Here is a 52,241-nt window from a genome sequence, read left to right on the forward strand (position 1 = left end):
TGCGGCACGCTGCAGCTGGCCGCCGGCATGAACCTGCATGTCTTCACCACCGGGCGCGGCACGCCCTACGGCCTGGCCGAGGTGCCGGTGATCAAGGTCGCCACCCGCAGCGACCTGGCGCGCCGCTGGCACGACCTGATGGACGTCAACGCCGGCCGCATCGCCGACGGCGAGGCAAGCATCGAAGACATCGGCTGGGAGCTGTTCCGGCTGATGCTCGAAGTGGCCAGCGGCCGCACGAAGACCTGGTCCGAGCAGTGGAGGCTGCACAACGCACTGGTGCTGTTCAACCCGGCACCGGTGACATGAGACGTTGCGGGACAGCCCAAGAAATGCGCAGCAGTTCTTGCTCTGTCCTCAACTGACTGAGACCTTGCGGGACAGACCAAGAAATGCGCAAGCAGTTTTGCTCTGTCCTCAACCAACTGAAGGAGCACGAACCATGGAAGACCTCAAAGGCCGCAGCGCCCTCGTCACCGGCGCCAGCACCGGCATCGGCGCCGCCGTCGCCATCGCCTATGCCGCCCGCGGCATGCGCGTGGCGGTCCACTACAACAGCTCGGCCGCAGCCGCCGAACAAGTGGTCGGGACCATCCGGGCGGCCGGCGGCGAAGCCTTCGCGCTGCAGGGCGACGTCCGCGACAGCGCGGCGATCCGCCGCGTGGTCGCCCAGGCCGACGAGCGCCTCGGCGGCATCGACGTGCTGGTCAACAACGCCGGCAGCCTGGTCAAGCGGGTGCCGATCGCCGACTTCGACGACGCGCTGTTCGACGAGGTGCTGCACATCAACGCCCGCTCGGTGCTGGCCTTCTGCCGCGAGGTCGTGCCGCTGATGCGCGCCCAGAGCCACGGCGGCAGCATCATCAACGTGTCGTCGATCGCGGCGCGCAACGGCGGCGGCCCGGGCGCCTACCTCTATGCCGGCGCCAAGGGCTTCGTGAGCACCGCCACCCACGGGCTGGCAAAGGAACTCGCGCTCGACCGGATCCGCGTCAATGCGGTGTCGCCGGGCGTCATCCAGACGCCCTTCCACGACCGCTTCTCGACGCCGCAACTGCTCGAATCGTTCAAGGCCGCGATCCCGATGGCCCGTATCGGCGAGCCGGACGACTGCGTCGGCGCCTTCCTCTACCTGGCATCGACACAGCTCTCGGGCTACGTGACCGGCCAGATCCTCGAAGTGAACGGCGGCCAGTACATGCCCTGAACCCGGCGCCACCTCATCCCACCGCACAGATCAACAACAATGGAGACAAGCGTCTTGAAAACTGGAATCCTCGGCGGCCTGGCCGCACTCTCGGCTGTGGCTGCCCTGTCCCTCGGCCTGGCCGCGCCCGCCGCAGCGCAGAGCGACTTCCCGAACCGCACCATCGAACTGCTGGTGCCCTACCAGCCCGGCGGCGGCACCGACGGCCTGGCGCGCACCTTCGCCGATGCCAGCCGCAAGCACATGGCGCAGACCATGGTGATCGTCAACCGGCCGGGCGCCGGCGGCGCCATCGGCTGGACCGAGGTGATCAATGCCAAGCCCGACGGCTACAAGCTCGCCGTGCTCACGGTCGAACTGCTGACGCTGCCGCACCTGGGCCTGGCCAAGTTCAACTACGACGACTTCCAGCCGATCGCCCAGCTCAACGCCGACCCGGCGGCGATCACGGTCAAGGCCGACGCTCCTTGGAACACGGTGGAAGAATTCCTGGCCGCGGCGAAGAAGTCGCCGGAAAGCGTGCGTATCGGCAACTCCGGCAACGGCTCGATCTGGCATCTGGCCGCGGCCGCACTGGAAGACAAGACCGGCGCCAAGTTCGGCCACATCCCGTTCCAGGGCGCCGCGCCCGCGGTGCTGGCGCTGCTCGGCGGCCACATCGAGGCGGTGGCCGTGAGCCCGGCCGAGGTCACGACCCATGTGCAATCGGGCAAGCTCAAGATGCTGATGGTGATGGCCGACCAGCGCGTGAAGGGCTTCGAGAAGGTGCCGACCGCCAAGGAGCGCGGCATCGACCTGTCGATCGGCACCTGGCGCGGCCTCGGCGCGCCGAAGAACACGCCGCCCGACGTGATGGCCAGGCTGCGCGAGATCACCGCCAAGACGGCGGCCGAACCGATGATGCGCGAAGCCATGGACAAGCAGAACCTGGGCTACGTCTACACCGACGGCGCGGTCTTCAAGGAAACGCTGGCCCGCGACAACGCCTATTACAAGAGCCTGATCACCAAGCTCAACATCAAACCCTGAGACCTTGCGGGACAGATCAAGAAACTGCGAAGCAGATTTTGCTCTGTCCTCAACTGACTAAGACCTTGCGGGACAGACCAAGAAACTGCGCAGCAGTTCTTGCTCTGTCCTCGACTGACTCATTAGGAGACCCTCCATGCAACGCCGCACCCTGATCCACACCGCGCTCGCCTCGCTGGCCGGCAGCCTGCCGGCGCTGCCGGCCTTCGCGCAGAACCCGTGGCCGACGGCCAAGCCGATCACCTATCTGGTGCCATTCCCCGCCGGCGGCACCACCGACGTGCTGGCACGGCTGATCAGCCAGAAGCTCGGCCCGGTGCTGGGTACCAGCGTGGTGATCGACAACAAGGGCGGCGCCGGTGGCAGCGTGGGCTCGGAGATCGCTTCCCGGGCCGCGCCCGACGGCTTCACGCTGCTGGGCGGCACCATCAGCTCGCACGCGATCAACGTCAGCCTCTATCCCAAGATCGGCTACGACCCGCTGAAATCCTTCGCGCCGGTGACACTGATCGGCACCAACCCGGTGGTGCTGGTGGTCAACCAGGCCAGCCCGTACAAGACACTGAAGGACTTGCTCGAAGCCAGCCGGTCCAGGCCCGGCGGCCTGTCCTCGGCCTCGGCCGGCACCGGCACCTCGCAGCACCTGGCACTCGAACTGCTGGCCTACAAGTCGGGCGTCAAGTTCACGCACATCCCGTACAAGGGCAGCGGCCCGGCGATCCAGGACGTCATCGGCGGCCAGGTCGACATGATGTTCGACACCACCGTGGTCGCCGGCCCGCACATCCAGAGCGGCAAGCTGCGCGCCCTGGCCGTGACCTCGGCCAAGCGCCTGGCCTCGATGCCGGACGTCCCGACGATCGCCGAATCGGGCATTCCCGCGCTGGCCGATTTCGAGGTGGTGTCGTGGCAGGCGATCTTCGTGCCGGCCGGCACGCCGGCGCCGATCGTCGACCGCCTGCACGCCGAGATCCGCAAGATCCTCGCCCAGCCCGAGATGCAGGAGAAGATGAAGGGCTTCGGCATGGAACCGGCCGACCTGACGACCGCGCAGATCGCGGCTTTCCAGAAGGCCGAAGTCGACAAATGGGCGCAGGTGATCAAGGCCGCCAATATCAAGGCCGAGTAGCTGGCCCCCACGCTCCCTCACTTCGTGTGGTCGCTGCCCCCCGAGGGGGCCGCAGGCCGCCTGGGGGCGGCCCGGCGCCGGCCTGGGCCCCCACGCTCCCTCACTTCGTGTGGTCGCGGCCCCCCGAGGGGGCCGCAGGCCGCCTGGGGGCGGCCCGGCGCCGGCCTGATCCTGCGAATGAGAGAAGAAGCGATCGATAGAATCGCCTTCCGTTTTCCTGGGAACTTCTCTTGTCCGATCGCCTCCCTGTCCTGTCCCAATATCTGTTTCCCAAGCAGGCGCTGACCTCCTTCGCCGGCTGGGTGGCGGGCAAGGAGCGCGGGTCGGTCACGACCTGGATCATCCGCCGCTTCGTCGCCAAGTACGGCGTCGACATGGGCGAGGCGCTCGACAGCGACATCGCGAGCTATCCCAGCTTCAACGCCTTCTTCACCCGGGCGCTGAAACCCGGCGCCCGGCCGCTGGCGCAGGCCCACCTGGTCTCGCCCGTGGACGGTGCGATCAGCCAGTTCGGCGCCATCGAGGGCGACCAGATCTTCCAGGCCAAGGGCCACCGCTATTCGACCACCGCACTGGTCGGCGGCGACGCCGCGCTGGCCGCGCAGTTCCAGCATGGCAGCTTCGCCACGCTCTATCTGAGCCCGAAGGACTACCACCGCATCCACATGCCCTGCAACGGTCGGCTGCTGCGCATGACCTACGTGCCGGGCGACCTGTTCTCGGTCAACCCGACCACGGCGCGCGGCGTGCCCGGACTGTTCGCGCGCAACGAGCGCGTGGTCTGCGTCTTCGAGACGGGGCGCGGCCCCTTCGTTCTGGTGCTGGTCGGCGCAACCATCGTCGGCAGCATGGCCACCGTCTGGCACGGCGTGGTGAATCCGCCGCGTGGCGGCGAGGTCCGCGAGTGGCGCTACGAGGATCAGCAGGTGCTGCTGCGCCAAGGCGAGGAAATGGGCCGTTTCCTGCTCGGCTCGACCGTGGTGATGCTGTTTCCGGCCCCGCCGCTGGATTTCGCGCCGGACTGGGCACCGGCACGCCCGGTGCGGCTCGGCGAAGCGATGGCCAACTACCCCGCCGCCTGAAGCCGCAATCCCACGAGCCGCAGCCTGCTTGCCGTCATAGCTATAAAACTTGTAGCAACCAGCCTTCTGGGCTATAGTCGCCGGCCGATTCCGGGTGGGTCCCCCACCGCCAATAAGAACTGCGGCACCCCGAGGAGATGAAGTCGATGAGCAGCAAGGAAAACGCGGCGGTCAGCCAATTGCTGGCACTGCTGGAAGCCCGCTACGCGCTGCGCGTCCTCTGGGCCCTTCGGGACGGTCATGCGCAGACCTTCCGTCTGCTGCAGGACAGCGTCGGCAGCATCACGCCGAACACCCTGAACACCCGCATCAAGGAACTCCGCGAAGCCGGGCTCGTGAACCATGGCAGCGAGGGCTACAGCCTGACCCTGAGCGGCCAGGACCTGCTGAAGCGGCTGTCCGACCTGCAGGCTTTCGCCGGCAAGTGGCAGCAGACCCAGGTCAAGAAGACGGCGCCTCCTCCTGCGCCGTGAGGGCTTGAACCCCACGCTCGGCACTGCGTGTCCTCGCTGCCCCCCGAGGGGGCGCAGTCCGCCTTGGGGCGGCCCGGCGGCGGACTTGAACCCCCACGCTCGGCACTGCGTGTCCTCGCTGCCCCCCGAGGGGGCGCAGTCCGCCTTGGGGCGGCCCGGCGGCGGACTTGCCGGGTCGTTAAACTGCCCGGTTTTCCACCTTTTCCCAAATCCCAAGGAGCGCACCATGCCCACCACTCCCTCCGGCCTGCAATACGAAGACACCACGGTCGGCGACGGCGCCGAAGCCAAGGCCGGCCACCACGTGCACGTGCACTACACCGGCTGGCTCTACAACGACGGCGTCCAAGGCGCCAAGTTCGACTCCAGCCGCGACCGCAACGACCCCTTCGCCTTCTCGCTGGGCGCCGGCCAGGTCATCAAGGGCTGGGACGAAGGCGTCGCCGGCATGAAGATCGGCGGCAAGCGCACCCTGATCATCCCGGCCGCCCTCGGCTACGGCGCCCGCGGTGCCGGCGGCGTGATCCCGCCCAACGCGACCCTCAAGTTCGACGTCGAACTGCTCGACGCCCACTGATCCTTCCGGCCCTTTCCGCCGTCCCCAGAATGCGCCTCCGGGCGCATTTTTTGTCTTGAAAACCACCTGGACAGCCCCAAATGGCTGGCTATTGTTCGTTTTTCATTGAATTCCGGCATGGCAGCCGGCTTTTTGAGCATGTCTGACCCGCAAAACACCCCCATTCATCCCGACACCCTGCAAGGCGAGCCCAGCCCCGAAGAGCTCGAGGCTGCCCAGGCAGCGAACGAAGCCGACGCGCTGGCGGCGGCCCAGGCCGAGATCACCGCGCTGCAGGCCAAGAATGCCAACCTCGCCGACCAGTTCCTGCGCGCCCAGGCCGACGTCCAGAACGCCCGCCGACGGGCCGACGACGAGATCACCAAGGGCCGCAAGTTCGCGATCGAGAGCTTCGCCGAGAGCCTCCTGCCGGTGCTCGACAGCCTGGAAGCCGGCCTGGCGCTCCCCGACGCCACCGCCGAGCACCTGCGCGAAGGCACCGAGGCCACGCTGCGCCAGCTCAAGAGCGCGCTCGAGCGCAACAAGGTGATCGAGATCGCGCCGCCGGCCGGCAGCAAGTTCGACCCGCACCAGCACCAGGCCATCTCGGTGGTGCCGGTGCCAGGCCAGGAGCCCAACACCATCGCGAGCGTTCTCCAGAAGGGCTACACGATCGCCGAGCGCGTGCTGCGCCCGGCCCTGGTGACCGTCAGCAGTCCGAGCTGAAAACCAACAAGAAACCCACAGGAAATCCCCGCTCCGTCCCTTGATTCGCAGCGGGTTATCCACAAGTTCACAACAACCTTATTTCAGATTCCAGGAGCAACAACATGGCCAAAATCATCGGCATCGACCTCGGCACCACCAACTCGTGCGTGTCGATCATGGAAGGCAACACCACGCGTGTGATCGAGAACTCGGAAGGCGCCCGCACGACGCCCTCGATCGTGGCCTACCAGGAAGACGGCGAAGTGCTGGTCGGCGCCTCGGCCAAGCGCCAGGCGGTCACCAACCCGAAGAACACGATCTACGCGGTCAAGCGCCTGATTGGCCGCAAGTTCGAGGAAAAGGAAGTCCAGAAGGACATCGACCTGATGCCCTACAGCATCACCAAGGCCGACAACGGCGACGCCTGGGTGGAAGTGCGCAGCAAGAAGCTCGCGCCGCAACAGATCAGCGCCGAAATCCTGCGCAAGATGAAGAAGACCGCCGAGGACTACCTCGGCGAGCCGGTCACCGAGGCCGTGATCACGGTGCCCGCCTACTTCAACGACAGCCAGCGCCAGGCCACCAAGGACGCCGGCCRCATCGCCGGCCTGGACGTCAAGCGCATCATCAACGAGCCGACCGCGGCCGCGCTCGCCTTCGGCCTCGACAAGCACGACAAGGCCGACCGCAAGATCGCCGTCTATGACCTCGGCGGCGGCACCTTCGACATCTCGATCATCGAGATCGCGGACGTCGACGGCGAGAAGCAGTTCGAAGTGCTGTCGACCAACGGCGACACCTTCCTCGGCGGCGAGGACTTCGACCAGCGCATCATCGACTACATCATTTCCGAGTTCAAGAAGGATCAGGGCGTCGACCTGAGCAAGGACGTGCTCGCGTTGCAGCGCCTGAAGGAAGCGGCCGAGAAGGCCAAGATCGAGCTGTCGAACAGCGCCGCGACCGACATCAACCTGCCCTACGTGACGGCCGACGCCTCGGGCCCGAAGCACCTGAACATCAAGCTCACCCGCGCCAAGCTCGAAAGCCTGGTCGAGGAGCTGATCGAGCGCACCGTCGCGCCCTGCCGCACCGCCATCAAGGATGCGGGTGTCAGCGTGTCCGACATCAGCGACGTGATCCTGGTCGGCGGCATGACCCGCATGCCCAAGGTGCAGGAAACGGTCAAGGAGTTCTTCGGCAAGGAACCGCGCAAGGACGTCAACCCCGACGAAGCCGTGGCCGTCGGCGCCGCCATCCAGGGCCAGGTGCTCTCCGGCGACCGCAAGGACGTGCTGCTGCTCGACGTCACCCCGCTGTCGCTCGGCATCGAGACCATGGGCGGCGTGATGACCAAGATGATCACCAAGAACACCACGATCCCGACGAAGTTCGCGCAGACCTTCTCGACCGCCGAGGACAACCAGCCGGCCGTGACCATCAAGGTGTTCCAGGGCGAGCGCGAGATCGCCTCGGGCAACAAGCTGCTCGGCGAATTCAACCTCGAAGGCATCCCCCCGGCTTCGCGCGGCACGCCGCAGATCGAAGTCAGCTTCGACATCGACGCCAACGGCATCCTGCACGTCGGCGCCAAGGACAAGGGCACCGGCAAGGAAAACAAGATCACCATCAAGGCCAACTCGGGCCTCTCGGAAGACGAGATCCAGAAGATGGTGAAGGACGCCGAACTCAACGCGGCCGAGGACAAGAAGAAGGTCGAGCTGGCCCAGGCCCGCAACCAGGGCGAAGCCATGGTGCACAGCGTCAAGAAGTCGCTCGGCGAGCACGGCGCCAGCCTGGACGCCGGCGAAAAGGAAAAGATCGAGGCGGCAATCAAGGACGTGGAAGAAGCCCTGAAGGGCGAGGACAAGGCCGCGATCGACGACAAGACGAACACGCTGATGAGCGCCAGCCAGAAGCTCGGCGAGAAGATGTACGCCGACGCGCAGGCGGCCGCTGGAGCGGCCGGCGGTCCGGGCGCTGGCCCGGAAGCTGCAAGTGCACCGGCGGACGACAACGTGGTCGACGCCGAGGTCAAGGAAGTCAAGAAGGGCTGATCTTCTCGCCCTGAACGAGGCTGGACCCCCTGGCAAGGCGGTCCGGCCTTTTCCGCTTTCTGCCCCACCGATTTCGCCACCGATTCCCGACCATGGCCACCAAACGCGACTACTACGAAACCCTCGGCGTTCCCAAGAACGCGAGCGAGGAGGAAATCAAGAAGGCTTATCGCAAGCTCGCGATGAAGCATCACCCCGACCGCAACCACGGCGACGCCGGCAAGGAATCCGAGGCCAAGTTCAAGGAGGTCAAGGAAGCCTACGAAATGCTGTCGGACAGCCAGAAGCGCGCCGCCTACGACCAGTACGGGCACGCGGGCGTCGACCCCAACATGCGCGGCGGGCCGGGCGCGGAAGGCTTCGGCGGCTTCGCCGAAGCCTTCGGCGACATCTTCGGCGACGTCTTCGGCGGCGCCCGGGGAGGCCGCCAGGGCAGCGGCCGCCAGGTGTTTCGCGGCAGCGACCTGAGCTATGCGATGGAAGTCACGCTCGAGGAAGCGGCCGATGGCAAGGACGCCCAGATCCGGATCCCGAGCTGGGACGACTGCGGCACCTGCAAGGGCACGGGCGCCAAGCCCGGCACCAAGCCGATCACCTGCACCACCTGCCATGGCCAGGGCGCGGTCCAGATGCGCCAGGGCTTCTTCAGCGTGCAGCAGACCTGCCCCACCTGCCACGGCTCGGGCAAGATCATTCCCGAGCCCTGCACCACCTGCCACGGCCAGGGCAAGATCAAGAACAACAAGACGCTGGAAGTGAAGATCCCGGCCGGCATCGACGACGGCATGCGCATCCGCAGCACCGGCAACGGCGAGCCCGGCACCAACGGCGGCCCGCCCGGCGATCTTTACATCGAGATCCGCCTCAAGAAGCACGAGCTGTTCGAGCGCGACGGGGACGACCTGCACTGCGTGGTGCCGGTCAGCGTCACCACGGCGGCGCTCGGCGGGGAGATCAACGTGCCGACCCTGAAGGGTGCGGCCGCGATCGACATCCCCGACGGCACCCAGAGCGGCAAGCAGTTTCGCCTCCGCGGCAAGGGCATCAAGGGCGTGCGCTCGAGCTACCCGGGCGACCTGTACTGCCACGTCCGGGTCGAAACGCCGGTCAAGCTGACCGAACACCAGCGCAAGCTGATGAAAGAGCTCGACGAGTCGCTCAAGAAGGGCGGCGACAAGCACAGCCCGACCGACAAGGGCTGGTTCGACAAGGCGAAGGAATTCTTCAGCTGAGCGCCACCGGGGTGCCAGCCGCCGGGGTCACCGGCGGCGAATCCAAAGCGGCCTGCGGGCCGCTTTTTTGTTGTCGGCGCTTTCCCGTAGGCGGCGCCGGCGCCCCGGGCGTTGGATCCGTAACAGACGAACGTGTCATATGAATAGAACCTGCATTCGCCGCCGATCCCGGCTGACGGGCGGTCGCCGCGCAGGAAACCCGGCATGCTCGTAGGATGGGCTGGTGGAGTTGAACGATGAGCGCCGATTTCGCCAATTGCTGCCGCATTCCGTCGGAACTTTTAGACGGCCGTGAAATTCTTATCCGAAAAGCAATTTGCTCGAAGCGCTCTTTGTTCTATGCTTTGAACAAGTTCATGCCCGAGGGGTCTTTCCAAAGCGTGCACACATCACCTGGCACCATTCCTGCGAAGAACGATGCAACGTGTGCGGCACGGATTTCCCGGGCAGCGCCCGGCTGACTCGATGGAGGTGTCTATGGTGGATGTCATCAGCAACTTCGCAGCGCGATATGAGCGCACCCGCGAAGAGGTCTTGTCCCTTCAGGAATACCTGGAGATCTGCAAACGGGAGCCCATGGCCTACGCCACGGCGGCCGAGCGGATGCTCAAGGCCATTGGCGAGCCGGAGTTGGTGGATACCCGCAACGACCCCCGCCTGTCCCGGATCTTCGCCAACAAGGTCATCAAGATCTACCCGGCCTTCCGCGAGTTCTATGGCATGGAAGATGCGATCGAACAGGTGGTGTCGTACTTCCGGCACGGCGCCCAGGGACTGGAGGAAAAGAAGCAGATCCTCTACCTGCTGGGCCCGGTGGGCGGCGGCAAGAGCTCGATCGCCGAGCGACTGAAGCAGCTGATGGAGCACGTGCCCTTCTATTCGATCAAGGGCTCGCCGGTCAACGAAACCCCGCTCGGCCTGTTCGATGCAGCCGAGGACGGCGAGATCCTCGAAAAGGAATACGGCATTCCGCGGCGCTACCTGCAGCGCATCCTGTCGCCCTGGGCCGTCAAGCGGCTGGAAGAGTACGGTGGCGACATCCGCAGGTTCCAGGTCGTCAAGCGCTACCCCTCGGTGTTGCGCCAGGTCGCGGTCGCCAAGACCGAACCCGGCGACGAGAACAACCAGGACATCTCCTCGCTGGTCGGCAAGATCGACATCCGCAAGCTCGAGGACTACGCCCAGGACGACCCGGACGCTTACGCCTACTCCGGCGGCTTGTGCCTGGCGAACCAGGGCCTGCTCGAGTTCGTCGAGATGTTCAAGGCGCCGATCAAGGTGCTGCATCCCTTGCTGACGGCCACCCAGGAAGGCAACTTCAAGGGCACCGAGGGCTTCGGCGCGATTCCGTTCGACGGCATCGTGTTGGCGCACAGCAACGAAAGCGAATGGAAGGCCTTCCGCAACAACAAGAACAACGAGGCCTTCCTCGACCGGATCTACATCGTCAAGGTGCCCTACTGCCTGCGGGTCTCCGAAGAGATCAAGATCTACGAGAAGCTGGTGCGCAACTCGTCGCTGTCGCACGCGCCCTGCGCGCCCGGCACGCTGCGCATGATGGCCCAGTTCTCGGTGCTCACGCGGCTCAAGGAACCCGAGAACTCGAGCATCTTCAGCAAGATGCAGATCTACGACGGCGACAACCTCAAGGACACCGACCCCAAGGCCAAGTCGATGCAGGAGTACCGCGACTACGCGGGCGTCGACGAGGGCATGAGCGGCGTCTCGACGCGCTTCGCCTTCAAAATCATCTCGAAGGTCTTCAACTTCGACAGCAGCGAGGTGGCAGCGAACCCGGTGCACCTGATGTATGTGCTCGAGCAGCAGATCGAGCGCGAGCAGTTCGCGCCCGAGACCGAGCAGAAGTACCTGTCCTACATCAAGGAACTGATGGCGCCGCGCTACGCGGAGTTCATCGGCAAGGAGATCCAGACGGCGTACCTCGAGAGCTATTCGGAGTACGGCCAGAACATCTTCGACCGCTACGTGACCTACGCCGACTACTGGATCCAGGACCAGGAGTACCGCGACCAGGACACCGGCGAAGTGTTCGACCGCGGCTCGCTCAACGCCGAGCTCGAGAAGATCGAGAAGCCCGCGGGCATCAGCAACCCGAAGGACTTCCGCAACGAGATCGTCAACTTCGTGCTGCGCGCGCGGGCCGGCAACGCCGGCAAGAACCCGCTGTGGACCAGCTACGAGAAGCTGCGCACGGTGATCGAGAAGAAGATGTTCTCGAACACCGAAGAGCTGCTGCCGGTCATCAGCTTCAATGCCAAGAGCAGCGCCGACGAGATGAAGAAGCACGAGGATTTCGTCAACCGGATGGTCCAGAAGGGCTATACGGCCAAGCAGGTCCGCCTGCTGTGCGAGTGGTACCTGCGCGTTCGCAAGAGTTCATGATGAACTGAAGGAGTTCTGTCCGTGGCCATGCTGCAGCAGATCATCGACCGTCGGTTGTCGGGCAAGAACAAGTCCATCGGCAACCGCGAACGTTTCCTGCGGCGCTATCGCGAGCAGATCGGCGAGGCTGTGCGCCGCGCGGTCAGCGGCCGCGGCATCCGCGACCTCGAGCAGGGCGAGGACATCACGCTGCCCAAGCGCGACGTCTCCGAGCCCGTGTTCGGCCACGGCCAGGGCGGCGACCGCGAGTACGTTCATCCGGGCAACAAGGAATACGTCAAGGGCGACCGCATCGAGCGGCCGCAGGGCGGCGGTGGCTCGGGCAGCGGCTCGCAGGCCGGCGACGGCGAAGGCGGCGAGGATGACTTCGTCTTCAGCCTGACCAAGGAGGAGTTCATGCGGGTCTTCTTCGAGGACCTCGCCCTGCCCCACCTGATTCGCACCCAGTTGGCCGAGGTGCCCGAGTGGAAGAGCCACCGCGCCGGCTTCGTCAGCGACGGCAGCCCGAGCAACCTGCACGTGGTGCGCTCGATGCGCGGCGCGCTGGCACGCCGCATCGCGCTCGGCGGCGATTCGCGGCGCGAGATCCGCGAACTCGAGGCGCACCTGCTGCACCTGCAGCGCGGTCCGCGGGTGGCCGACGCCCTGGTGCAACGCGAGATCCGCGAGACCGAGGCCAAGCTCGAGGAGCTGCGCGCCAAGGCCAAGCACGTGCCCTTCCTCGACCCGATCGACCTGCGCTACCGCAATCGGATCAAGGTGCCGATCCCGTCGGCCAAGGCCGTGATGTTCTGCCTGATGGACGTCTCGGGCTCGATGGACGAGGCGCGCAAGGACATGTCGAAGCGCTTCTTCATGCTGCTCTACATGTTCCTGACGCGGCACTACGAGAAAATCGACCTGGTCTTCATCCGCCACCACACGCAGGCCTCGGAGGTCACCGAGGAAGAGTTCTTCCATGCCACCGAGACTGGCGGCACCGTGGTCTCGAGCGCCCTCACGCTGATGCTCGACATCGTGCGCGCCCGCTACCCCAGCGGCGAGTGGAACATCTACGGCGCCCAGGCCAGCGACGGCGACAACTGGCATCAGGACAGCGGCCGCTGCCGCGAGCTGCTGGCCGACCACCTGCTGCCGCTGGTGCGCTACTACGCCTACGTGCAGGTGGCCGAGGCCGAGCAGAACATGTGGGAGGAATACACCCAGCTGGCCGGGTCCCACAAGAATTTCGCGATGCGCAAGGTCAGCTCCGCGCAAGACATCTATCCCGTGTTCCGCGACCTGTTCAAGAAAGAGAGAGGCCCGGCGTGACAGAGAAAACCCGCACTCCGCTGCCCAGCCCTTCCGACTGGACCTTCGAGCTGATCGAGCAGTACCACACCGAGATCGCTCGGGTGGCCAAGGGCTACAAGCTGGACACCTACGCCAACCAGCTCGAGATCATCACGGCCGAGCAGATGATGGACGCCTATGCCTCGGTCGGCATGCCGGTGATCTACCGCCACTGGTCCTACGGCAAGCAGTTCATCGCCACCGAGAAGAACTACCGCCGCGGCCACATGGGCCTCGCCTACGAGATCGTGATCAACTCCGATCCCTGCATCGCCTACCTGATGGAAGAGAACACCATGGCCATGCAGGCTCTGGTGATCGCCCACGCGGCCTACGGGCACAACAGCTTCTTCAAGGGCAACTACCTGTTCAAGATGTGGACCGATGCGTCCTCGATCATCGACTACCTGGTCTATGCCCGGAAATACATCAGCGAATGCGAGGAGCGCCATGGGGTCGGGGCGGTCGAGGACCTGCTCGACTCCTGCCACGCGCTGATGAACCACGGCGTCGACCGCTACCGCCGGCCGCAGCGGCTGTCGCTGAGCCAGGAGCAGGCGCGCCGCGAGGAGCGCGAGCACCATCTCCAGCAGCAGGTCAACGACCTCTGGCGCACCCTGCCGCGCCGGAGCGGCCGCACGGCGGAGGACGAAGAGGCGTCGAAGCGCTTCCCGGCCGAGCCGCAGGAGAACCTGCTCTACTTCATCGAGAAAAATGCACCATTGTTGGACCCCTGGCAACGCGAAGTGGTGCGTATCGTGCGCAAAATCGGGCAGTACTTCTATCCGCAGCGCCAAACCCAGGTCATGAACGAGGGCTGGGCCACCTTCTGGCACTACACCCTGCTCAATACGCTGTACGACGAGGGCCTGCTGGCCGACGGCTTCATGATGGAATGGCTGCAGTCGCACACCAACGTGGTGTTCCAGCCCCCGATCGGCCACCGCGCGTACAGCGGCATCAATCCCTACGCGCTGGGTTTTTCGATGTTCACCGACCTGCGGCGCATTTGTGAAAAGCCGACCGAGGAAGACAGGCGCTGGTTCCCCGACCTGGCGGGCTCCGATTGGCTGACCTCGCTCGACTACGCCATGCGCAATTTCAAGGACGAGAGCTTTATTGGTCAATTCTTGTCGCCGAAGCTGATGCGCGATTTCCGCTTTTTCACGGTCCGCGACCAGGAAAGCGAGCCCGAGCTCGAGGTGTCGGCCATTCACGACGACAGCGGTTACAAGCAATTGCGCGAATCGCTGTCACGCCAATACGACCTGAACCACCGCGAGCCCAACATCCAGGTCTGGAGCGTGAACCTGCGCGGCGACCGCGCGCTGACGCTGCGCCACACCCAGCACAACAACCGCCCGCTGCACGACGACTCGACCGAGGTGCTCAAGCACGTGGCGCGGCTGTGGGGCTTCGACGTCCACCTCGAGAGCGTCGACAGCCAGGGCCGGATCAGCCACCGCAAAGTGGCCGGGCCGCAGGCCGCCTGAACCGCGCCCGCATCAGCGCGGCAGCTTGAGCTTGGCGCGCGCGTTCAGCGCCTGATCGCGCGCGTGGCAACCCTCGATGTGGTCGTTGACCAGGCCCATGGCCTGCATGAAGGCATAGACCGTGGTCGGGCCGACGAAACTCCAGCCCCGCTTCTTGAGATCCTTCGACATTGCGATCGACTCGGGCGAGGTAGTGAAGGTCTGCAGCGCCGCATGCGTGATCCGCTTCGGCCGCGAGGCCGGATCGGGCTCGAAACCCCAGGCGTAGGCCGCCAGCGAACCGAACTCGCGGCGCAGCTCGATCACGCGGTGGGCGTTGTTGATCGCCGACTCGATCTTGCCGCGATGGCGCACGATGCCGGCATCGGCGAGCAGGCGCTCGACGTCCTTCGGACCGAAGCGCGCCATGCGCTCGGCATCGAAGTCGGCAAAGCCGCGCCGGAAGGCCTCGCGCTTGTTGAGGATCGTGAGCCAACTCAGGCCGGCCTGGAAGCCTTCGAGGCACAGCTTCTCGAACAGGCGCCGGTCGTCGGTCACCGGGAATCCCCACTCGCTGTCGTGGTAGCCCTGGTAGAGCGGCGTCGCCGCGCACCAGCGGCAGCGCCAGGCGCCGTCCTCGCCTTCGAACAGGCCGGCTCGGCCGCCCGTCACGCCGCGCTCACGCGCACCAGCGCCTCGATCGCGAGCGGATAACCCTTCACGCCGAGCCCGACGATGATGCCGCGCGCCGCCGGCGAGATGTAGGAGTGGTGGCGGAACTCCTCGCGGGCATGCACATTCGAGATGTGCAGTTCGATCAGCGGCACGCTGGCGCCCTTGATGGCGTCGTGCAGCGCGATCGAGGTGTGGGTGTAGGCGCCCGGATTCATCACCACGCCGAGCATGCGGCCGGCGGCCACCTCGCGCCCCGCCTCGTGGATCCAGTCGATCAGCTGGCCCTCGTGGTTGGACTGCCGGCACTCGACGTCGATGCCGAGCGTGGCGCCGGTCTCCAGACACATGCGCTCGACATCGGCCAGCGTTTCGTAGCCGTACTGCGCGGGCTCGCGCGTTCCGAGGAGGTTGAGGTTCGGGCCGTTGAGGACAAGGATTTTCTTCATGACGTGACTCTCCAGTGCGCGGCATCTTATAGTGCCCGATTCCTGAACCGAAACCGCACGACCCATGAAGACCAAAGCCGCCGTCGCCTGGCAACCCGGCCAACCCCTGACCATCGAAACCGTCGACCTCGAGGGGCCGAAGTTCGGCGAGGTGCTGGTCGAGATCAAGGCCACCGGCATCTGCCACACCGACTACTACACCCTCTCGGGCGCCGACCCCGAAGGGATCTTCCCGGCCATCCTGGGCCACGAAGGCGCGGGCATCGTGGTCGACGTCGGTCCCGGCGTCACCTCGCTCAAGAAGGGCGACCACGTCATTCCGCTCTACACGCCCGAATGCCGACAGTGCAAATTCTGCCTCTCGCGCAAGACCAACCTGTGCCAGCTGATCCGCGGCACCCAGGGCAAGGGCCTGATGCCCGACGCCACGAGCCGCTTCAGTCTCGACGGCAAGCCGATCTTCCATTACATGGGCACCAGCACCTTCAGCAACTACACGGTGGCGCCCGAGATCTCGCTGGCCAAGATCCGCGAGGACGCCCCCTTCGACAAGGTCTGCTACATCGGCTGCGGCGTGACCACCGGCATCGGCGCCGTGATCTTCACGGCCAAGGTCGAGGCCGGCGCCAACGTGGTGGTGTTCGGCCTCGGCGGCATCGGCCTCAACGTGATCCAGGGCGCGAAGATGGTGGGCGCCGACAAGATCATCGGCGTCGACCTGAACCCGGCACGCGAGGCGATGGCGCGCAAGTTCGGCATGACGCACTTCATCAACCCGAAGACGACCGAGAACGTGGTCGATGCCATCGTTCAGCTGACCGACGGCGGCGCCGACTACAGCTTCGAGTGCATCGGCAACACGCAGGTGATGCGCCAGGCGCTCGAATGCACGCACAAGGGCTGGGGCCGCAGCATCATCATCGGCGTGGCCGAAGCCGGTGCCGAGATCAGCACSCGSCCGTTCCAGCTGGTCACCGGCCGCAAGTGGGAAGGCTCGGCCTTCGGCGGCGCGCGCGGRCGCACCGACGTGCCGAAGATCGTCGACTGGTACATGGAGAACAAGATCAACATCGACGACCTGATCACGCACACCATGCCGCTGGAGGACATCAACAAGGGCTTCGACCTGATGAAGCGCGGCGAGTCCATCCGTGGAGTCGTTCTCTACTAGCGCAGCCATGGCGCGCATGGAGCCGCTGCGCACGATCCGGGCCGGCGTGCTCGACATCGCGTATTTCGAGACCGGCCCCGCGGACGGGCCGCCGGTGTTGCTGATGCACGGCTTTCCGTACGACATCCACAGCTATGTCGAGGTGGCGCCGATGCTGGCGCGGGCCGGCTGCCGGGTGATCGTGCCGTACCTGCGCGGCTACGGCGCGACGCGCTTCCTGAGCGACGCGACGCCGCGTTCGGGCGAGCAGGCGGCACTCGGCGCCGACCTGCTGGCGCTGCTCGATGCGCTGGCGATCCCGCGCGCCGTGCTCGCGGGCTACGACTGGGGCGGACGCGCGGCCTGCGTGGTGGCGGCGCTGTGGCCCGAGCGTTGCGCCGGGCTGGTCTCGTTCAACAGCTACAACATCCAGGACATCGCCAAGGGGATGCGTCCCGAGCCGGCCGAGAACGAGCATCGGCTCTGGTACCAGTACTACTTTCACAGCGAACGCGGACGCGCCGGACTGGCAGCCGATCGACGCGGCATCGCGCGACTGCTCTGGCGGCTCTGGTCGCCGACCTGGGCCTTCGACGACGCGACCTTCGAACGCAGCGCGGCCGCCTTCGACCATCCCGATTTCGTCGACGTGGTGATCCAGTCGTACCGCCACCGCTTCGGCCTGGTGCCGGGCGATACGGCCTACGCGGCCATCGAGGCGCGGCTCGCCGCACAGCCGCCGATCAGCGTCCCCGCCATCACCTTCGACGGCGCCGACGATGGCGTGCGCCCCGCGAGCGAAGCTTCGGCGCATGCCCATCGCTTCACCGGCCCGCGCGCTCACCGCATCGTGCCCGGCGTCGGCCACAACATGCCGCAGGAGGTGCCGCGCGTGTTCGCCGACGCGGTACTCGAACTCGTTTCCGCATCGAATCCATGACCGTCCGTTTCAAGACACTTTCCGAACACCGCTGCTTCGGCGGCACGCTGCGCTTCCTCGAACACGACTCGCGCGAGATCGGCCTGCCGATGCGCTTCTCGGTCTTCCTGCCGCCGCAAGCCGAGCATGGGCCGGTGCCGGCGTTGATGTACCTCGCGGGCCTGACCTGCAACGAGGAAACCTTCATGGTCAAGTCCGGTGCGCAACGGCTGGCGGCCGAACTCGGCCTGGCACTGATCGCACCCGACACCAGCCCGCGCGGCCCCGCGGTCGAAGACATCGAAGGCGCCATCGCCAGCTGGGATTTCGGCATCGGCGCCGGCTTCTACCTCGATGCCACCGAGGCGCCGTGGGCGACGCACTGGCGCATGGAAAGCTGGATCGTCGAAGAACTGATGCCGCTGATCGCGCAGCAGCTGCCGATCGACGGCCAGCGCATCGGCATCTTCGGCCATTCGATGGGCGGCCACGGCGCGCTGACCCTTGCACTGCGCCACCCGGGCCGCTTCAAGTCGCTGTCGGCCCTGGCACCGATCTGCGCGCCGACGCAATGCCCATGGGGCGACAAGGCATTCCGCGGCTACCTGGGCACCGACCGTTCCGAATGGTTGGCGCACGACGCCAGCGCGCTGATGCAATCGCAGGGCGCGGCGCCCTTCCCGGAAGGCATCCTCATCGACCAGGGCCTGGCCGACAAGTTCCTCGCCGACCAGCTGCATCCGGAGCTGTTCGAGGCCGCCTGTGCCCGTGCCGGCCAGCCGCTCACGCTGCGCCGCCACGCGGGCTACGACCACGGCTACTACTTCATCCAGAGCTTCGTCGCGGACCACCTGGCGCACCATGCCGAGCGGCTCGCGGCCTGAGCATTGCCTGCCCGCAACGCCCGCCTGCCTCCCGTCGCTGGTGTCAACCAACGACAATCGGCGATCACTGACGGCTTCCGAATGAACCCAACCCTCTCCCCGCTGCCCGAACGCGAGCAGATCGCGCTGCTCGAACCTTTCGAAGGCCTCGAGCTGCCGGACATCCGGGTTGTCGCCAGCGAGCGCGATGCGCAAGACGCCGCGACCGCCCTGCTGGCCAGCGGCATCGTCGGCTTCGACACCGAATCCAAGCCGACCTTCGCGAAGAACGAGGTGTCCGGCGGGCCGCACGTGATCCAGTTCGCGACGCTGCGCGGGGCCTGGCTGTTCCAGCTGCACCGCGCGGAGTTGCATGGCGCGCTGGGGGCCTTGCTCGCCTCCTCGGCACTCACCAAGGTCGGCTTCGGCCTTTCGAGCGACCTGAGCCTGATCCGCCAGCGTTTCGGCGTCGAGCCGTGCGGCGTGTTCGATATCGACACCGAATTCCGCCGCCGCGGCTACCGCCAATCGATCGGCGTGAAGACCGCCGTGGCCCTGGTGTTCGATCGCCGCTTCATCAAGTCGCGCAAGGCAACCACCTCGAACTGGGCCAACCGGCAGCTCACCGATGCGCAGCTGCGCTATGCGGCCAACGACGCGTATGCGGCGATCCGCGTCTTCGATGCCCTCGGGCTCCCGCGCAGCGACTAGGCGCCGTCTCCGAGCCTCGTTGCCCGGCCCTCATTGCCAGGAGCGGACCCGCGCCACGAGTTCGGCGCTGGGCGCCGTCGCATCCACCTCGAGCACACCGGGCTCGCCCACGGGGGATTCCAGGGTCGCGAACTGGTTGGCGACCAGGCTGGCCGGGAACATGTGAGCGCCGGCGCGGGCGGCGACCCTTCGCTCGGCCTCCTCGCGCGACAGCGCCATGAAGACGAAGCGCAGCCCCGGCACGGCGGCCCGCAGCCGCTCGCGATAGTCGTGCTTCAGGGCCGAACAGGTCAGCACCGCACCCTCGCGATGACGCGCCAGTTCATGGCCCAGCGTGGTGAGCCATCCCGCACGATCGGCGTCGGTGAGTGCAATCCCGGCGCGCATCTTGCGAACGCTTTCGGGCGCGTGGAAGTCATCCCCTTCGATCAGCGGCAACCCCATTTCCCGCGCCAAGGCGGCGCCTAGGCTGGACTTGCCGCAACCGGAAACCCCCATGACCACCCACCAGTGGACCGTCGAAGCTTGTTGAAAGTAAATCTTTGCCATTCGCTCCATTGTGTAACCAACCCTACTCACGAAGCGAGAACTAGAACAGATTGCCCTGCCCCGCTGCGCCAGGTGGTCGGAACGCGCTGAGGTCCAGCGCGATGCGCTCGCGGTTGAAGCCGATGCGCCGCGTCGCCTTTTCGAAACGCTGCCGGATCAGGTCGGCCCACAGGCCGCTGCCCTTCATGCGGGTCGCGAAGTCGGCGTCGTAGTCCTTGCCGCCGCGCATCTCGCGGATGCGCGCCATGATCCGGTCGGCGCGCTGTGGATAGTGCAGCTCGAGCCATTGCTTGAACAGCGGCGCGACCTCCCACGGCAGCCGAATGACTGTATAGAAAGCGCAGCGCGCGCCGGCCTCCCAGGCGGCTTCCAGCACCTGCTCCATGTCCTCGGTGAGGAACGGGATCTGCGGCGCCACGCTGACGCCGACCGGCACGCCCGCAGCGGCCAGCGTGCGCAGGGTGCGCAGCCGCCGGTGCGGCGCCGCGGCGCGCGGTTCGAGCTTGCGCGCGAGCTCGCCGTCGAGCGTGGTGATCGTGACGTAGACAGCGGCCAGCCGGTCGGCCGCCATCGGCGCGATCAGGTCAAGGTCGTGCTCGACCGCGCTCGACTTGGTCACCAGTCCGAACGGATGGCGCGTTTCGTTCAGCAGTTCGATGACGGAACGGGTCAGCCGCAGCTCGCGCTCGATCGGCTGGTAGCAGTCGGTGGCGGTGCCGATCGCGATCTGGCCGGGCCGGTAGTTCTTGCGCCCGAGTTCGGCGCGCAGGACCTCGGCGATGTTGCGCTTGGCGATCAGCTTGGTCTCGAAATCCAGGCCGGGCGACAGGTTGAGATAGCTGTGCGTGGGTCGTGCAAAGCAATAGATGCAGCCGTGCTCGCAACCGCGGTACGGATTCAGCGAGCGGTCGAACGGGATGTCGGGCGAATCGTTCTCGCAGAGCACCGACTTCACGTCCTCGAAACGGACCTCGGTGGCCAGCGGCGGCAGTCCTTCGGCCTCGCCCTCTTCGAGCGTGCCCCAGCCGTCGTCGAATTCATCGCGGACGTCGCGCTCGAAGCGATGCGGCAGGCGCGTGGCAGCGCCTCGGCCCTTGAGGGCGTGCACGGGGATGAAGGTGTCGGCCATGGCGGGCGATCTTGATACTGGATGAATTCACAGTATTTCATCTTTTTGATCACGCTGCAGCAACCGGTTGTGAGGGCCTTCGCCTGTCAGGCTCAGACGCTACCCATGGCTGTGTCAGCGTTTTCTTTGCCAGAAGCAGACATCCCCCGCAGACACGACAGTGCGCGACTCTGAATATCGCGTGCTGAGACTCTTGGCGAAATTGCACCCCATGATGAGCAAACTTCGATACCTGGCAGCCCGGCTGCGCTCCCGGGACCCATTCGACAGCATCGAGTGCATCTGCGCCATCCTTCTGCCGTGGATCCTGTGCACGATCTCGTACCTGTTGTTCCTGGCCCTCGACTTCTACTGAGCCGGGCTGGCTTGACGCTTCCGAGCCCCCAGTTAAGCTAGGAGCCCCTGCCAGCGAGACCCATGCCCCGCCACCCCGAAAACCTCTACCCCCAGTACCACGCCCACATCTACTTCGGCCCCTCGACCGTCGCCCAGGCGCGCCAGATGGCCGAGGCGGCTGGCCACGAGTTGCTGGTGGTGGTCGGACGGGTGCACGAGCGACTGGTCGGACCGCATCCGCACTGGAGCTGCCAGATCGCCTTCGACGCGGCCGAGTTCGACGAAGTCATCGCCTGGCTGGAGGCGCACCGCAACGGGCTCGACATCTTCGTGCACGGCGTGACCGGCGACGACTACCTCGACCACACGGCGCACGCCATGTGGCTCGGCAACGAATCCACGCTCGACCTGCGCATGTTCCGCAAGCCGGCCGTCTGAACCGGCGGCGGCCCGGCCTCAGAACTCCGCATCGAGCTCGTCGATCTCCTCGGGCTCCTGCTTCGCCGCCTTGACCCACTCCTGCATCGCGGGCAGTTCCATGATGCGCTTGCAGTACGCGGCACAGGCCCGGTCGAGCGACACGTCGTAAGTCATGAAGCGCGTGACCACGGGCGCGTACATCGCATCGGCCAGGCAGGGTGTTTCGCCGAACAGGAACGGGCCACCGTAAGCAGCCAGGCATTCGCGCCAGATCGCGACGATGCGGTCGATGTCCGTCTGCGCGCGCGACCAGATCTTGAAGCCGGGAAACTTCGCTTTCAGGTTCATCGGCAGCGAACTGCGCATCGAACTGAAGCCCGAGTGCATCTCGCCGCTGATCGCACGGCAGTGCGCGCGGGCCTTGGCGTCGGCAGGCAGCAGGCCGGCCTTCGGCTTGATCTCGTTCAGGTACTCGCCGATCGCCAGCGTATCCCAGACCTTCACGCCGCCATGCTCGAGCGAGGGCACCAGCATCGAGGACGACAGCAACAGCATCTCGGCCTTCATCGCCGGATCGTCCGGCGGGATGATCTTCTCGCTGAACTCCAGCCCCGCGAGGCGGCACATCAGCCAGCCCCGCAGCGACCAGGCGCCGTAGTTCTTGCTGCTGATGGTGAGGACGGGTTTGGCCATGCTGACGCTCCTGGTTGCCGGATCGGCTCTGCACGTGTGCAAGGCCTGTGCCAGAACAGTGCACCGCGGCGGCGGTCAGAACGACATGGCCCGCAAATTGCCTGCATCGCCTGCATGCTGTACCGGGCCTACCAAACCAACACCGACCTGCTCTCGCCATCCCGGCTCGCGGCCCAATACCTCGGCGGCGGCGTCTGGCAGGCCCAGTCGGATGGCAGCGTCGGCCGCCGGATCGCGGCCGCGATGGAGGTCTATTCACACATGCGGCTGACCCACACGCGGCCGGACTATGGCATCCAGAGCGTGCTGTCGGAAGGCGAAGAGGCCGCGGTCCATGAAGAAGTCGCGCTGGTCGCACCCTTCGGCACCCTGCTGCACTTCCGCAAGAACACCAAAACGGTGCAGCCGAAGGTTCTGCTCGCCGCACCACTGTCGGGCCATTTCGCGACGCTGCTGCGCGAAACGCTGCGCACCCTGCTGCGTGACCACGATGTCTACCTGACCGACTGGCACAACGCCCGCGACGTGCCGCTGTGGAACGGCGCCTTCAGCCTCGACGACTACACGCTGCAGATCGTGAGCTTCCTCGAAGCCATGGGCCCGGGCGCCCACATGGTCGCGGTCTGCCAGCCCTGCGTCGCGGCGCTGGCGGCCACCGCGCTGATGGCGGAAGACGACAACCCGGCCGCGCCGCTGAGCCTGACCCTGATGGCCGGACCGGTCGATTGCCGCATCAATCCGACCGCCGTGAACAAGCTGGCCACCGACCGCCCGATCGGCTGGTTCGAGCGCAACCTGATCAGCCGCGTGCCGTGGCCGCACGCCGGCGTGATGCGGCGCGTCTACCCGGGCTTCCTGCAGCTCAGCGCCTTCATGAGCATGAACCCCGAGCGCCACAAGGAGCAGTTCAAGAAGCTCTATCACCATCTGGTCGAGGGCGAGCTCGATCAGGCGGCGACGATCCGCAACTTTTACGAGGAATACCTGGCGGTCAACGACCTGCCGGCCGAGTTCTACCTGGAGACCGTGGAGCGCGTGTTCCAGACCTACGACCTGCCGCGCGGCAAGCTCACCGTCGGTGAACGCAAGGTGAACCCCGCCGCCATCCGCCGCACCGCGCTGATGACGGTCGAGGGCGAGCGCGACGACATCTGCGCGGTCGGCCAGACCGTGGCGGCGCAGGACCTCTGCACCAGTGTGCGCCCCTATCTCAAGACCCACCACCTGCAGGCGGGCGTCGGCCACTACGGCGTCTTCAGCGGCAGCAAGTGGAACACGCAGATCTATCCGCGGGTGCGGGAAATGATCCACACCGCGCAGGAACTTCACTAGGCCGCCGCCGGGCCGCCCCAAGGCGGCCTGCGGCCCCCTCGGGGGGCAGCGACCCACACGCAGTGGGGGAGCGTTGGGGCCCAGGCCGCCGCCGGGCCGCCCCAAGGCGGCCTGCGGCCCCCTTGGGGGGGGCAGCGACCCACACGCAGTGGGGGAGCGTGGGGGCCGTTCAGCCGGCAGGCGGCACCAGCGCCTGCCGCAAATGCGCGATCAGCGCCTGCGACACCACGTTGCGCATCGGCCCGGGCAGGTAGACCAGCACGATGCGGCGCTCGATGTGGGGCCTGGCCAGGGGCAGCACGACCAGATCGTCGTCGCGCAGCGACGACGTGTAGAGCTGCGGCATCAGCCCGAGCGCCAGCCCGCCGCGCACCAGGGCGTAGAGCGTTTCCGAGTAGCTCACGCGGTAGGGCTCCGCGCCCTGCGCGAACTGGGCGCGGGCCGGATCCCCGAGGGCCGGCATGCTGCCGCTCTCGAACAGCACCAGGCGTTCATCGCCGATCGCCTCCCAGTCTGCGCCGCCCGCCGCGGCCAGCGGGTGGTCGCGCCGCACCACCAGCACCAGGGGATCGCGGAACAAGTCGACGCAAGCCAACCCGCCCGGCGGCTCGGTGATCGCCGCCACGGCCAGGTCGAGCTGGCCACTGCGCACTTCGGCCAGCAGCGTGTTCGAAGGGGCGTCGCGCCAGGCGAACTCGACGCCGCGCGGCGCGTCGCCAGCGATGAAGGCGGCCACCGCCGCCGCGACGCGGGCGCTGGCCGAAGGGATCACGCCGATGCGCACGAAGGCGCGTCCGCGCTGCACCGTGCTCTCGATGTCGCGCAACGCGACCTCGAAGGTGTTGACCAGGTAGTCGGTGCGCGCGAGCACCTCGGCGCCGACCGGCGTGAGCGCGAGCCGATGCGTCGAGCGGCTCAGCAGTTCGGCCCCCAGCAGCTTCTCCATCTGCTTGATCGCATTGCTCAGCGCCGGCTGGGTGATCGACAGCCGACGCGCGGCGCGCCCGAACTGGCCTTCCTGCACCAGCACCGAGAAGCACTGGAGCTGGCGCAGCGTCAACGCACGAAGGGGCAAGGAGGGCATCGACCCGGAAATAGATTGAATGAATGAAATTATAGAAATTCAAAATTTTCTTTATTTCAAGGCCCTCCCTAGACTGGCCGGCATGCGCACCGCCGATACCGCCGATACAGCCACCCCGGGCACCCTCGAAGCCTTCCTGCGAGCGATCCCGAAGGTCGAGCTGCACTGCCACCTGTTCGGCACGGTCCGGCACGCCACCTTCGCGGACCTGAACCGCCGCGCCGGCTCGCCGCTGGGCAACGACGAGATCGAGGGCTTCTACACCCGCGGCGAGAAGCCGGTCGGGGTGCTGCGGGTGCTGCGCGCGCTCGATGCGCAACTCGTGCGCAGTGCCGACGACCTGCACCGGCTCGCCCTCGAATACCTGCAGGATGCCGCCTCGCACCAGGTCCGCTACAGCGAGTTCTTCTGGAACCCGACCGGCACCGTGCACGCCTCGGGCATCGGCTACCGCAGGGCGCAGGATGCGATCGTCAACGCCATCCACGACGCGCAGCGGGAGTTCGGCATCGTCGGCCGGCTGATCGCCGCGATCGACCGCGAGGCCAGCCCCGACGCGGCCGTCGAGATGGTGCAATGGGTGACCGGGAACCGATGCGAGGAGGTGATCGGCATCGGCATCGACTACCGCGAGGTCGACCGGCCGCCCGAACTCTTCCACGAGGCCTACCGCGACGCCCGGCGCGCCGGCCTCAAGACCACGGCCCACGCCGGCGAGTTCGGCATGCCTTGGAGCAACGTGCGCACGGCGCTCGACCTGCTGAAGGTCGACCGCATCGACCACGGCTACACCGTGGTCGACCGGCCGGAGTTCGCACGCGAATGCGCCGAGCGCGGCGTGGTCTTCACGGTCGTGCCGACCAACTCCTACTACTTGCGCACCTTGCCGCCGGAGCGCTGGGCGCTCGACCACCCGATCCGCCGCATGCCTGGCCTGGGCCTGCGGATCCACCCCAACACCGACGACCCGACCCTTCACAAGGTCACGCCCACCGGGGCCTGGCTGATGATGGTTCGCGACTTCGGCTTCGATCTCGACGACCTGCGCGGCTTCATGCACAACGGACTCGACGGCGCCTGGATCGACGACGCGCAGCGTCGCCACTGGCGCAGCGCATGGAGCGCCGAATTCGACGCCCTGCGTGCCGGCCTTTCCCAAGCCCCCTCCTCGGCGACCCCATGAAGAATCCCCTCGTCAAGCCCCTGTTGCTCGCCTCCGTGCTGCTGGCCGCGCTGCCCGGCGCCGCCCTGGCACAGCCGCCGTCCTGGCCCGGTGCCAAGCCGATCACGCTGATCGTCCCCTATTCGGCGGGCGGCAGCGTGGACTACAGCGCCCGCCTGGTCGCCACCAAGCTGGGCGAGCGCCTCAAGCAATCGGTCGTGATCGAGAACGTGACCGGCGCGGGCGGCGCCATCGGCGTGGCCAAGGCGGCCAATGCGGTGCCCGACGGCTACACCCTGGTCGCCGGGCCGGACAGCGCGATCGCGATCGGCCGCCTGATCAACCCGGCCGCCTTCAAGTTCGATCCGCTCAAGGACCTGGCGCCGGTCGGCATGCTGAACACGGCGCCGATGGTACTGGTCGCGCGCCCCGGCCTGCCGGTGAAGGACTTCGCCGACTTCGTGAAACTCGCGAAGGCCTCGCCCGGCAAGTACAACTACGCCACCTCGGGCGTCGGCACCGTGCTGCAGCTGGCGATGGAACTGCTGAAGGAGCGCAGCGGCGTCTTCGTCACCCACGTGCCCTACCGCGGCGGCGCCCAGATCGCGACCGACGTGATCGGCAACCAGGTCGACCTGGCCATGCTGGTCAGCACCAGCGCCATTCCACATGTGAGCGGCAACCGGCTGAAGGCGCTCGGCGTCACCAGCGCGCAGCGGCTCGCTGCGCTGCCGCAGGTGCCGGCCTTCGGCGAGATGCCGGGCCTGAAGGGCTTCGACATGGTGAGCTGGACCGCGGTCTTCGCCCCGGCCGGCACCCCGGCGCCGATCGTGAACCGGCTCAACCAGGAACTCAACGCGGTGCTGAAGGACCCCGAAGTGCGCGCCAAGCTGCAAGAGCAAGGCGCCCTCCCCGGCAGCGGCTCGCCCGAGGAACTCGGCCAGTTCGTCAAAGCCGAATACGCCCGCAACCAAAAGATCGTACAAGCCGCCAACATCAAGGAGTAAGTCCCCGACCCGGCCGGCGCAGCCAGGCCGCGTTGGTGAGGCACCGCGGAACTGGCTTCGCCAGGCCGCTGGTGTCGCCCCCGGTAGGGGGTGGGCGCCCGGACACGAAGTGCCGGGCAACCTGGGGGCGAGCTATTCCTCTGTTGGCCAGTCGCGGATATAGGCCTTGAGCATCTTGTTCTCGAAGTTCTGGCTGTCGACCACCGCCTTGGCGACGTCGTAGAAGCTGATCACGCCCATCAGCATGCGCTTGTCCATCACCGGCATGTAGCGCGCGTGGCGCTCCAGCATGATGCGGCGGATCTCGTCGAGGTCGGTTTCGAGGGTGCAGGTGACGGGATGGTCATCCATGGCCTTGCGCACCAGGGTGCCGCCGATCTGGCCGCCGTTGCCGACGATGGCGACGATCACTTCGCGGAAGGTCAGCATACCGACCAGGTCGCCATGCTCCATGACCACCAGCGAGCCGATGTCCTTCTCGGCCATGACGTTGACCGCGTTGGCCAGGGGTTCGTCGGGCGTGACAGTGAAGAGGGTGTTGCCCTTCACGCGCAGGATGTCGCTGACTTTCATGTAATTTGCTCCTCACTTGCTCGGCGGCGTGCCGATTTGAATATAGCCCACAATGGCCGCCCGTCCACCGAGACCGCGGCGGCCGCGCAGGCCGCACGCGTAACGGGGCATTGCAGAAACGATCCCGAAAGGCGCTCATGTCCGGCTACTCCGACCCCGGCTTCGACACGCTGGCATTGCATGCCGGCGCCGCACCCGACCCCGCCACCGGCGCGCGCGCGGTGCCGATCCACCTCACCACCTCCTTCGTCTTCGAGTCCAGCGACCACGCCGCGGCGCTGTTCAATCTGGAGCGCGCGGGCCATGTCTACTCGCGCATCAGCAACCCGACCAACGCCGTGCTCGAGCAGCGCGTGGCGGCGCTCGAAGGCGGCATCGGCGCGATCGCGACCGCCAGCGGCCAGGCAGCGCTGCACCTGTCGGTCGCCACGCTGATGGGCGCCGGCTCGCACATCGTCGCCAGCACCGCGCTGTACGGCGGCTCGCAGAACCTGCTGCACTACACGATGCGCCGCTTCGGCATCGAAACCACCTTCGTCAAGCCCGGCGACCTCGATGGCTGGCGCGCCGCGATCCGGCCCGAGACCAAGCTGCTGTTCGGCGAGACCGTCGGCAATCCGGGCCTCGACGTGCTCGACATCCCGGCGGTCAGCGACATCGCGCACGCGGCCCAGGTACCGCTGCTGGTCGACTCCACCTTGACCTCGCCCTACTTGATCAAGCCCTTCGACTGGGGCGCCGACCTGGTCTACCACTCGGCCACCAAGTTCCTCTCGGGCCACGGCACCGTGATCGGCGGCGTGGTGGTCGACGGCGGCAGCTTCGACTGGGAACGCTCGGGCAAATTCGCCGAGCTGACCCAGGCCTACGACGGCTTCCACAACATGGTGTTCAGCGAGGAGAGCACGGTCGGCGCCTTCCTGCTGCGCGCGCGGCGCGAAGGGCTGCGCGACTTCGGCGCCTCGATGAGCCCGCACACGGCCTGGCTGATCCTGCAGGGCATCGAGACGCTGCCGCTGCGCATGGAGCGCCACATCGACAACACGCAGAAGGTGGTGGAGTTCCTGGCGGCGCACCCCTTCGTGTCGCGCGTGGGGCATCCGCTGCTCGAATCGCATCCGAGCCATGCGCTGGCCAACAAGCTGCTGCGCCATGGCGCCAAGGGGGCCGGCGCGGTCTTCAGCTTCGACCTCAAGGGCAACCGCGAGCAGGGCAAGAAGTTCATCGAGGCGCTCCAGCTCTTCAGCCACCTGGCGAACGTCGGCGACTGCCGCAGCCTGGTGATCCATCCCGCGAGCACCACGCATTTCCGGATGACCGACGAGGCGCTGGCGGACGCGGGGATCTCGCAGGGCACCATCCGGCTCTCGATCGGCCTCGAAGATCCGGCCGACCTGATCGACGACCTCCAGCGCGCGCTGAAGGCGGCGGAAAGGGCAGGTGCGTGACATGATCCCCCACGCTCATCATTTCATGTATTCGCTGCCCCCCGTGGGGGCACACGCCGCCCTTGGGGCGGCCCGGCGGGAGGCGTGATGCACTTCGTCGTCAACGGCCATCGCAGCTACTGCTACACGGGCGGCAAGCCGCTCGATCCGGCGAAGCCGACCGTGGTGTTCATCCATGGCGTGCTCAACGACCACAGCGTCTGGATCCTGCAGAGCCGCTGGTTCGCCAACCATGGCTGGAACGTGCTCGCAGTGGACCTTCCGGGACACTGCAAGAGCGAAGGTCCGCCGCCCGCCACTATCGAGGCGGCCGCAGCCTTCATCGTCGCGCTGCTCGATGCGGCGGGCGTCGCCAAGGCCGCGCTGGTCGGCCACAGTTTCGGCTCGCTGATCGCGCTGGAGACGGCGGCCCGCGCCCCGGAGCGCGTCACGCACCTGGCGCTGGTCGGCACCGCCTACCCGATGACCGTGTCGCCGGCCCTGCTCGATGGCGCGCTCAACGATCCGCAGCGCGCGATCACGATGGTCAACACCTTCTCGCATTCGCTGCTGGCGCCGCCACCCTCCTCGCTCGGTCCTGGCACCTGGCTCTACGGCGGCTCGCGCGCGCTGATGCGCCGCGTGCTCGCGAGCAACCCGAACGCCAATGTGTTCCACATCGGCTTCAAGGCCTGCAACGACTATGCGAACGGCGAGCAGGCGATGGCGAAGCTGCGATGCCCGGTGCTGTTCCTGCTCGGCGAGGCCGACCAGATGACGCCGCCGCGAGCCGCCCGGACATTGGCGCAGAAGGCGCCCGGCGCCAAGGTCGTCACGGTCAAGGCCGGCCACCAGCTGATGACCGAGGCGCCCGACGAGGTGCTGTTCGCGCTGCGCGATTTCTTGAAATAGGCTCGCCCCCAGGTTGCCCGGCACTTCGTGTCCGGGCGCCCACCCACTACCGGGGGCAACACCAGCGGCCTGGCAAAGCCAGTTCCGCGGAGTTTCACCAATGGGCCTGGCTGCGCCGGCCAGAAACCGGCACCGCTGTTGTGTGATCTGCTCTCGTCATCCGCCTTGCGCATCACCGACGAGTTCTGCAATCTCAGGGAGGTGCATCGCGCCTTCGCCTGCCTGCAAGGCCTGCTCTCGCCGATCCATCGAACGACGCAGCACGAAGAGTTCAGCGTCGAGCCCGCTGAGTTGCGCGCGTTGCTCACCGTGATCAATACCGAACTGGAGCGTCGCACCGAGCCTGTCGAGGCCGCAATCCGATCGCTCGGCAAGGCCCTCAAAACGCAAACACTTTGAGGATGCGCTGGGGGCCGCCGCAAGCCCTCAGCCCGCCGATCCTGCAGGCCACTACGGTAGCGCTTGCACACAACAAGCCTGTCGCAAGCGGCGGGCAGGCACGGCCCGTGCGCAAACTGCATGTCGACTCGATCCTGTTCGGCGCCGTCGAGCACTTCCTGCGCCGGCCCTGGTCGCCCGAGCAGATCGCCCTGGCGCCTAGGGCATTCCCTTGAAACATTGAAATCGAGCTCATTCGGCCAGGGGCATCGGACTCTTCCCCTTGTCGTACACGACGGCCCCACGGACGATCCCGAACGGCGCCGCCTGCTGACCGCGATCTACATGGTCGCTCGAAATTCTCGATTCGAGGGCCTGACCAGGATCATCTGACTACTACTGAAGGAAGCCACCTTGGCACAAGACATTTTTTTGAAATTAACCGGCATTACTGGCGAATCCCAGGATGACAAACACAAGGACGAGATTGAAGTATTGCGCTGGGAGTGGAAAGTCAGCCAGCGATCCAGCATGCATTCCGGCAGCGGCGGCGGCTCAGGAAAAGCAACTGTTAGCGATCTGATTTTCGATCACTATGCAGACCGTTCGAGCCCCAGTTTGCTTAAATATTGTCTGACCGGAAAACATATTGCCAACGCCACGCTCGTCGTCAGAAAAGCCGGAGGCTTGCCACTTGAATTTCTCAAGATCACCATGGACGACGTAATTGTCACCGGCGTGGCGCCGGCAACAACCGAATCAATGGATCGCATCAGAGAGCAAATCGGTCTTTCTTTTGCTCGGGTAAAACAGGAGTACGTTATCCAAAACCAACAGGGCGGGTCGGGTGGCACCGTGTCAGCAGGTTACGACATGCAAGTCAATCGCGAAGCATAAGGAGAACAACATGCTTTACATCACAAAAGATGGGCACGTCGATGCCGGCGCGAGAATCAGGATGAAAATCATCTCAAACATCGAGAACGGCAAGCTTGGCAAGGTAAACGGAATTGTGGTGCACCAAACGGGCGGCTCGACCGCCGAAGGCGCATTTAACACCTATCAAGAGCCTAAGGCAAACGGCGCTCATTTTTTGATAGATAAGGACGGCACGATCTATCAGACTGCCTCTATCTACCGGGTTACGAACCACGTCGGAAAGATGCAGTCTCGGTGCGTCGTTACTCACCAATGCTCCCCTGCAGAATTTAAGCGCATGCAGGGCTTGGAATTGACGTGGAAACCGAGTCAAATCTCACGCATTGAAGAACGAAAGCAGTTCCCGGACCGATTTCCATCCAATGCCGATGCGATTGGTATTGAGCTTGTCGGCGAGGCGCCGGGAGAAAAAGACAAAGAAATATTCGTGAACGTGACAGATGCGCAAACTACTTCTCTTAAATGGTTGATTAAGGAACTAGCAGAAACGTTGAGCGTCTCCATGCGTGAGGTTTATAAACATCCGCATATCGCAAGAGAAAATAAAACCGAAGCAAGATCCGCAGAATGGTGACCTCTAAAATTACAATTTTGATTGCTGCCACTTCGCTGGCTATGCTTTCATGCCAGGCGAACGCGAGGGTAATTAGAGATGTCATCATTCTAGAGTCAGGGCTTAGCGCAGACCCTGACGATGCAAATCTTTCACGGGCGTGTAAAAAATTTAAGCCGACCGCAAAACAAGTCAAAGAGTATTTCTCAAAGGCTTATCCGGTCCCAAAACGCTTCTCAGTGCACGAGCGGTATTCTGCCTGCTACGCGACGGGAACCATCAAGTTTGATAACTTCGGAAAAGTGAGATGGGTTCTTAGCTCAGGCGGCACAGCCACCATCAAGTGGGATGAAGGAGAGATAGTCGATGTTTTTAATAAAAAGAACGGCTGGTATGACCCAAATGCATGCGCATACGGCCTCAGCGAGGCCATAGAGTGCTAGAGAACGAGGGGGCGGCTCGCCTTGTTGATTCTGAATGACGTACTCCTGCTTTACCCGCGCAAAGGAAAGGCTGATTTCTTCTCTGGCTCGTACCATGGTGGTATTCAGCTCCGGCTTCCAGCTTCCGAATCAGACTCGGCCTGCGTAAGCCGGGGCGGGATCACGCCGACGGCGTGCTCTGCTCCGCGAATGTCCCCCGGCCTGCGACCTCCTCCTTTATTTCGCTGCGCAGAGCACACCATCGACGTGATCCGTCACGGCGGTGGTCGATCGACGATCAAGACACGGCGTTGCTCATGCGCCCCGAAAAACGGCCGCCCCGAATCTCAGCTGCGTTTCATGGGTCGAGGGTCGCGCACCGCGCGGTGGAGCAACCGGGATGAAACACCCCCGAAGCGCCTGCGGCGCTGCCCCCTCAAGGGGGCGATGCCAGCGGCCCGGCGAAGGCGCTCCGCGGTATCCCTGGCATCGGGCCGCACCAGTTTCTGACATGCCCTCCGCCGTCAGCGCAGCGCGTTGATGTCGGCCATCTCGACCAGGGGACTCGGCGCGCCGCGCTTGGCGACGACCAGCATGGCGCGCCCGACCTGCTCGCTGGTCGTGACCCGATCCGGGGCCCAGCGACGCACCAGACCGAACAGCGGGTTCGCAAGCACGTAGATCCATCGGTACAGCGCGGTCTTGGAGCGCACACCGTGCATCGGCTGGATGATGCCCGGCCGGAACATGTAGGCGGCCTTGAACGGCAGCCGCATCAGCGCGTTCTCGGTCGCGCCCTTGACGCGCGCCCACATGCTGGGCCCACGCTCGGTGCTGTCGGTGCCGGCGCCCGTCACATAGACGAAGGTCATCTGCGGGTTGAGCCGGGCGAGGGTCCGCGCCGCCCCGAGCGTCAGGTCGTAGGTCACGCGCCTGTAGTCCGCTTCGCCCATGCCGACCGAGGACACGCCAAGGCAGAAGAAGCAGGCGTCGAAACCGGACAACTCGTCTTCGACCGCCGACAGCTGAGCCGGATCGGGCACGACCAGATCGCGCAGTTTGGGATGCGCCTCGCCGCTCGGCCGGCGGCCGACGCCGAGCACTTGCGTGACGTCGCCATCGAGCAGGCATTCGCGCAGCACGCCCTGCCCCACCATGCCGGTTGAACCGAAGAGCATGACCTTCATTGGTAGCCTCGTTCTCGCGGACTCAGTCGACCGAGAAGGTCTCGGGCTCGCGCTGGAGTGCGGCCAGCAGCGTCGTCACCTCAGGCGCTGATGCCTGCGCGGGCTGGAGCGCATCCAGCAGGCGCGCGAGCGTTTCGGCATGGGGCAGCAGCGGCCCGAGGAAGCGGGTGCCGGCATCGCTGGCGATCAGCAGCGTCGGGAAGGTCTCGACGTCGAAATCGTCCGCGATGTCTGCGTGGTCCTCGATATCGACCCAGGCGAAGCGGAAGCGCGGATGCGCGCGCGCCACCTGTTCGAACAAGGGCCGGTACTCGCGGCAGGCGCCGCACCATTCGGCGCACAGGCAGACGACCCAGAGTCGATCATCGGCGGCGGTGGTTGAGAAATCGGTCAAGGCAGTGTCGGAGGGTCGAGGGCCGGTGAAGAATCCGGCGCCATTATGAATTCGCCAGCAGATCCTGCAGCCGCAGGCTCTCCAAAGGGCCCCGGGTCCACAGGTTGCGCAGCGGCGGTGCCTGCGGCATCAGCAGTTCGCGCAGCAGCGGCTCGAGCGAAATGGCGGGATCGACCAGCAGCACGAAGCGCGGATCGTCGTTGTCGCGCTCCTCAGCCAGCGGTGCGATCCAGTCGAGCGCGACCAGGGTCTCGAGCACCGGCGCGAGCTGCAGCGCGTCGACCTTCATCCGGCCCACCAGCTCGGCCGCGCCCAGGCCGCTGGCGGGCGTCGATTTCGCAGCATGCAGGTACTGCAGCACCTCCGCCGCCAGCTGCAGCGGCCAGCCGGCGGCGCCACCGCGCCGCGCCACGCCGGTCAGGAGGCTGGGCAGGTAGGCCGCGATCACGGCGCCGAAGAGCACGATGACCCACGCCACGTAGATCCACACCAGCAGGATCGGCACGGTCGCGAAGGCGCCGTACAGCACCGAGTAGGTCGGCACCAGGCTCAGGTAGTAGGCCAGCACGCGCTTCGCGGCCTCGATCGCGACTGCGACGAAAACGCCCCCGGCCCAGGCGTGCGACCACCTGACGTGGGTGTTCGGCACAAAGCGGTAGAGCGCCGCCATGCCGCCGGCCAGCAGCACGAATTCGAAGGTGTCGAACAGCAGCTTGACGATCGCGCCGCCCACCACCTCGCGCGAGGCCGAGAAAAAGGCCGCCGTGGTGCTCAGGCTCAGCGCCAGCACCGGTGGCCCGAGCGTGATCACAGCCCAGTAGATCAGCACCCGCTGGGCCAGCGGCCTCGGCTTGCGCACCCGCCAGATGTTGTTGAGCGTCTTGTCCATCGTGAGGATCAGCGCCACCGCGGTCACCAGCAGCACAACCAGCCCGGCCACGCCGAGGCCGCTGGCCTTGCTCGCGAACTGGTTCAGGTAGCCCAGCACCTGGCGCGCGATATTGTCCGGAATCAGGCTGTCGATCAGCCAGCGCTGGACCCGCCCCTGCATCGTGCTGAACATCGGGAACACCGTGAACAGCGCCGCCGCCACGGTGAAGAAGGGCACCATCGCGATGGTGGTGGTGAAGGTCAGGCTGCTGGCGGTCAGGCCGAGCCGGTCTTCCCGAAAACGCTCGCCGAGCACGGCGGCGGTGTTGCCCCAGGGAAAGTGCGAAAGATCCCTCCAGAGTTGCCGGCGATTCATGGCCGGTATCATGCCACCGGGTCTTTCGCCGCCCCGGCGCAACCCGCCCCATTCGAGCTGCCTTGACCGTATCCAACCTCCCTCCCGCCTCCGTTTCCGCCACCCGATGGCTCGCCGTCGGCAGCCTGGTCGGGCTGATCGTGCTCGGGCTCGCCTGGGAGCTGTGGCTGGCGCCGCTGCGGCCGGGCGGCTCCTGGCTGGCGCTCAAGGTGCTGCCGCTGGTGCTGCCGCTGGCCGGCCTGCTGAAAAACCGCATGTACACCTATCGCTGGGTCAGCCTGATGGTCTGGCTCTATTTCACCGAAGGCGTGGTGCGCGCCTGGAGCGACACCAACGGCGTCGGCCAGCTGCTGGCGCTGGTCCAGGTCCTGCTGTGCCTGGCGCTTTTCACGGCCTGCGCCTGGCACGTGCGGCTGCGGCTGCGCAACGCCGCGCAGGCCCGCAAACTCGAAGTCGAAGGGGCAACGCAATGAGCGTCTTGTTGGAGCAGCTGCGCGCGATCGTCGGCGCGGCGAACGTGCTGACCGAAGGCGATCTCAGCGCCTGGGAGCAGGACTGGCGCAAGCGCTCGCGCGGCAAGGCGCTGGCGGTGGTGCGGCCGGGCGACACGCGGCAGGTGGCCGAGGTCGTCAAGGCCTGCGCCGCGGCCGGCACCGCGCTGGTGCCGCAAGGCGGCAACACCGGCCTGGCGGTCGGATCGATCCCGGACGAGAGCGGCACGCAGGTGCTGCTGAGCCTGCAGCGACTCAACGCGATCCGCGGCATCGACGCCGCCAACCTCACGATGACGGTCGAGGCCGGCTGCGTGCTGCAGACCCTGCAGGAGGCGGCGCGCAACGCCGGCTTCCTGTTCCCGCTGAGCCTGGCGGCCGAAGGCAGCTGCACCATCGGCGGCAACCTGGCGACCAACGCCGGCGGCACGCAGGTCGTGCGCTACGGCAACGCGCGCGACCTCTGCCTCGGGCTGGAGGTCGTCACGCCGCAGGGCGCCGTCTGGGAAGGCACCAGCGGCCTGCGCAAGGACAACACCGGCTACGACCTGCGCGACCTCATGATCGGCAGCGAAGGCACGCTCGGCGTCATCACTGCGGCGACGATGAAGCTCTACCCGCTCCCCGCCGCGCAACTCATGGCCTGGGCCGCGGTACCCACGCTCGACGACGCCGTCAAGCTGCTCGGGCTTGCGCACCAGCGGCTCGGCCCGGGGCTGACCGGCTTCGAGGTCATGGGCCGGTTTGCGCTGAGCCTGGTCGCCAAGCATTTCCCTGCCTTGCGCGTGCCCTTCATCGACGACGAGGCCGTGCCGTACTGCGTGCTGCTCGAGAACTCCGACAGCGAATCCGAGGACCACGCCCGCGGGCGCTTCGAGGCGCTGCTCGAAACCGCCTTCGAAGCCGGCTGCGTCACCGATGCGGTGGTCGCGGAGAGCCTCACGCAGGCGCACCAACTCTGGCACGTCCGCGAGAGCATTCCGCTGGCACAGGCCGAGGAAGGGCTCAACATCAAGCACGACATCTCGATCGCGGTATCGCGCATTCCGGCCTTCGTGGCCGAGACCGACGCACTGCTGGCGCGCGAGATCCCCGGCGTTCGCCTGGTCAACTTCGGCCATCTCGGCGACGGCAACCTGCACTACAACGTGCAGGCACCCGAGGGCGGCGACAACAAGGCCTTCCTGCGCGATCACGAAGACCGCATCAACACGCTGGTCTACGACGCAGTCGAGAAGTTCGACGGCTCGTTCTCGGCCGAGCACGGCGTCGGCTCGCTCAAGGTCGACAAGCTCGAGAAGCACAAGTCGCCGGTGGCGCTCGAGATGATGCGCGCCATCAAGCGCGGGCTGGACCCGCAGAACATCCTGAATCCGGGCCGGGTGCTTCGGCTCTGAAGGGGGCACGGTTCATGCGCGTAAACTATGCGCATAGTTCATGCTTGGAGAACGCCACATGCTTCGCTTCGAAAAAGCCCCGAAAAAGGCAACCAACCTTTCGCTCAACAGCAAGGTGCTGGAGGCGGCGCGCGAGCTCGGCATGAACCTGTCCCAGACGGTGGACGAGCTGCTTGCAGAAGAGGTCAAGCGTCGCTACTGGGCGAAATGGGCGGAAGAAAGCAAGGATGGCATCGCCGCCTACAACGCCAGGATCGCGAAGGAAGGCCTGCCACTGGCCAAGTACCGCACTTTTGCGCGCAGCCTTGGCGACGGCAAGAAAGGTTGACATGGCGCGCTTCGACGTCTATTCGAATCCGGATGCAACCGACCGCGCGGCCATTCCTTTCATGCTGGATGTCCAGAGCGACTACCTCGAAGGTCTGGACACGCGCGTGGTCATCCCGCTCTTCGCTACCGCGCGCTTCAACACCAGGGTGCGCACGCTGAATGCGGAACTTCAGGTCGCCGGAAAGGAGGTTGTCATGGACACCGCCTCGATCGGCGCCATTCCCTCGATGGAGTTGGGCCGACCTGTCGCCAACCTTTCCGACCAACAGCTCAATATTCAGGATGCGCTCGACGCATTGTTCGCAGGCCATTGACGACATGACCACCCACCCCATCCGCTCCCAATACGAAGACTTCATGCGCCACGTCGACAGCACCGGCGTGCACAAGAGCGACCGCACCGGCACCGGCACCAAGAGCGTGTTCGGCTACCAGATGCGCTTCGACCTCGACGAAGGCTTCCCGCTGGTCACCACCAAGAAGGTGCACCTGAAGTCCATCATCCAGGAACTGCTGTGGTTCCTGACCGGCTCCAGCAACAACAACTGGCTCAAGGAGCGCGGCGTCACGATCTGGGACGAATGGGCGCGCGAGGATGGCGACCTCGGCCCGGTCTACGGCGTGCAATGGCGCAGCTGGCCGACGCCCGACGGCGGCCACGTCGACCAGATCCAGCAGGTGATCGACACGCTGCGCAGCAACCCGGATTCACGCCGCATCATCGTCAGCGCCTGGAACGTGGCCGAGCTCTCCAAGATGGCGCTGATGCCCTGCCATGCCTTCTTCCAGTTCTACGTCGCGCCGCCGCAGACGCCGGGCGAGCGCGGCAAGCTCAGCTGCCAGCTCTACCAGCGCAGCGCCGACATCTTCCTCGGCGTGCCTTTCAACATCGCGAGCTATGCACTGCTGACGCACATGATCGCCCAGCAGTGCGAGCTGGACGTCGGCGACTTCATCTGGACCGGCGGCGATTGCCACATCTACAGCAACCATGCCGAGCAGGTGGCCCTGCAACTGAGCCGCGCACCCCGGCCCTATCCGACGCTGGTCATCCGGCGCAAGCCGGCTTCGATCTTCGACTACCAGTACGAGGACTTCGAGGTGGTCGACTACGAACCCCATCCCGCCATCAAGGCGCCGGTCGCGGTGTGATGGCCATGCGCATCAACCTGATCCTCGCGCGCGCCGCCAACGGCGTGATCGGCCGCGACGGCACGATGCCCTGGCACCTGCCCGAGGACATGGCGCATTTCAAGAAGCAGACGATGGGCGCGCCGGTGATCATGGGCCGCAAGACCTGGGACTCGATCCCGCCGCGCTTCCGTCCCCTGGCGGGCCGCCGCAACGTCGTGGTCACGCGCAACGCCGATTGGCAGGCCGAAGGCGCCGAACGGGCGGCCAGCCTCGAGGAAGCCATCGACCTCTGCGAGCGCGGCCAGGCCATCGAGGCCTGGGTGATGGGCGGCGCCCAGGTCTACGCCGCGGCCGAGCCGCTGGCCCGGCGCGTGCTGCTGACCGAGATCGAACGCGACTACGAGGGCGACGCCCGGGCGCCTGAATTCGGCGCCGGCTGGCAGCAGACGGCGCGCGAATCGCATGTCGCAGCCAACGGGCTCCCGTTCAGCTTCGTGACGCTCGAGCGAGGCTGAATCGCCTCTATGGACGGGCAGACGGCCCAGACGGCCGATTCTTCTCGACGCTCGACGGCTTCTGCCGCTGCACTTGCGGTACATCGCAGGGTACGACAGACCCACCGCTCGACGACCCTGCCGCCGGCCCCGCACATCACGCCTCGCACCGAGGCGGTCTGACGGCGTCGGCGCGGCGCACGCGCTCGCCACGGGCGGCCTCGTCGGCCGTTAGCGATCCGAGTGAGGCACGCTTGCACACCTCCCGCCCCCTGCACCCGGTCCTGGCCGACCTGCGCCCCATGCTCCAAAACCCTGATTGATTTAATTATTGATGTTATTACGATCGCCACCTCGATCCACGCTTCCTCGTCCATGTCCTCCGCCCCCACCATTGCCGACATTGCCCGCACCGCCGGTGTGGGTACGGCCACGGTCGACCGGGTGCTCAACCGCCGTCCGGGCGTCAATGCCGAGACCGTCCAGCGGGTGATGCAGGTGGTCGAGGAACTGGGCGCCCCGCAGCAGCCGGGCCGGCCTCGCCGAGGCGCGAACGCGCGCTTCGCCTTCGTGCTGCCGGCCGACGCCTCGCCCTTCCTCGACCTGGTCGAGCGGCAGATCGCGCAGGCCGCCGGCGATTTCCGGCACGCCCACATCACCGAGATCACGCACCGCCTCGACGCCACCGACCCGGCGCGCTTCGCCGAGGAACTGGCCCAGGTGAGCGACTGCGAAGGCATCGCCCTGCTGGCGCCCGACCTGCCACCGATCAAGCGCGCCATCAACGAACTGGTGCGCACGGGCGTCCACGTCGTGACCCTGTTCTCCGACGTCGCGGGCTCCATGCGCGAGACCTGCATCGGCGCCGACAACCGCGCCGCCGGCCGCACCGCCGGCCTGCTGCTGGGACGCATGGCCAACGACAGCCGGCGCGACACCCTGCTGCTGTCGTCGCAGGCGACGCGGCTGTCGGCCGAGATCGAGCGCCGCATCGGCTTCGCCCACGTCATCGAGGAGCGCTTTCCCCGACTGCGCATGGTGCGCACGCCGGACCTGCCGCCCGATGACGACGGCGCCTGCCGCGCGTTGCTCGATGCACTGAAGAACGGCATCGACCCGGCACGCGTGGCCGGCATCTACAACGTGGGCTCGGGCAGCGCCGGCGTGGCGCGCGCGCTGGCCGAGGCCGGGCTGGCACCGCATGCTGGCGTGGCGGCGCACGACTTCACCGACGAGAACGCCTCGCTGCTGAGCGCCAATGCCCTCTCCTACGTCCTCCACCAGGACATCCATTACTGCGTGTTGACGGCGGCGCGTGTCCTGCGCGCGCTGTGCGAGAACGTCCGTGGCGCACTCAACGTGGTGCAGCCGCGCATCGAGATCCTGACGGCCGAGAACCTTCATTGAGCGGACGCCCGGTATGTGCCCCTGAACCCAAACCTTTTGGAGACAGCCCATGAAATCGATGTCCAAGATGCTCCCGGGGGTGATCGCCCTCGCCGCAGCCACCGTGCTCAGCCTGACCGCCGCCGACGTGCGCGCCCAGGACAAGACCATCACCCTGTGCTGGGCCGCCTGGGACCCGGCCAACGCGCTGGTCGAACTCTCGAAGGACTTCAGCACCAAGACCGGCATCAAGATGAAGTTCGAGTTCGTGCCGTGGACCAGCTTCGCCGACCGCATGCTCAACGAGCTCAACTCCAAGGGCAAGCTGTGCGACCTGATCATCGGCGACAGCCAGTGGATCGGCGGCGCGGCCGAGCAGGGCCAGTACGTCAAGCTCAACGAGTTCTTCAGCAAGGAAGGCATCAAGATGACGGACTTCGCGCCCGCCACCGTGGTGGGCTACGCGGAGTGGCCGAAGAACACGCCGAACTACTGGGCGCTGCCGGCGATGGCCGATGCGGTCGGCTGGACCTACCGCAAGGACTGGTTCGCCAAGCCCGAACTGCAGGCCGAGTTCAAGAGCAAGTACAACCGCGAGCTCGCACCGCCCAAGACCTGGGCCGAGTTCAAGCAGGTCGCGGAATTCTTCCAGGGCCGCATGATCGACGGCAAGAAGGTCTACGGCGCCTACCTGTTCACCGAGCGCGGCTCCGAAGGCATCACGATGGGCGTGACCAACGTGCTCTATCCGATGGGCTTCAAGTACGAGGACCCGAAGAAGCCCTATGCCATGGACGGCTTCGTGAACTCGCCCGACGCGGTGCGCGGCCTCGAGTTCTACAAGGCGCTCTACAAGGGCAGCACGCCGCCCGGCCTGACCAACGCCTACATGACCGAAGGGCTCGATGCCTTCAAGTCGGGCCAGGTCGCGATGATGATGAACTGGTTCGCCTTCTTCCCGGGCCTCTACAAGGACCCGAACGTCGGCGGCGACAAGATCGGCTTCTTCGTCAATCCCTCGGACAAGGCCAAGGGCGTGCAACTCGGCGGCCAGGGCATCTCGGTGGTCTCCTATTCGCCGAACCGCAACGAGGCGCTGCAATACATCAAGTGGTTCGCCAACCCCGATGTGCAGAAGAAGTGGCAGGCCATCGGCGGCTCGTCGGCCGCCAAGGCGGTGCTCAACGACCCGGCCTACCCGAAGAGCTCGCCCTTCGCGCAGCCCTTCCTCGACTCGATGGACATGGTGGTCGACTTCTGGGCCGAGCCTTCGTATGCGCAACTGCTGTTGTCGATGCAAAAGCGCGTGCATGATTACGTGGTCGCCGACAAGGGCACCGCGAAGGAGGCACTCGATGCGCTGGTGGTCGACTGGAAGAAGGTCTTCAAGGACGACGGCAAGTCGAAGTAGGCGCCCTCCTTCGGCACCCACCCCACGTTCGCCGATGCAAAACCCGGCCGTCATCGTCGTCCGCGCCGCACAGGCCACGCCACCCGGCGTGGCGGTGCGGATGCGCGGCCTCTCCGACCGCGCGATCGCCTGGCTGTTCGTCGGCCCGACGATGCTGCTGCTGCTGGCGATCAACATCTTCCCGCTGGTCTGGACGATCAAGCTGTCGTTCACCAACTACCGCGCCAACCGGCAGAACGCGGCGGTGGTCGACGTCGGCATCGACAACTACGTGTCGGTGCTGACCGACCCCGACATCTGGCTGGCGATGCAGGCCACCGCCCACTTCCTGTTCTGGACCATCTTCCTGCAGGTGCTGATCGGCTTCTCTCTGGCCTACCTGATCGACCGCAAGTTCCGTGGCCATGGCTTCTGGACCACGATGATCCTGATCCCGATGATGCTGTCGCCCGCCGTGGTCGGCAACTTCTGGGCCTTCCTCTACCAGCCGCAGACCGGGCTGTTCAACTACGCCGTGTCGTACCTCTCGGGCGTTCCCGCGTCGTCGTTCGAGATGATCGGCTCGGTCAAGCTCGCGCCCTGGGCGATCATCATCGTCGACACCTGGATGTGGACGCCCTACGTGATGCTGATCTGCCTCGCCGGGCTGCGCTCGATCCCCGACTACATCTACGAGGCGGCCGAAGTCGACCGGGCCTCGAAGTGGCGCCAGTTCTGGTCGATCACGCTGCCGATGGTGCTGCCCTTCATCATGCTGGCGGTGCTGTTCCGCGGCATCGAGAACTTCAAGATGTTCGACATGGTCAACCTGCTGACCTCGGGCGGGCCCGGCTCGGCGACCGAACTGGCGTCGATCACCCTCAAGCGCGAGGCCTTCGAGAAATGGCGCACCGGCTATTCGTCGGCGTTCGCGATCATCCTTTTCGTGGCGGTGTTCGGCCTGGCGAACATCTACGTCAAGGCGCTCAACCACGTGAAGAACCGCTGAAGGCATCATGAGCACCGGCATCAGCACCGCACACTCCGTCGTCGAACCGAGTTCACGCACCCGGGCCTTCGCGGGCGCCGTCGTGGTCTTGTACGCCCTGGTCACGATGATCCCGCTGGCCTGGATCATCCTGACCGGCTTCAAGACGCCGCCAGACTCGATCAGCTATCCGCCGAAGGTGCTGTTCACGCCCTCGCCGCAGGGCTACTGCAACCTCTTCACCACGCGCTCGCGCCAGACGCCCGAATACATCGCCGCGCTGCCGCCACCCGGCGACATCTGCGACAAGGTGGCGCGCGGCGACAACATGGTGGTGGCCGGCCGTTCGAACTACATCCCGCGCTTCGTCAACTCGCTGATCATCGCCTTCGGCTCGACCGTGCTGTCGGTCGGCATCGGCGTGATGGCGGCCTACGCCTTCTCGCGCTTCGACGTGCCGCTGAAGGACGACCTGCTGTTCTTCATCCTGTCGACGCGGATGATGCCGCCGATCGCCGTGGCGATTCCGATCTACCTGATGTACCGCGAGCTCGGGCTGTCCGACACGCGGCTCGGCATGATCCTGCTCTACAGCGCGGTCAACGTGTCGCTCGCGGTGTGGCTGCTCAAGGGCTTCATCGACGAGATCCCGCGCGAGTACGAGGAGGCGGCGATGGTCGACGGCTACACGCGGCTGCAGGCCTTCCGCAAGGTGGTGCTGCCGCAGGCGACCACCGGGATCGTCGCCACCTCGATCTTCTGCCTGATCTTCGCCTGGAACGAATACGCCTTCGCGGTGCTGCTGACCTCGGGGACGGCGCAGACCGCGCCGCCCTTCATTCCGATCATCATCGGCGAAGGCGGTCAGGACTGGCCGGCGGTCGCGGCCGGCACCACGCTGTTCCTGATTCCGATCCTGGTCTTCACGATCCTGCTGCGCAAGCACCTGCTGCGCGGCATCACCTTCGGCGCCGTGCGCAAGTAGGAGTGTTTTCAGCCATGTCGACCGCCCTGCCCCCGACCGCACCGCGCCGCTGGCCGCGCTGGCTGCGCCGCGGACCGATGGAGATCGTCGCCTGCATCGTGATCACCGCGGGCCTCGTGATGATGCTGCAGCCGCTCGCGATGAGCCTGTTCACCTGGTCGTTCCTGACCACCCTGTTCGGCACCGCGCTGTTCATGGTGGTCTCCAAGTTCCCCGCCTGAGCCATGGCCGAGATCCGCGTCCACCAGTTGCACAAGGCCTTCGCCGACTTCACCGCGGTGAAGAGCTCGACCTTCGTCGTGCGCGACGGCGAGTTCTTCTGCCTGCTCGGCCCCTCGGGCTGCGGCAAGACCACCACGCTGCGGATGATCGCGGGGCTCGAGCTGCCGACCTCGGGCCAGATCTTCCTCGGCGAGGAGGATGTCAGCTTCAAGCGCGCCTCGGCACGCGACATCGCCTTCGTGTTCCAGATGTTCGCGCTCTATCCGCACATGAACGTGCGGCGCAACATCGGCTTCCCGCTGGTCTCGCAGGGCATGGCGCGCGCCGAGATCGGCCGCCAGGTCGAGCAGGCCGCGCGCACGCTGCGCATCACGCACCTGCTCGACAAGCCGGTCTCGCAGCTGTCGAGCGGCGACCGGCAGCGCGTCGCGCTCGGCCGCGCCATCGTGCGCCAGCCGCTGGCCTTCCTGATGGACGAGCCGCTCGGCGCACTCGACGCCGAGTTCCGCGAAGTGATGTGCCAGGAGCTGCGCGCACTGCACGACCGGCTGCGCGCCACCACCGTCTACGTGACGCACGACCAGATGGAGGCGATGGCGATGGCCGACGTGATCGCGATCATGAACGACGGCGTGATCGAGCAGCTCGGCGCGCCGCTCGAGGTCTACGAGCGGCCGGCCAGCGTCTTCGTGGCCGACTTCATCGGCGCGCCGTCGATGAACTTTCTGCCCTTCGAGGCGGGCCTCGCGACCGGCGAGCAGGCGATACGGATCGGTGCCGCGCCGATCGGCGTACCGGCCTTGCGCGAGGACGTCGCGCCACGCGCCCTGCTGTGCGGCGTGCGGCCCGAACACGTGCGCTTCGACGCGGCATCCGCGTTGCGCGCCGAAGTGCTCGCCACGGAGTACCTGGGCACCAGCACCATCGCGACTCTGGCCACCGCGCAGGGCGCGACAGTGCGCGCCAAGGTCGACGTCACCCTGCCGGTGGCGCGCGGCGACCATGTCGGGCTGGCCTTCGATGCCTCGGCGATCTCGCTGTTCGATGCGGCATCGGGCCGCGCGCTGCGCACCGCCCGCGACGAGGCGCCGCAGCGGGCCCGGCAGGGAGCACGCCATGGCTGAACTCCGACTCGCGAACATCGGCAAGCGCTTCGGCGCGGTGCAGGCGGTCGACGGCCTGAACCTGGACCTGCCGAGCGGCGAATTCTTCGTGCTGCTCGGGCCGAGCGGCGCCGGCAAGACCACCACGCTGCGCCTGGTGGCCGGCCTCGAACGGCCGGATGCGGGCCGCATATCGATCGGCGGGCGCGACGTGACGAGCCTGGCCCCGGCGCTGCGCGACGTGGCCTTCGTGTTCCAGCAGTACTCGCTCTATCCGCACCTGAGCGTCTACGACAACCTGGCCTTCCCGCTGCGGTCGCCGCTGCGTCCGGTGCCCGAGACCGAGGTGCGCCGCAAGGTCGAGGAAGTGGCGCGCATGCTGCGCATCCACGACAAGCTGCAGAATTCCGCGACCCGGCTCTCGGGCGGCCAGATGCAGCGCGTGGCGATCGGCCGGGCCCTGGTGCGCAGCCCGTCGCTCTACCTGATGGACGAACCGCTGTCCTCGCTCGATGCCAAGCTGCGCAACGACCTGCGGCTCGAACTCAAGCGCATCCAGCAGGACCTCGGCGCCACCCTGCTGTACGTGACGCACGACCAGATCGAGGCCATGACGATGGCCACCCGCATCGGCGTGCTCGACGCCGGCGCACTGGTGCAGGTCGGCACGCCGCAGCAGATCTACGAGAACCCGAGCAGCGCCCACGTGGCCTCGCGGCTCGGCTCGCCGCGCATCAACCTCTTTGCGCGCGTGCTGGTTCCGGCGCTCGCCGCGCCGCCGGAAGCGACGACGGTCGGCGTGCGGGCCGAGCACCTGCGGCTGCATCGCCAGCCGGCCGATACGGCACACCGCACCGCCAGGGTCAGGCGCATCGAGCGTCTGAGCGACCTGCACCTGGTGCACGTCGGGCTCGACGACAGCGAGCAGGAGCTGATCGTCTCGGCGCCGGCGAACGAGAGCTTCGAGCCGAACGACGCGGTGCAGGTCGAACTGACGCGCCCGCTCTGGTTCGATGCCGAGGGCCGGCGCATCGGCGCCTGAACACACCACACATCACGGGAGCACACATGGCCGACATCGAACTGATCCGGAACGCAACGCAGACGCTGATCGACCACGTCGATGAGCTGACCGCGCTCGACCAGGCGATCGGCGACGGCGACCACGGTCTCAACATGCGGCGCGGCGCGCTGGCCATCCAGGCCAAGCTCGACGAACTCTCCGGCCAGTCGCTCAACCAGGCGCTGCGCACGATGGGCATGACCTGCATGTCGACCATCGGCGGCTCCTCGGGTCCGGTGTTCGGCACGCTGATGGTCACGCTCGGCAAGGAGCTGTCCGATCCGCCAACGGCGAGCAGCGTGGCCAGCGCGCTCGACGCCGGCATCAAGGCACTGACCCGGCTGGGCAAGGCCGAGGTCGGCCAGAAGACCTTGCTCGACGTGCTCGACCCGGTGCAGAAGGTGCTCGCCGAAGGCGGCGGCGACCTGGCCGGCCGGGTCCGCGCATGCGCGTTCGCGAGCGCCGCCGCCACCGCCGCGATGGATGCCATCAAGGGCCGCGCGTCCTTCCTCGGCGAGCGGGCGCTGGGCCACGTCGACCCGGGTTCGCGCTCGGTGGCACTCATCATCGGCGCGATCTGCGACAGCCTGCAATCGCCCGCCCGACCGACTTCCCTTTCCGCCTGAAAGCGCACCATGAAGAAGCTCATCAACGAGGTCGATTCCCTGCTGTCCGAATCGCTGGACGGCTTCGCGGCCGCGCACGCCGACATCGTGACCCTCGGCGAGGCCGGCCAGTTCGTGCGCCGGCGCGCACCGAAGCCCGGCAAAGTCGCGCTGATCTCGGGCGGCGGCTCGGGGCACGAGCCGCTGCACACCGGCTTCGTCGGCCATGGCATGCTCGATGCGGCCTGTCCGGGCCAGGTGTTCACCTCGCCCACGCCCGACCAGATGCTGGCCGCGGCGCAGGCCGTGGACACCGGCGCCGGCGTGCTGTTCATCGTCAAGAACTATTCCGGCGACATGATGAATTTCCAGATGGCCGCCGAGATGGTCGACTGCGACAACGCGACGGTCATCGTCAATGACGACGTCGCCGTCGAGAACTCGACCTACACGACCGGCCGGCGCGGCGTCGCCGGCACCCTGATCGTCGAGAAGATCGTCGGCGCCGCGGCCGAACGCGGCGACGGTCTGGCGGCGCTCAAGGCGCTCGGGGATTCGGTCAACAAGGCCACGGCCTCGATGGGTGTCGCGCTCAGCTCGTGCACCGTGCCGGCGGCCGGCAAGCCAACCTTCCAGATCGGTCCGGACGAGATGGAGATGGGCGTCGGCATCCACGGCGAGCCCGGCCGGCGCCGGGTCAAGCTGGCGTCGGCCGACGACATCGCGGCCGAGCTGAGCGGCGCGATCCTCAAGGACCTCTCGCTCAAGCCCGGCCAGGAGGTGCTGCTGCTGGTCAACGGCTTCGGCGGCACGCCGCTGATGGAGCTGTACCTGATGGTGCATGCGGTGCGCAAGGTGCTTGATGGCCACCGGCTCAAGGTCGCGCGCCATCTGACGGGCTCCTACGTCACTTCGCTCGAAATGGCGGGCTGCTCGGTCACGGTGAGCGCGATGGATGCCGCGACCCTGGCGCTGTGGGACGCACCGGTACATACGGCGGCGCTGCGCTGGGGGATGTAATCGAGGCTTCAGGCGGCTAAAGTCCTGGGAAACCATCCTGGACTTTCCCCCTTCATGAAAATTGCCACCTGGAACGTCAACTCCCTCACCGCCCGCCTCCAGCACGTGCTGGACTGGCTGATCGCCAACCCGGTCGACGTCCTGTGCCTACAGGAACTCAAGCTGACCGACGACAAGTTCCCCCTGGAGGTGCTCAAGTCGGCGGGCTACGATGCAGCGGTGTTCGGACAGAAAACCTACAACGGCGTCGCGATCCTGAGCCTGGCGCCGGTGCGCGACGTGCTGAAGAACATCGGCGGCTTCGCCGATGAGCATTCCCGCGTGATCAGCGCGACCATCGACACGCCGGCCGGCGAACTGCGCATCGTCAACGGCTACTTCGTCAATGGCCAGGCGCCCGGCAGCGACAAGTTCGCCTACAAGATGAAGTGGCTGGAGGGCCTGCGCGACTGGCTCAGGCAGGAACTGGCCAGCCACCCGAACCTCGTGCTTCTCGGCGACTTCAACGTGGCGCCCGAAGACCGCGACAGCTACGACCCAGTCGGGCTCGCCGAGACCATCCACCACACGACCCAGGAACGGGAGCACTTCAGGGCACTGCTCCAGCTCGGCCTGACCGACAGCTTCCGCCTGTTCGACCAGCCCCCGAAGAGCTACTCCTGGTGGGACTACCGCATGCTCGGCTACCAGAAGAACCGCGGACTGCGCATCGACCACATCCTGGTGAGCGAGCCGCTGGTGCCGCGCGTCAAGAACTGCGTGATCGACCGGGTGCCGCGCAAGTGGGAAAAGCCCAGCGACCATGCGCCCGTGATCCTGGAGCTCGAACCATGAAAACCACTGCACTGCTGTTTGGCCTGGCCGCGGCGCTCGTGCTCGGCGGCTGCGGGGCGCTGAAGCCGGACGCCAGGCAGGACGCCGCCTCCGGGGCTGCGCGGAGCACCAGCGACAGGGCCTCGGCCGGGGCGCCTGCCGAGCGCCAGATCACGGTCCAGACGCCGGCGGTGCGCGCCTACCGCAAGGTGGGTGCCGCTGCCATCTACAAGAAGTATCCGCAACGCATCTACAAGGGCAAGATTCCGCCGCTGGTGTACGCCGTGGTCGTCACCGAGACCGACATCGACGCCGACGGCCGCGTCACTGCCGTGCACTTCAGCCGGACGCCCAGCCATGCGCCGGAGGTCAGCGGCATGATCGCCGAGCTGATCAAGGACGCATCACCGCTGCCGAGCCCGGGCAAGATCGGCGCCCACACCTATGTCGACACCTGGCTGTGGGACAAGAGCGGCCAGTTCCAGCTCGACACGCTGACTCTAGGCCAGCGCAACCGCTGAATGTGGCCCCCACGCTCCCCCACTGCGTGTGGGTCGCTGCCCCCCGAGGGGGCCGCAGGCCGCCTTGGGGCGGCCCGGCGACGGCCTGACTGGCCCCCACGCTCCCCCACTGCGTGTGGGTCGCTGCCCCCCGAGGGGGCCGCAGGCCGCCTTGGGGCGGCCCGGCGACGGCCTGGTCGCGCACGATCCCTCGGCTGAGCCGCCCCAGACGAAGGGCATCACTCGAGGCCCAGCTCCTGGATCTTCCGCGTGATCGTGTTGCGGCCGATGCCGAGCTTCTGGGCCGCCTCGATGCGGCGGCCGCGCGTGCTGGCCAGCGCCGTCAGGATCAGCCGTGACTCGAAGCGGCGCGACAAGGCATCCCAGACGTCGGTGCGGCCCTCGGCGAGCATGGCCTGGGCCTCGAGCTCCAGACCGCTTTCCCACGCCAGTGCCGGCACGGGCACGGCCGCAGCGGCAGGCGCCGGAACGACCGGCGCGCCAGCCAGCGCCGAATCCTCGCGCTCGGCCATCGGAGCAACCGGGGCCACGCCCGCATGCGGCTCGGCGACCGCGGTCGCCATCACCTCGGGCGGCAGGTCCTTGGCCTCGATCAGCTGCGCCGGCGCCATCACGGTGAGCCAGTGGCAGATGTTCTCGAGTTGGCGCACATTGCCGGGAAAGCCGAAGGTCGCGAGCTGCGCCAGCGCCGCATCGGAGATGCGCTTGGGCTCGACGCCGAGCTGCTTGGCGCTCTGCTGCAGGAAGTGCCGCGTCAGCGCCGGCACGTCCTCGCCGCGCTCCCGCAGCGCCGGCAGCCGCAGCCGGATCACGTTGAGCCGATGGAACAGGTCTTCGCGGAAACCGCCGAGCTTCACGCGCTGCTCGAGGTCCTGGTGGGTCGCCGCGATCACGCGCACATTGGCCTTGACCGAGTTGTGGCCGCCGACACGGTAGAAATGCCCATCGCTCAGCACCCGCAGCAGGCGCGTCTGGAGGTCGAAAGGCATGTCGCCGATCTCGTCGAGGAACAGCGTGCCGCCCTCGGCCTGCTCGAAGCGGCCGCGCCGCATCGTCTGGGCGCCGGTGAAGGCCCCGCGCTCGTGGCCGAACAGCTCGCTCTCGAGCAGGTCCTTCGGAATCGCCGCGGTGTTGATCGCGACGAAGGGGCCGCTCGCGCGCGGCGAATGCTTGTGCAGCGCGCGCGCCACCAGTTCCTTGCCCGATCCCGACTCGCCGGTGATCAGCACCGTGACATTGCTTTGCGACAGCCGTCCGATGGCGCGGAACACGTCCTGCATCGCCGGCGCCTGGCCCAGCATTTCGGGCGCGGCCGCCATGCGTTCCTCGGCCACTTCCTCGCGCTGGCTTTCATCGACCGCACGGCGGATCAGCTCGACCGCGCGCGGCAGGTCGAAGGGCTTCGGCAGGTATTCGAAGGCACCGCCCTGGAAGGCCGAGACGGCGCTGTCCAGGTCGGAAAAGGCCGTCATGATGATCACCGGCAGGCCGGGGTGCTTGGCCTTGATCTTGTCGAGCAGCTCGAGGCCCGAGCCGCCGGGCATGCGGATGTCGCTGACCAGGACCTGGGGGCCCTGCATTTCATCGTCGGCCGCGGCGTCGAGGGCTGCGAGAACTTCTCGCGTATTGGTGAAGCTTCGGGTCGGCAGGTCTTCGCGCAGCAGCGCTTTTTCCAGCACGAAGCGGATTGATTGATCATCATCCACTATCCAGATCGGCTTCATGCAGCTCCTTGTTGCTTGGCTGCTAGGGCAGCGGTATCAGTATCTTGAAATCGGTCCGTCCCGGAACGCTGTCGCACTCGATCACGCCGTGATGCTGTTGCACAAAAGTTTGCGCAAGCGTCAATCCCAAGCCTGTCCCGCCTTCTCTGCCCGACACCAGCGGGTAAAAAATGCGGTCCTTGATCGCGTCCGGCACGCCCGGTCCGTTGTCTATGACATGCAATTCCAGTGCCAGTCGATACCACTGCTTGTTGAAGATAACCTGACGCGCGATGCGGGTCTTGAAGGTGATCTGCGCGTCGCCGGCGGCCCGCCGTTCGGCCAGCGCCTGGGCGGCGTTGTGGACGATGTTGAGCGTGGCCTGAATCAACTGCTCGCGGTCGCCGCGGAACTCCGGGATCGAGACGTCGAAGTCGCGCTCGATGTGCAGGTCGCGCGGAAACTCGGCCAGGATCACGGAACGCACACGCTCGCAGACCTCGTGGATGTTGACGTCGCCCACCACGTGCGGACGCCGGTGCGGCGCCAGCAAGCGATCGACCAGCGTCTGCAGGCGATCGGCCTCGTGGATGATGACCTGCGTGTATTCGATGAGGTCGCGCGACTCGACCTCCATCTGCAGCAACTGCGCCGCGCCGCGGATGCCGCCGAGCGGGTTCTTGATCTCGTGCGCGAGGTTGCGGATCAGTTCCTTGTTGGCCTGCGCCTGGTCGAGCAGCCGCTCCTCGCGGTCCTGCCGCGCCTGCTGCTCCAGCGGCGACATCTCGATGATCAGTTCGCCGGCCTTGTCGCTCTGCGCCAGCGTCACCAGCACCGGCATCAGCTCGTGGTTGACGCGGCGCAGCAAGGCTTCGTAGCGCAGCGTCGCGAAGTCGTTGCTGCGGGCGCCGTCGATGGCGGTGCGCAGCACCTGGGGTTCATGGAAGCAGGCGCCGAACTGCGAGCCCTCGAGCGTGCGGCGCGAGGTCCCCAGCGCATCCTCGAGGCCCGAGTTGGCGAACAGCACCGAGCCATCGACCCGCACCACCGCGATCAGGGTCGACAACAGGTCGAAGGCCTGGAAGCGCTTGCCCGGTCCCGCCGATTTACCGAAAGCCATCCGCTCAGCGATTGACCGGGGGAAGCCGGCCGATTTCGCGCTGCAGACCGGCGATGTCGCTCTCGTTGCGGGCGATCTCGGCCTTCATGTCGGACACCCGGTCCAGGTACTTCTGGAAGTTCTTGCTTTCGCTGCCCTGCTTCTCGGGCTCGCCGTTGTTGTATTCCTTCAGCAACTGGGCCTGCCGCTCCTGCGCCTTGCGCAGCTCGGCCTCGAGCACCGAGCGCGCCTCGCCGTCGCGCGCGCGCTGGTCGGCGCCGTCGACCCGCGGGCTGCCCGCGGGCGCCCGCAC

General features: G+C 66.5%; 57 protein-coding genes and 2 pseudogenes. 46 read left to right on the top strand and 13 right to left on the bottom strand.

Translation table 11 applies throughout. The features are described from left to right. The 14 genes and pseudogenes from garD to AC1DYD_RS31265 all read left to right on the top strand — a co-directional run. Positions 1–309: pseudogene (gene garD, locus AC1DYD_RS31200) on the top strand (galactarate dehydratase); the annotation flags it as partial. A 133-nt stretch (positions 310–442) separates the two neighbouring features. Further along, positions 443–1,207: an SDR family NAD(P)-dependent oxidoreductase gene (locus AC1DYD_RS31205; RefSeq protein ID WP_478176619.1), complete on the top strand. Its 765-nt coding sequence runs from the start codon at positions 443–445 to the stop codon at positions 1,205–1,207. 39 nt (positions 1,208–1,246) lie between these two features. Further along, positions 1,247–2,236, top strand: coding sequence for a Bug family tripartite tricarboxylate transporter substrate binding protein (locus tag AC1DYD_RS31210; RefSeq protein WP_478176620.1), 990 nt, complete (start codon positions 1,247–1,249; stop codon positions 2,234–2,236). Between the two features lie 136 nt (positions 2,237–2,372). Next, positions 2,373–3,365: a Bug family tripartite tricarboxylate transporter substrate binding protein gene (locus tag AC1DYD_RS31215; RefSeq protein WP_478176621.1), complete on the top strand. Its 993-nt coding sequence runs from the start codon at positions 2,373–2,375 to the stop codon at positions 3,363–3,365. 230 nt (positions 3,366–3,595) lie between these two features. After that, the gene (gene asd / locus AC1DYD_RS31220; protein ID WP_478176622.1) at positions 3,596–4,447 is read left to right on the top strand and encodes an archaetidylserine decarboxylase; all 852 of its coding nucleotides are present in this window, start codon (positions 3,596–3,598) and stop codon (positions 4,445–4,447) included. Between the two features lie 146 nt (positions 4,448–4,593). Continuing rightward, positions 4,594–4,920, top strand: coding sequence for a winged helix-turn-helix transcriptional regulator (locus AC1DYD_RS31225; RefSeq protein ID WP_478089961.1), 327 nt, complete (start codon positions 4,594–4,596; stop codon positions 4,918–4,920). 226 nt (positions 4,921–5,146) lie between these two features. Further along, entirely contained in the window at positions 5,147–5,497 is a 351-nt protein-coding gene (locus AC1DYD_RS31230) for an FKBP-type peptidyl-prolyl cis-trans isomerase (RefSeq protein ID WP_478176623.1), read from the top strand. Positions 5,498–5,635: 138 nt separating this feature from the next. Beyond that, complete coding sequence (gene grpE / locus AC1DYD_RS31235) at positions 5,636–6,202, top strand: nucleotide exchange factor GrpE (RefSeq protein ID WP_478176624.1); 567 nt, start codon at positions 5,636–5,638, stop codon at positions 6,200–6,202. A 104-nt stretch (positions 6,203–6,306) separates the two neighbouring features. After that, positions 6,307–8,238: a molecular chaperone DnaK gene (dnaK, locus tag AC1DYD_RS31240; protein WP_478176625.1), complete on the top strand. Its 1,932-nt coding sequence runs from the start codon at positions 6,307–6,309 to the stop codon at positions 8,236–8,238. Between the two features lie 92 nt (positions 8,239–8,330). Continuing rightward, positions 8,331–9,470 carry a molecular chaperone DnaJ gene (gene dnaJ / locus AC1DYD_RS31245; RefSeq protein ID WP_478176626.1) on the top strand — a complete coding sequence of 380 codons (1,140 nt, stop codon included), beginning with the start codon at positions 8,331–8,333 and terminating at the stop codon, positions 9,468–9,470. 236 nt (positions 9,471–9,706) lie between these two features. Continuing rightward, a complete protein-coding gene (locus AC1DYD_RS31250; RefSeq protein ID WP_478176627.1) occupies positions 9,707–9,931 on the top strand; it encodes a hypothetical protein in 225 nt (74 codons plus the stop codon). 19 nt (positions 9,932–9,950) lie between these two features. Next, positions 9,951–11,873, top strand: a complete 1,923-nt coding sequence (locus AC1DYD_RS31255; protein WP_478176671.1) for a PrkA family serine protein kinase — start codon at positions 9,951–9,953, stop codon at positions 11,871–11,873. A gap of 27 nt (positions 11,874–11,900) precedes the next feature. Then, complete coding sequence (locus AC1DYD_RS31260; protein WP_478176672.1) at positions 11,901–13,184, top strand: YeaH/YhbH family protein; 1,284 nt, start codon at positions 11,901–11,903, stop codon at positions 13,182–13,184. Then, positions 13,070–14,698: a SpoVR family protein gene (locus tag AC1DYD_RS31265; protein WP_478176673.1), complete on the top strand. Its 1,629-nt coding sequence runs from the start codon at positions 13,070–13,072 to the stop codon at positions 14,696–14,698. Before AC1DYD_RS31260 ends, AC1DYD_RS31265 begins: the two co-directional genes overlap by 115 nt. A gap of 12 nt (positions 14,699–14,710) precedes the next feature. Here AC1DYD_RS31265 and AC1DYD_RS31270 read toward each other — a convergent pair whose 3' ends face one another. Together AC1DYD_RS31270 and aroQ are read right to left on the bottom strand one after the other, a co-directional pair. Then, positions 14,711–15,349 carry a DNA-3-methyladenine glycosylase I gene (locus tag AC1DYD_RS31270; protein ID WP_478176628.1) on the bottom strand — a complete coding sequence of 213 codons (639 nt, stop codon included), beginning with the start codon at positions 15,347–15,349 and terminating at the stop codon, positions 14,711–14,713. After that, entirely contained in the window at positions 15,346–15,798 is a 453-nt protein-coding gene (gene aroQ / locus AC1DYD_RS31275) for a type II 3-dehydroquinate dehydratase (protein WP_478176629.1), read from the bottom strand. Before aroQ ends, AC1DYD_RS31270 begins: the two co-directional genes overlap by 4 nt. A 64-nt stretch (positions 15,799–15,862) precedes the next feature. Here aroQ and AC1DYD_RS31280 point away from each other — a divergent pair, with 64 nt between their 5' ends. From AC1DYD_RS31280 to AC1DYD_RS31295, 4 genes are all read left to right on the top strand, one after another. Next, positions 15,863–16,969, top strand: a complete 1,107-nt coding sequence (locus AC1DYD_RS31280; protein ID WP_478176630.1) for an S-(hydroxymethyl)glutathione dehydrogenase/class III alcohol dehydrogenase — start codon at positions 15,863–15,865, stop codon at positions 16,967–16,969. Between the two features lie 7 nt (positions 16,970–16,976). Then, the gene (locus AC1DYD_RS31285; RefSeq protein ID WP_478176631.1) at positions 16,977–17,888 is read left to right on the top strand and encodes an alpha/beta fold hydrolase; all 912 of its coding nucleotides are present in this window, start codon (positions 16,977–16,979) and stop codon (positions 17,886–17,888) included. Further along, positions 17,885–18,751, top strand: a complete 867-nt coding sequence (gene fghA / locus AC1DYD_RS31290) for an S-formylglutathione hydrolase (RefSeq protein WP_478176632.1) — start codon at positions 17,885–17,887, stop codon at positions 18,749–18,751. The genes AC1DYD_RS31285 and fghA overlap by 4 nt, the downstream gene beginning before the upstream one ends. An 81-nt stretch (positions 18,752–18,832) precedes the next feature. Further along, positions 18,833–19,441: a 3'-5' exonuclease gene (locus AC1DYD_RS31295; RefSeq protein WP_478176633.1), complete on the top strand. Its 609-nt coding sequence runs from the start codon at positions 18,833–18,835 to the stop codon at positions 19,439–19,441. A gap of 30 nt (positions 19,442–19,471) precedes the next feature. Here AC1DYD_RS31295 and AC1DYD_RS31300 read toward each other — a convergent pair whose 3' ends face one another. Continuing rightward, complete coding sequence (locus AC1DYD_RS31300) at positions 19,472–19,990, bottom strand: gluconokinase (protein WP_478176634.1); 519 nt, start codon at positions 19,988–19,990, stop codon at positions 19,472–19,474. Between the two features lie 40 nt (positions 19,991–20,030). Beyond that, positions 20,031–21,119, bottom strand: coding sequence for a PA0069 family radical SAM protein (locus AC1DYD_RS31305; protein WP_478176635.1), 1,089 nt, complete (start codon positions 21,117–21,119; stop codon positions 20,031–20,033). Positions 21,120–21,330: 211 nt separating this feature from the next. Here AC1DYD_RS31305 and AC1DYD_RS31310 point away from each other — a divergent pair, with 211 nt between their 5' ends. Continuing rightward, positions 21,331–21,474 (top strand): hypothetical protein, encoded by a 144-nt coding sequence (locus tag AC1DYD_RS31310; RefSeq protein WP_478176636.1) that lies wholly within the window; start codon positions 21,331–21,333, stop codon positions 21,472–21,474. Positions 21,475–21,536: 62 nt separating this feature from the next. Then, positions 21,537–21,893, top strand: coding sequence for a DOPA 4,5-dioxygenase family protein (locus AC1DYD_RS31315; RefSeq protein WP_478176637.1), 357 nt, complete (start codon positions 21,537–21,539; stop codon positions 21,891–21,893). A gap of 18 nt (positions 21,894–21,911) precedes the next feature. Here the strand turns inward: AC1DYD_RS31315 and AC1DYD_RS31320 are convergent, their stop codons facing one another. Further along, a complete protein-coding gene (locus AC1DYD_RS31320) occupies positions 21,912–22,568 on the bottom strand; it encodes a glutathione S-transferase (protein WP_478176638.1) in 657 nt (218 codons plus the stop codon). Between the two features lie 114 nt (positions 22,569–22,682). Between AC1DYD_RS31320 and AC1DYD_RS31325 the strand changes: the two genes are divergently transcribed. After that, on the top strand, positions 22,683–23,900 hold the full coding sequence (locus AC1DYD_RS31325) for a polyhydroxyalkanoate depolymerase (protein ID WP_478176639.1): 1,218 nt from the start codon (positions 22,683–22,685) through the stop codon (positions 23,898–23,900). Between the two features lie 169 nt (positions 23,901–24,069). Here AC1DYD_RS31325 and AC1DYD_RS31330 read toward each other — a convergent pair whose 3' ends face one another. Then, on the bottom strand, positions 24,070–24,984 hold the full coding sequence (locus AC1DYD_RS31330; RefSeq protein ID WP_478176640.1) for a LysR family transcriptional regulator: 915 nt from the start codon (positions 24,982–24,984) through the stop codon (positions 24,070–24,072). Between the two features lie 82 nt (positions 24,985–25,066). On the opposite strand from AC1DYD_RS31330, the gene AC1DYD_RS31335 reads away from it, so the two are divergent. Together AC1DYD_RS31335 and AC1DYD_RS31340 are read left to right on the top strand one after the other, a co-directional pair. Beyond that, on the top strand, positions 25,067–26,167 hold the full coding sequence (locus AC1DYD_RS31335) for an adenosine deaminase family protein (protein ID WP_478176641.1): 1,101 nt from the start codon (positions 25,067–25,069) through the stop codon (positions 26,165–26,167). Beyond that, entirely contained in the window at positions 26,164–27,153 is a 990-nt protein-coding gene (locus tag AC1DYD_RS31340) for a Bug family tripartite tricarboxylate transporter substrate binding protein (protein ID WP_478176642.1), read from the top strand. Before AC1DYD_RS31335 ends, AC1DYD_RS31340 begins: the two co-directional genes overlap by 4 nt. A 132-nt stretch (positions 27,154–27,285) precedes the next feature. On the opposite strand, the gene AC1DYD_RS31345 is transcribed toward AC1DYD_RS31340, so the two are convergent. After that, on the bottom strand, positions 27,286–27,726 hold the full coding sequence (locus AC1DYD_RS31345) for a CBS domain-containing protein (RefSeq protein ID WP_478176643.1): 441 nt from the start codon (positions 27,724–27,726) through the stop codon (positions 27,286–27,288). A gap of 137 nt (positions 27,727–27,863) precedes the next feature. On the opposite strand from AC1DYD_RS31345, the gene AC1DYD_RS31350 reads away from it, so the two are divergent. The 6 genes from AC1DYD_RS31350 to AC1DYD_RS31375 all read left to right on the top strand — a co-directional run bounded on the left by AC1DYD_RS31350 (position 27,864) and on the right by AC1DYD_RS31375 (position 32,378). Beyond that, positions 27,864–29,174, top strand: coding sequence for an O-acetylhomoserine aminocarboxypropyltransferase (locus AC1DYD_RS31350; RefSeq protein WP_478176644.1), 1,311 nt, complete (start codon positions 27,864–27,866; stop codon positions 29,172–29,174). An 87-nt stretch (positions 29,175–29,261) separates the two neighbouring features. Next, positions 29,262–30,065 (top strand): alpha/beta fold hydrolase, encoded by an 804-nt coding sequence (locus AC1DYD_RS31355; RefSeq protein ID WP_478176645.1) that lies wholly within the window; start codon positions 29,262–29,264, stop codon positions 30,063–30,065. Between the two features lie 165 nt (positions 30,066–30,230). Continuing rightward, positions 30,231–30,464, top strand: a complete 234-nt coding sequence (locus AC1DYD_RS31360) for a hypothetical protein (RefSeq protein ID WP_478176646.1) — start codon at positions 30,231–30,233, stop codon at positions 30,462–30,464. A 393-nt stretch (positions 30,465–30,857) separates the two neighbouring features. Continuing rightward, positions 30,858–31,340 (top strand): Hcp family type VI secretion system effector, encoded by a 483-nt coding sequence (locus AC1DYD_RS31365; RefSeq protein ID WP_478176647.1) that lies wholly within the window; start codon positions 30,858–30,860, stop codon positions 31,338–31,340. 10 nt (positions 31,341–31,350) lie between these two features. Then, on the top strand, positions 31,351–31,956 hold the full coding sequence (locus AC1DYD_RS31370) for a peptidoglycan recognition protein family protein (protein ID WP_478176648.1): 606 nt from the start codon (positions 31,351–31,353) through the stop codon (positions 31,954–31,956). Further along, positions 31,950–32,378, top strand: a complete 429-nt coding sequence (locus AC1DYD_RS31375; protein ID WP_478176649.1) for a hypothetical protein — start codon at positions 31,950–31,952, stop codon at positions 32,376–32,378. Before AC1DYD_RS31370 ends, AC1DYD_RS31375 begins: the two co-directional genes overlap by 7 nt. Before the next feature lie 503 nt (positions 32,379–32,881). On the opposite strand, the gene AC1DYD_RS31380 is transcribed toward AC1DYD_RS31375, so the two are convergent. The 3 genes from AC1DYD_RS31380 to AC1DYD_RS31390 are packed head-to-tail and all read right to left on the bottom strand — an operon-like array spanning position 32,882 to position 35,196. Continuing rightward, positions 32,882–33,544 (bottom strand): Rossmann-fold NAD(P)-binding domain-containing protein, encoded by a 663-nt coding sequence (locus tag AC1DYD_RS31380; RefSeq protein WP_478176650.1) that lies wholly within the window; start codon positions 33,542–33,544, stop codon positions 32,882–32,884. A 22-nt stretch (positions 33,545–33,566) separates the two neighbouring features. Continuing rightward, positions 33,567–33,938 carry a thioredoxin family protein gene (locus AC1DYD_RS31385; protein WP_478176651.1) on the bottom strand — a complete coding sequence of 124 codons (372 nt, stop codon included), beginning with the start codon at positions 33,936–33,938 and terminating at the stop codon, positions 33,567–33,569. A gap of 43 nt (positions 33,939–33,981) precedes the next feature. Continuing rightward, positions 33,982–35,196: a YihY family inner membrane protein gene (locus tag AC1DYD_RS31390; RefSeq protein WP_478176652.1), complete on the bottom strand. Its 1,215-nt coding sequence runs from the start codon at positions 35,194–35,196 to the stop codon at positions 33,982–33,984. Between the two features lie 50 nt (positions 35,197–35,246). On the opposite strand from AC1DYD_RS31390, the gene AC1DYD_RS31395 reads away from it, so the two are divergent. The 17 genes from AC1DYD_RS31395 (at position 35,247) to AC1DYD_RS31475 (ending at position 49,126) form a co-directional block, all read left to right on the top strand. Continuing rightward, positions 35,247–35,657: a DUF2069 domain-containing protein gene (locus AC1DYD_RS31395; protein WP_478176653.1), complete on the top strand. Its 411-nt coding sequence runs from the start codon at positions 35,247–35,249 to the stop codon at positions 35,655–35,657. After that, complete coding sequence (locus AC1DYD_RS31400; protein ID WP_478176654.1) at positions 35,654–37,072, top strand: FAD-binding oxidoreductase; 1,419 nt, start codon at positions 35,654–35,656, stop codon at positions 37,070–37,072. The genes AC1DYD_RS31395 and AC1DYD_RS31400 overlap by 4 nt, the downstream gene beginning before the upstream one ends. Before the next feature lie 58 nt (positions 37,073–37,130). Then, positions 37,131–37,400: a type II toxin-antitoxin system CcdA family antitoxin gene (locus tag AC1DYD_RS31405; RefSeq protein ID WP_478176655.1), complete on the top strand. Its 270-nt coding sequence runs from the start codon at positions 37,131–37,133 to the stop codon at positions 37,398–37,400. 1 nt (position 37,401) lies between these two features. After that, entirely contained in the window at positions 37,402–37,716 is a 315-nt protein-coding gene (locus tag AC1DYD_RS31410; RefSeq protein ID WP_478176656.1) for a CcdB family protein, read from the top strand. A 4-nt stretch (positions 37,717–37,720) separates the two neighbouring features. Further along, complete coding sequence (locus tag AC1DYD_RS31415) at positions 37,721–38,554, top strand: thymidylate synthase (RefSeq protein WP_478176657.1); 834 nt, start codon at positions 37,721–37,723, stop codon at positions 38,552–38,554. 5 nt (positions 38,555–38,559) lie between these two features. Continuing rightward, positions 38,560–39,051 (top strand): dihydrofolate reductase, encoded by a 492-nt coding sequence (locus AC1DYD_RS31420; RefSeq protein ID WP_478176658.1) that lies wholly within the window; start codon positions 38,560–38,562, stop codon positions 39,049–39,051. Between the two features lie 354 nt (positions 39,052–39,405). Further along, complete coding sequence (locus AC1DYD_RS31425; protein WP_478176659.1) at positions 39,406–40,437, top strand: LacI family DNA-binding transcriptional regulator; 1,032 nt, start codon at positions 39,406–39,408, stop codon at positions 40,435–40,437. A 58-nt stretch (positions 40,438–40,495) separates the two neighbouring features. After that, positions 40,496–41,827 carry an ABC transporter substrate-binding protein gene (locus AC1DYD_RS31430; RefSeq protein WP_478176674.1) on the top strand — a complete coding sequence of 444 codons (1,332 nt, stop codon included), beginning with the start codon at positions 40,496–40,498 and terminating at the stop codon, positions 41,825–41,827. Positions 41,828–41,861: 34 nt separating this feature from the next. Continuing rightward, positions 41,862–42,815, top strand: coding sequence for a carbohydrate ABC transporter permease (locus tag AC1DYD_RS31435; protein ID WP_478176660.1), 954 nt, complete (start codon positions 41,862–41,864; stop codon positions 42,813–42,815). 7 nt (positions 42,816–42,822) lie between these two features. After that, positions 42,823–43,779, top strand: coding sequence for a carbohydrate ABC transporter permease (locus tag AC1DYD_RS31440; RefSeq protein ID WP_478176661.1), 957 nt, complete (start codon positions 42,823–42,825; stop codon positions 43,777–43,779). Between the two features lie 14 nt (positions 43,780–43,793). Continuing rightward, positions 43,794–44,000: a hypothetical protein gene (locus AC1DYD_RS31445; RefSeq protein WP_478176662.1), complete on the top strand. Its 207-nt coding sequence runs from the start codon at positions 43,794–43,796 to the stop codon at positions 43,998–44,000. 3 nt (positions 44,001–44,003) lie between these two features. Next, positions 44,004–45,125 carry an ABC transporter ATP-binding protein gene (locus tag AC1DYD_RS31450; RefSeq protein WP_478176663.1) on the top strand — a complete coding sequence of 374 codons (1,122 nt, stop codon included), beginning with the start codon at positions 44,004–44,006 and terminating at the stop codon, positions 45,123–45,125. Further along, positions 45,118–46,146 carry an ABC transporter ATP-binding protein gene (locus tag AC1DYD_RS31455; RefSeq protein WP_478176664.1) on the top strand — a complete coding sequence of 343 codons (1,029 nt, stop codon included), beginning with the start codon at positions 45,118–45,120 and terminating at the stop codon, positions 46,144–46,146. Before AC1DYD_RS31450 ends, AC1DYD_RS31455 begins: the two co-directional genes overlap by 8 nt. Positions 46,147–46,172: 26 nt before the next feature. Continuing rightward, positions 46,173–46,793 (top strand): dihydroxyacetone kinase subunit DhaL, encoded by a 621-nt coding sequence (gene dhaL, locus AC1DYD_RS31460; RefSeq protein ID WP_478176665.1) that lies wholly within the window; start codon positions 46,173–46,175, stop codon positions 46,791–46,793. Positions 46,794–46,802: 9 nt separating this feature from the next. Then, positions 46,803–47,792, top strand: coding sequence for a dihydroxyacetone kinase subunit DhaK (dhaK, locus tag AC1DYD_RS31465; protein WP_478176666.1), 990 nt, complete (start codon positions 46,803–46,805; stop codon positions 47,790–47,792). A 54-nt stretch (positions 47,793–47,846) separates the two neighbouring features. Further along, complete coding sequence (xth, locus tag AC1DYD_RS31470) at positions 47,847–48,626, top strand: exodeoxyribonuclease III (RefSeq protein ID WP_478176667.1); 780 nt, start codon at positions 47,847–47,849, stop codon at positions 48,624–48,626. Then, entirely contained in the window at positions 48,623–49,126 is a 504-nt protein-coding gene (locus AC1DYD_RS31475; RefSeq protein WP_478176668.1) for a hypothetical protein, read from the top strand. The genes xth and AC1DYD_RS31475 overlap by 4 nt, the downstream gene beginning before the upstream one ends. A gap of 218 nt (positions 49,127–49,344) precedes the next feature. Here the strand turns inward: AC1DYD_RS31475 and ntrC are convergent, their stop codons facing one another. The 3 genes and pseudogenes from ntrC to AC1DYD_RS31490 all read right to left on the bottom strand — a co-directional run. Beyond that, positions 49,345–50,850: a nitrogen regulation protein NR(I) gene (gene ntrC, locus AC1DYD_RS31480; RefSeq protein WP_478176669.1), complete on the bottom strand. Its 1,506-nt coding sequence runs from the start codon at positions 50,848–50,850 to the stop codon at positions 49,345–49,347. A gap of 22 nt (positions 50,851–50,872) precedes the next feature. Continuing rightward, on the bottom strand, positions 50,873–51,949 hold the full coding sequence (gene glnL, locus AC1DYD_RS31485) for a nitrogen regulation protein NR(II) (protein WP_478176670.1): 1,077 nt from the start codon (positions 51,947–51,949) through the stop codon (positions 50,873–50,875). A 4-nt stretch (positions 51,950–51,953) separates the two neighbouring features. Next, positions 51,954–52,241 (bottom strand): annotated as a pseudogene (locus AC1DYD_RS31490) (hypothetical protein); the annotation flags it as partial.

It is taken from the genome of Variovorax sp. P4_B11, assembly GCF_056402355.1.

Excerpts from the sequence above, each read along its gene's own strand:
- AC1DYD_RS31205 (WP_478176619.1), top strand. The coding sequence starts at position 443 with ATGGAAGACCTCAAAGGCCGCAGCGCCCTCGTCACCGGCGCCAGCACC.
- AC1DYD_RS31210 (WP_478176620.1), top strand. The coding sequence starts at position 1,247 with ATGGAGACAAGCGTCTTGAAAACTGGAATCCTCGGCGGCCTGGCCGCA.
- AC1DYD_RS31215 (WP_478176621.1), top strand. The coding sequence starts at position 2,373 with ATGCAACGCCGCACCCTGATCCACACCGCGCTCGCCTCGCTGGCCGGC.
- AC1DYD_RS31225 (WP_478089961.1), top strand. The coding sequence starts at position 4,594 with ATGAGCAGCAAGGAAAACGCGGCGGTCAGCCAATTGCTGGCACTGCTG.
- AC1DYD_RS31230 (WP_478176623.1), top strand. The coding sequence starts at position 5,147 with ATGCCCACCACTCCCTCCGGCCTGCAATACGAAGACACCACGGTCGGC.
- grpE (WP_478176624.1), top strand. The coding sequence starts at position 5,636 with ATGTCTGACCCGCAAAACACCCCCATTCATCCCGACACCCTGCAAGGC.
- dnaJ (WP_478176626.1), top strand. The coding sequence starts at position 8,331 with ATGGCCACCAAACGCGACTACTACGAAACCCTCGGCGTTCCCAAGAAC.
- AC1DYD_RS31250 (WP_478176627.1), top strand. The coding sequence starts at position 9,707 with ATGAGCGCCGATTTCGCCAATTGCTGCCGCATTCCGTCGGAACTTTTA.
- AC1DYD_RS31260 (WP_478176672.1), top strand. The coding sequence starts at position 11,901 with ATGCTGCAGCAGATCATCGACCGTCGGTTGTCGGGCAAGAACAAGTCC.
- aroQ (WP_478176629.1), bottom strand. The coding sequence starts at position 15,798 with ATGAAGAAAATCCTTGTCCTCAACGGCCCGAACCTCAACCTCCTCGGA.
- AC1DYD_RS31285 (WP_478176631.1), top strand. The coding sequence starts at position 16,977 with ATGGCGCGCATGGAGCCGCTGCGCACGATCCGGGCCGGCGTGCTCGAC.
- fghA (WP_478176632.1), top strand. The coding sequence starts at position 17,885 with ATGACCGTCCGTTTCAAGACACTTTCCGAACACCGCTGCTTCGGCGGC.
- AC1DYD_RS31295 (WP_478176633.1), top strand. The coding sequence starts at position 18,833 with ATGAACCCAACCCTCTCCCCGCTGCCCGAACGCGAGCAGATCGCGCTG.
- AC1DYD_RS31300 (WP_478176634.1), bottom strand. The coding sequence starts at position 19,990 with ATGGCAAAGATTTACTTTCAACAAGCTTCGACGGTCCACTGGTGGGTG.
- AC1DYD_RS31305 (WP_478176635.1), bottom strand. The coding sequence starts at position 21,119 with ATGGCCGACACCTTCATCCCCGTGCACGCCCTCAAGGGCCGAGGCGCT.
- AC1DYD_RS31310 (WP_478176636.1), top strand. The coding sequence starts at position 21,331 with ATGATGAGCAAACTTCGATACCTGGCAGCCCGGCTGCGCTCCCGGGAC.
- AC1DYD_RS31315 (WP_478176637.1), top strand. The coding sequence starts at position 21,537 with ATGCCCCGCCACCCCGAAAACCTCTACCCCCAGTACCACGCCCACATC.
- AC1DYD_RS31320 (WP_478176638.1), bottom strand. The coding sequence starts at position 22,568 with ATGGCCAAACCCGTCCTCACCATCAGCAGCAAGAACTACGGCGCCTGG.
- AC1DYD_RS31325 (WP_478176639.1), top strand. The coding sequence starts at position 22,683 with ATGCTGTACCGGGCCTACCAAACCAACACCGACCTGCTCTCGCCATCC.
- AC1DYD_RS31330 (WP_478176640.1), bottom strand. The coding sequence starts at position 24,984 with ATGCCCTCCTTGCCCCTTCGTGCGTTGACGCTGCGCCAGCTCCAGTGC.
- AC1DYD_RS31335 (WP_478176641.1), top strand. The coding sequence starts at position 25,067 with ATGCGCACCGCCGATACCGCCGATACAGCCACCCCGGGCACCCTCGAA.
- AC1DYD_RS31340 (WP_478176642.1), top strand. The coding sequence starts at position 26,164 with ATGAAGAATCCCCTCGTCAAGCCCCTGTTGCTCGCCTCCGTGCTGCTG.
- AC1DYD_RS31345 (WP_478176643.1), bottom strand. The coding sequence starts at position 27,726 with ATGAAAGTCAGCGACATCCTGCGCGTGAAGGGCAACACCCTCTTCACT.
- AC1DYD_RS31350 (WP_478176644.1), top strand. The coding sequence starts at position 27,864 with ATGTCCGGCTACTCCGACCCCGGCTTCGACACGCTGGCATTGCATGCC.
- AC1DYD_RS31355 (WP_478176645.1), top strand. The coding sequence starts at position 29,262 with ATGCACTTCGTCGTCAACGGCCATCGCAGCTACTGCTACACGGGCGGC.
- AC1DYD_RS31370 (WP_478176648.1), top strand. The coding sequence starts at position 31,351 with ATGCTTTACATCACAAAAGATGGGCACGTCGATGCCGGCGCGAGAATC.
- AC1DYD_RS31375 (WP_478176649.1), top strand. The coding sequence starts at position 31,950 with ATGGTGACCTCTAAAATTACAATTTTGATTGCTGCCACTTCGCTGGCT.
- AC1DYD_RS31380 (WP_478176650.1), bottom strand. The coding sequence starts at position 33,544 with ATGAAGGTCATGCTCTTCGGTTCAACCGGCATGGTGGGGCAGGGCGTG.
- AC1DYD_RS31390 (WP_478176652.1), bottom strand. The coding sequence starts at position 35,196 with ATGATACCGGCCATGAATCGCCGGCAACTCTGGAGGGATCTTTCGCAC.
- AC1DYD_RS31400 (WP_478176654.1), top strand. The coding sequence starts at position 35,654 with ATGAGCGTCTTGTTGGAGCAGCTGCGCGCGATCGTCGGCGCGGCGAAC.
- AC1DYD_RS31405 (WP_478176655.1), top strand. The coding sequence starts at position 37,131 with ATGCTTCGCTTCGAAAAAGCCCCGAAAAAGGCAACCAACCTTTCGCTC.
- AC1DYD_RS31410 (WP_478176656.1), top strand. The coding sequence starts at position 37,402 with ATGGCGCGCTTCGACGTCTATTCGAATCCGGATGCAACCGACCGCGCG.
- AC1DYD_RS31415 (WP_478176657.1), top strand. The coding sequence starts at position 37,721 with ATGACCACCCACCCCATCCGCTCCCAATACGAAGACTTCATGCGCCAC.
- AC1DYD_RS31420 (WP_478176658.1), top strand. The coding sequence starts at position 38,560 with ATGCGCATCAACCTGATCCTCGCGCGCGCCGCCAACGGCGTGATCGGC.
- AC1DYD_RS31425 (WP_478176659.1), top strand. The coding sequence starts at position 39,406 with ATGTCCTCCGCCCCCACCATTGCCGACATTGCCCGCACCGCCGGTGTG.
- AC1DYD_RS31430 (WP_478176674.1), top strand. The coding sequence starts at position 40,496 with ATGTCCAAGATGCTCCCGGGGGTGATCGCCCTCGCCGCAGCCACCGTG.
- AC1DYD_RS31435 (WP_478176660.1), top strand. The coding sequence starts at position 41,862 with ATGCAAAACCCGGCCGTCATCGTCGTCCGCGCCGCACAGGCCACGCCA.
- AC1DYD_RS31440 (WP_478176661.1), top strand. The coding sequence starts at position 42,823 with ATGAGCACCGGCATCAGCACCGCACACTCCGTCGTCGAACCGAGTTCA.
- AC1DYD_RS31445 (WP_478176662.1), top strand. The coding sequence starts at position 43,794 with ATGTCGACCGCCCTGCCCCCGACCGCACCGCGCCGCTGGCCGCGCTGG.
- AC1DYD_RS31450 (WP_478176663.1), top strand. The coding sequence starts at position 44,004 with ATGGCCGAGATCCGCGTCCACCAGTTGCACAAGGCCTTCGCCGACTTC.
- AC1DYD_RS31455 (WP_478176664.1), top strand. The coding sequence starts at position 45,118 with ATGGCTGAACTCCGACTCGCGAACATCGGCAAGCGCTTCGGCGCGGTG.
- dhaL (WP_478176665.1), top strand. The coding sequence starts at position 46,173 with ATGGCCGACATCGAACTGATCCGGAACGCAACGCAGACGCTGATCGAC.
- dhaK (WP_478176666.1), top strand. The coding sequence starts at position 46,803 with ATGAAGAAGCTCATCAACGAGGTCGATTCCCTGCTGTCCGAATCGCTG.
- xth (WP_478176667.1), top strand. The coding sequence starts at position 47,847 with ATGAAAATTGCCACCTGGAACGTCAACTCCCTCACCGCCCGCCTCCAG.
- AC1DYD_RS31475 (WP_478176668.1), top strand. The coding sequence starts at position 48,623 with ATGAAAACCACTGCACTGCTGTTTGGCCTGGCCGCGGCGCTCGTGCTC.
- ntrC (WP_478176669.1), bottom strand. The coding sequence starts at position 50,850 with ATGAAGCCGATCTGGATAGTGGATGATGATCAATCAATCCGCTTCGTG.
- glnL (WP_478176670.1), bottom strand. The coding sequence starts at position 51,949 with ATGGCTTTCGGTAAATCGGCGGGACCGGGCAAGCGCTTCCAGGCCTTC.